Genomic DNA, 55,789 nt, shown 5'->3' with positions numbered 1-55,789 from the left:
ACGACAGCAGCTCCTCCAGCGGGACGCCGACCTTGTCGGCGTCGCCCACGTAGCGTCCCCGGTCGGCGTAGGCGAGCTTGGACGCCTCCAGGTAGTAGTGCAGCGCGGTCGCGGGGTCGCGCCGGTCGAGCCGGAAGTTGCCGAGGATGTTCAGCGCCTCCCCGACCGTCGAGCCGCCGGACGAGGACGGCGGCATCCCGTAGACGTCCATCCCCCGGTAGGGGACGTGCGTCGGCGCGCGCTCCACGGCCCGGTAGGCGGCCAGGTCGTCCGGCTCCATCAGGCCGGGCCGGACGTTCCGCCCGGACGCCGGGTCGACCGGCGGCCTCGCGACGGTCGCGGCGACCTCGCGGCCGAGGCGGCCCCGGTAGAACCAGCCGGTGCCGCGCTTCGCCAGCTCGCGGTAGGTGCGGGCGAGGTCGGGGTTGCGGAACACCGTGCCGACCTCCGGCGGCTTCCCGCCGGGCAGGAACAGCTTCCGGGTGGGGACGATGTCGCGGAAGCGCGCCTCGTTCACCGCGGTCTGGTCGTGGAACTCCTGGTCGACGACGAAGCCCCGCTCGGCGACCTTGATGGCGGGACCGAGCGCGTCGCCGAGGCCGCGGGTGCCGAAGCGGCGGAGCGCGAGGTCCCACTGGGCGAGCGTGCCGGGGACGCCGACGCTCAGCCCGCTCGTCACCGCCTGGTCGAACGGCAGCGCCTTGCCGGTCGCGGGGTCGACGAACGAGCCCGGCCCCATCCGCCCCGGCGCGAACTCGCGGCCGTCGACGCTGTGGACGCGGCGCGTCTTCGCGTCGTAGTAGGTCATGTAGCCCCCGCCGCCGATCGCGGCGACGTAGGGCTCGGTGACGCCGAGCGTGGCGGCCGCGGCGACGGCGGCGTCCATCGCGTTGCCGCCGCGCCGGAGCACGTCCAGGGCGGTGCGGCTGGCGTCGGGGTCGACGGTGGAGACGGCGCCGCCGTAGCCGGTGGCGACGGGCTGCTTGACCGGCGCGCCCGGCCGGCCGGGCACGGGAGCGGGCGCGAGGCCGGGAGCGGCGGTGGCCCGGGCGGCGGCGGGGGCGGTCAGGGACGCGGCGGCGGCGAGCGCGGTCAGCGCGGCGAGGCGGCGCGCGGCCCGCGACGGGCCCGGCGGCGCCGGGCGCGGGGCTTCCGAGGACGACGGGGAGCGGAACACCGGACCTCCTGATGAACGCGGCGTCCCTACGGTGTCATCGATCTTCGTCCGATGCCACCGTCCGCACCGGCCGACCCCGGACGCGCGACACGCCGTGCGCCGCAAGGGCTCCCGGCTTCCCGGACGGTCCCCCAGAAAGATCGTAAAGCGCTTTCCCTAGTGGAAATGGGGTGAATTACGTCGGAACGATCCATCGAAAACGATTCGGCATCACCGCTGCGTGAGGAGCGCGCTGCGGGACGGCGCGACCTGGCGGTTTGGCAGGATCCGCCAACGACGGACTGACACCAATCACCCCGAAAACGTTGCGATTATGCTCATACCTGGTGAATTCTTAGGGACTTCGACAAGCCGTCATCTCGCGAACAGCGGCGCGGGTTCAGGGCCTGGGGGGACACCTATGACCTGGGACATGCGCATGCGCAACAACATGTTCCGCCGCCTGCCCGTGGAGCAGGCGACCGGCCGCCTGTACGGGGGCCGGCACCGGCTCCGCGTGGTCTACCGGACCCGCGACCTCGTCGTGCTCGGCCTCGGCGTGATGATCGGCTCCGGCATCTTCAAGATCGCGGGAGACCAGGCGGTCTCCACCGCCGGTCCCGGGGTGCTCGTCTCCTTCCTGATCGCGGGCGGGGTCTGCCTGCTGGTCGCGCTGGCCCTCGCCGAGCTGTCCTCGATCATCCCGGTGGCGGGCAGCGCCTACTCCTTCAGCTACGTCGCGTTCGGCGAGGTCTGGGCGTGGATCGTCGGCTGGGCCCTGATCATGGAGCTGCTGCTCGCGTGCGCCGTGCTCGCGCGGGTCTGGTCGCTGTACGCGACGCAGGCCCTCAGCGACTTCAGCGTCCCGGTGCCCGGCTGGCTCGGCGACCTGATCGGCCAGCAGAAGGGCGCGGACCTGTTCGCGTTCGGCATCCTGCTCCTCGTCGTCGTCATGCTGGCGACCGGCAGCCGGATGAGCCTGAAGACCCTGTGGTTCATGGTCATGGCGAAGCTCATCGTCGTCGGCCTGGTCATCGCCACCGGCCTCAAGTTCTTCAGCGCCGACAACGTCACGCCGTTCATCCCCCCGGCCCAGCCCGCCCCGAAGGGCGACCAGACGGCACTGGACGCGCTGCTCGGCGCGGTCGGCGGCGGCTCGCCGCACGTGTTCGGCGTCTGGGGGCTGTTCGCCGCCGCGCCCGCCATCGCGTTCGCCTACATCGGGTTCGACCTGATCGCGACCGCGTCGGAGGAGACCGAGGACGCGCCGCGCAAGGTGCCGCGCGGCATCCTCACCGCGCTGATCACCGCCGTCCTGCTGTACGCGGCGGTGGCGGTCGTCCTGGTCGGCATGGTCGGGATGGACGGCTTCGCCAAGCTCGACCCGGACAAGGTGCTCATCGCCGCGGCGTTCGACTCGGTCGGCGCGGGCGCGATGGGCAAGCTCGTCGACGTCGGCGTGGTGCTCGGCCTGACCACCGTGATCCTAGTGCTGCTGATCAGCCTGACCCGCGTCGTGTTCTCGATGTCCCGCGACGGCCTGCTCCCCCGGCCGCTCGCGACCATGAGCAAGTACAAGGTGCCGTCGCGGGCGACGCTGCTGTCCGGCGGCGCGGCCCTCGTGGTGTCGCAGACGGTCGACGTGCTCACGCTGGAGCAGATGGTCGTGATCGGGACGCTGTTCGCGTTCCTGTTCGTCCCGGCCGCGATGGTGGCGCTCCGCCGCACCCGTCCGGACCTGCACCGCCCGTTCAAGGTGCCGGTCGCGCCGCTCACCGCCGCGGTGACGATCATCGCGATCGGCTGGATGATGCTGAACCTCAAGGTCCAGACCTGGGGCTACTTCGCGGTCTGGATGGCGGCCGGCGTCCTGCTCTACGTCGCCTACGGGCGGCGCAAGAGCCAGATGAAGCTCCTGCTGGACGCGCCGCCGCCGGAGCGCCCGGCCGCCTCCCGGCTGACCGCGCCGCCGCCGGGCGTCGCGCCGCTGACCAGCCCGCCGGGCGCGGCGCAGCCGCCCGCGTACCTGTCGGGCGAGTACCCGGGGCAGGACCAGGGGCGGTACGGGAGCGGCCGGCAGCCGCACTACGACAGCGGCGCGTGGGCGGCCGAGCAGCGGCCCGGCGCGCCGGAGAGCCCGTACCCGACCGGCCGGTACTCGGCGGGACGCCGCCAGCCCGGCGGCCGGTTCTCCCCCGAGCCCGGCCCGCGCGACTCCTTCGACACCTACATCCCGGGGACGGGCGCGTCCAGCGGCTACACCCCGGGCGCCTCGGGCGGCCACGAGTCGGGCGCCTCCGGGAGCTACGGCTCCGGGAGCTACGGTCCCGGCACCTCGGGAGGCCACGGCTCCGGGAGCCAGCAGTCCGGCGCGTACGGGTCGGGCGCGTACGGGACGGGCGGATACCCGTCCGGCGGGTACGAGGCGCGCGAGCCGTCCGAGGACCCCTACTCCGTTGACCCAGGACTGCCGAACCCGTACTCGACGGGGCCGTACCAGTCCGGTCAGTACGGCTCGGGGGCCTACACCGCCGGGCGCCGCGAGAACCGCCGTCCGACCTGGGAGGACGAGGAGCACGAGGAGCCGCCGCCGCAGGGCGGGCGGCACCGCCGCTGACCGTCGCTCCGGAAACTCTGTTTTGTGAAGTTTCGCCAAAGGTAGCGGGCGCCGCTCCCCCGGGAGCGGCGCCCGCGCTCGTTCCCGGGACTCCAGGGGTGGACACGGGGACCCGTCCGGGTTAGGTTATTCTCAATCAGAGATGATCTCGTTCTGAGATCTACTCAGACCAAGAACGACCGGAGAGGACGCGGCATGACCACCCCCCAGCCGGAGCGCGACGAGAGCGAGTTCCTCGCGCGGTACGACCCGCGCGACTACGACCCCGTCAGCGTGACCGTGGACGTGGTCGCCCTCACCATCCGCGACGGCGCGCTGCACGTCCTGCTGGTGCGGCGCGGCGGCCCGCCCTACGAGGGGATGTGGGCGCTGCCGGGCGGCTTCGTCCACGCGGGCGGGCCGGCGGGCGCGGGCGCCGAGGACCTCCCGGACGCCGCCGTCCGCGAACTCGCCGAGGAGACCGGGCTGAGCGCGAAGGGCGGCGTGATCGGACGCGTCCACCTGGAGCAGCTCGGCACCTACGGCGCGCCCGGACGCGACCCGCGGATGCGCGTCATCTCCGTCGCCTACCTGGCGTTCGCGCCGGAGCTGCCCGACCCGGAGGCGGGCGGCGACGCGGCCGACGCGGCCTGGGTCCCGGTGGACGCGCTCGGCCTCACCGAGTCGGCGGCCCAGCGTCCGGGGACGACCCGGCGGCTGGCGTTCGACCACGCGCGCATCCTGTCCGACGGCCTGGAGCGCGCCCGCGGGAAGCTGGAGTACACCCCGCTCGCCACGGCGTTCTGCGGCGGCGAGTTCACGATCCCGGAGCTGCGCTCGGTGTACGAGGCGGTGTGGGGCGAGGAGCTGCACGCGGGCAACTTCCACCGGAAGGTGCTGTCGGTCCCGGGGTTCGTGGAGAGCACCGGCGAGACGTCCGACCGGGGCGGGCGGCGCGGCGGCCCGCGCCCGCGCCTCTACCGTCCCGGCGACGCCCGCCTCCTGCACCCCGCCCTGCTGAGGCCCAGCAGGGAGGAGCAGATCAGATGAGCATGGACGTGGACGAGGCGCTGGCGCGGCTCGACCGGGCGCGGGTGCCCGCCGACCTGTTCGGCGCCGACCCGGACGAGGCGGCGCGGCGGTACCGGCGGCTGGTCAGGCTCGTCCACCCGGACGCGACCGGCGGGCGCACCCGCGACGCGTTCGTCCGGCTGAACGCGCTCTGGCGCGCCCACGGCCGGGGCGACGACCCGGCCGTGATCACCACCAGCCGCGCCGTCTACCGGCTGGACGGCGACCCGGTCGGCGGCGACCTCGCCGAGCTGTACGCGGCACGCCCGGAGACCGGGCCCGCCGTCCTGCTGAAGATGCCGCGCGACCCGCGCGACGGCGACCTGCTCGAACGCGAGGCCGTCGCGCTCCGCCAACTGCCCAAGGACGGCGACGGCAGGTTCCTGCCGTACGTCCCGCGGCTCGTCGAGTCGTTCCGGCACAAGGACTCCTCGACCGGCGCCCAGCGGCACGTCAACGCGATCGCCGCGCTGGACGGCTTCCACACCCTCGCCGAGGTGCGGCGCGCGTACCCGGGCGGCGTCGACCCGCGCGACGCGGCCTGGATGTGGCGGCGGCTGCTCGTCGGCCTCGGGTTCGCGCACCGCGCGGGCGTCCTGCACGGGGCCGTCCTGCCCGACCACGTGATGATCCATCCGGAGCGGCACGGGCTGGTCCTGGTCGACTGGTGCTACTCGGTGCCGGGCTGCTACGCGCGCGTCGACGGGTCCGGGCGCGTCCCGGCGATGGTCGACCGGTACGCGGAGTGGTACCCGCCGGAGGTGCCGGGACGCCGTCCCGCGAGCCCCGCGACCGACCTCTACATGGCCACCCGGTGCATGACCGACCTGATGGGCGACAAGGCCCCGAAGGCGATGCGCTCGTTCGCGCGGGGCTGCCTGCTGCCCGCGCCGAACCGGCGTCCCGCCGACGCCTGGCGGCTGCTGGCCGAACTCGACGAGCTGCTGGAGCGGCTCTACGGCCCGCGCCGCTTCCGCCCGTTCCACCTGCCCTCCCTCCACTGAAGGAGACGACCATGGGAAGCGGACACTGGTCCACCGACGTCTACGCCGCGCGGGCGAGCTACCGCGCGTCCACCGGGGCGAGCGCGTTCGCCTACTCCGACGGCGGGGCCACCGCCGTCCACCCCGACCTCGACCCGTGCGGGGTCAAGGTCCGGGAGAGCCGCGACTCCGACGACCACCCCGAGTCGCTGGCGATCGGCGTGCTGTTCGACGTGACCGGCTCGATGCGCAACGTCCCGCGCACGCTCCAGGCCAAGCTCCCCGACCTGCTCGGGCTGCTGCTGCGCAAGGGGTACGTCGAGCACCCGCACATCCTGTTCGGCGCGGTCGGGGACGCGACCTGCGACCGCGCGCCGCTGCAGGTCGGCCAGTTCGAGGCCGACAACCGGATGGACGACGACCTCGGCAAGATCCTGCTCGAAGGCGGGGGCGGCGGCCAGATGACCGAGTCCTACGAGCTCGCGATGTACTTCATGGCCCGGCACACCTCGATCGACTGCTTCGACAGGCGCGGGAAGCGCGGCTACCTGTTCATGATCGGGGACGAGCTGGCCTACCCGAAGGTCAAGCGGCGCGAGGTCGCCAGGGTCATCGGCGACGAACTGGCCGAGGACGTCCCGGTCGAGGAGATCGTCCGGGAGCTGCGGCGCAGGTACGAGGTGTACTTCATCATCCCGGAGGGCGCCTACCACTCCGGGAGCCGCGAGCTGCGGGACTTCTGGCAGGGGCTGCTCGGCCAGAACGTCCTGTACCTGGACGACCTCGACGCGGTGTGCGAGACGATCGCGCTGACCATCGGGCTCGCCGAGGACGCCATCGACCTCGACGAGGGCCTGGAGCACCTCGCGGAGGCGGGGTCGGACGCGGGCCCGTCGGTGTCGCGCGCGCTGGCCCGGCTGGACGCGTCCCGCGCGCCGGCCGCGGTGTCGGCCGCGCCGCCCGGGCTGGACCGGGGCGCCCCGTCCGGGACGACCCGCCTCTGACCATGGGCCACGTGATCGTCGTCGACCTCGGCTTCGGGGACGCGGGCAAGGGCACGGTCGTCGACCACCTCTGCTCCGCGAACCCGGTGAGCGCGGTCGTGCGCTTCAACGGGGGCGCGCAGGCGGCGCACAACGTCGTGGCCCGCGACGGGCGGCACCACACGTTCGCCCAGTTCGGGTCGGGGACGTTCACGCCCGGCGTCCGGACGCACCTGTCCCGGTTCATGATGGTCGACCCGCTGGCGCTCGCCGCCGAGGCCGACCACCTGCGGGGGCTCGGCGTGCCGGACGCGCTCGACCGGCTCACCGCCGACGAAGGCGCCCTGCTCACGACCCCGTACCACCGGGCCGCCAACCGCGCGCGGGAGTCCGCGCGCGGCGCGGCCCGGCACGGGTCGTGCGGGATGGGCGTCGGGGAGACGGCGTCCTACGCGCTCGCGCACGCCGACGCGCCGCGCGTTGCCGACTGCCGGTCCCCGGCGCGGCTGCGGCGGCGGCTGGCCGCGCTGCGCGACTGGTACCGCGACACCTTCCCCGGCGGCGAGGACGTCCCGGACGTCGGCGCCTGCGCCGCCGCGTTCACCGCCTTCGCCGACCGGGTCGAGATCGTCGGCGCGGACCACCTGCGCGCCCTGCTCCGCGCCGGGGACGTGGTGTTCGAGGGCGCGCAGGGCGTCCTGCTGGACGAGTGGCACGGCTTCCACCCGTACACGACCTGGTCGACGACGACGTTCGCGAACGCCGAGACGCTGCTCGCGGAGGCGGGCGCGTCGGCGGCGCGGCTCGGGGTGCTGCGCGCGTACGCGACCCGGCACGGCCCCGGCCCGTTCGTCACCGAGGACCCGGCGCTGACCGCCGACCTGCCCGACCGGCACAACGCCGCCGGACGCTGGCAGGGCGCGTTCCGCGTCGGGCACCTGGACGCCGTCGCGCTCCGCTACGCGCTGGACGCGGCGGGCGGCGCGGACGGCCTGGCGGTCACGCATCTGGACGTCGCGGGGGCGCGTCCTGACCTGCGCGTCTGCGTCGCCTACGAGCTGGGCGGCGCGCGGGTCGGGCGGCTGGAGGCCGGGCCGCCCGACCTGGACCGCCAGGCCGCCCTCACCCGGCGGCTGATGACCGCGCGCCCGGTGTACGAGCCGCTCGGCGGAAGCCCGGCGGAGCGGGTCGAGGAGCTGCTCGGCGTCCCGGTCGTGCTCGGCTCCCACGGCCCCACCGCCGGGGACAAGCGCGCTGGCCGGTTCCGGACGCTCATTGACCGCGGCCCCCGCTGAGTTCAAGATCGTCGGAGTGGTCTCGCGGCGGCGCACGGGCGCCGTGGACCGATCCCCCCGGAGGTGGACGTGCGTCTCCGCCAGCGCACCCTCGCGGCCCTGCCGGTCCTGGCGGCGCTCGCCGCGCTCGCGCTGCCGACCGTCCCGCCCGCCGCTGCGGCGGACACCGGGGACGACTGCGACCCGATCGACCCGGCCGCGTGCCTGCTGCCGTTCCCGAACGACTGGTACACGGTCGCGGATCGGAGCACCCCGACGGGCCGCCGCGTCCACCTGGGCACGACGCTGACGAACGCGCTCGGCGCGCCCGTCCGGCCGGACGAGTGGAACCGCGCGGACGGCTTCTCCCCCGGGTCGATGCTGCTCAGCCGCGTTCCCGGCGTCGATCTCGCGCGCAGCGGCGCGGCGCCGGTCACCGACGTCGGCGCCTCGCTGCGCCGCGACGCGCCGATCGTCATCGTCGATACGGCGACCGGCGAGCGCCAGCCGTACTGGGCGGAGCTGGATTCGAACGCGCCGGACGGCCGGAAGGCGCTGATCATCCGTCCGGCGCGGAACCTGCGGGAGGGCCACCGCTACGCGGTCGCGCTGCGGAACCTGCGCGACGCCTCCGGGAACCGGATAAGACCGAACGCGGCGTTCACCAAGATCCTCGGGCGGACGCTGCCGCCCGGCGACCCGCTGCGCGCCCGCCAGCGGGCCGAGCGAAAGGTGCTCGCCGCCCTCCGGCGGCACGGCGTCGGACGCGGCGGCCTGTACCTCGCCTGGGACTTCACCGTCGCGAGCCGCCAGAGCCTCGCCGGTCCCGTGCTGCGCATGCGCGACGAAGCGCTCCGCGAACTCGGCGACCGCTCGCCGTCCTTCCTGGTCACGCAGGTCAAGGTCGACGTGGACGACAGGATCGGACGCGAGGTGAAGGGCGTCGTGTGGGCGCCGAGCTACCTCGACCGGTACGGCGGGCCGCCCGGCTCGGCGCTGCGGCGCGGCCGGGACGGCATGCCGTCCCGGCTCCCCGGCAACTCGCAGGCCGTCCCGTTCCAGTGCGAGATCCCGCGGTCGGCGTTCACGAGACCGGCGCGTCCCGCGCTGTACGGGCACGGCCTGCTCGGCGGCGAGGGCGAGGTCGGCGCGGGCGACGTCAAGGCGATGGCCGCCGAGCACGGCTTCATGTTCTGCGCGACGAAGTGGATCGGGATGGCGGACGAGGACGTCCCGAACGTCGTCTCCGCGCTGACCGACCTCACCCGCTTCCGGACGGTCGCCGACCGCCTCCAGCAGAGCCTGCTGAACTTCACCTTCCTCGGCCGCGCCATGACCCGCGGCTTCGCCGGGGACCGGGCGTTCCAGAACGGGTCGGGCACGCCGCTGGTCGACCGGCGGGCGCCGCTGACCTACGACGGCAACAGCCAGGGCGGCATCATGGGCGGGGCGCTGACCGCCGTGTCCCCCGACATCCGGCGGGCGGTGCTCGGCGTCCCGGCGATGAACTACAGCACGCTGCTCAACCGCAGCGCCGACTTCCCGCGCTACGCGCGGGTGCTCGACCTCGCCTACCCCGACAAGCTCGATCAGCAGATCGGGCTGGCGCTGCTCCAGATGCTGTGGGATCGCGGCGAGGCGAACGGGTACGCATGGCACATGACGGACGACCCGCTGCCGAACACGCCGCCGCACCGCGTCCTCATGCACGTCGCGTTCGGCGACCACCAGGTCGCGCCCGTCGCGGCCGAGGTCGAGGCCCGGACGATCGGCGCGCGCCTCCACGCGCCCGCCGTCCGGCCGGGGCGGAACCCGAACAAGGTCCCCTATTGGGGGATTCCGACGTTCGGGTCGTCCTACGCCGGGTCGGCCATGGTCGTCTGGGACAGCGGCTCGCCCGCCCCGCCGCCGGGCAACGTCCCGCCGACCGAGGGGCGCGACCCGCACTCGGACCCGCGCGGCGACGCCGGGGCCCGGCGGCAGAAGGCCGTCTTCCTCACCAGCGGGGCCGTCGTGGACGTCTGCGGCGGAGGCCCCTGCGTCATCAGTCCCTGACCCCTACCTGAGATGATCGTCCAATGCTCCAGGTCTGCCCGAACGGACGCCGGACCGAGGGGGTGCCGGTCTCCCCGGCGGAGATCGCCGCCGCGGTCCGCGCCGCCGCCGACGTCGGCGCCGACGACGCGCACCTGCACCCGCGCGACGACGCGGGCGCCGACACCGTCGAACCCGCCCATGTCGCCGCCGCCGTGGGGGCGGTCCGCGCGTCCACGCCGGGCATCCAGGTCGGGGTGACCACCGGCGAGTGGACGGCCCCCGACCCGGTCGAGCGGGCCGCGAAGATCCGCGCCTGGACCGTCCTGCCCGACCACGCGTCCGTGAACTTCCACGAGGACGGCGCCGAGCTGGTCGCCGAGGCGCTGTTCGAGCGGGGCGTCGCGATCGAGGCCGGGATCTTCTCCGGGACGGACGGCGCGCGGCGGTTCCTGCGCTGGCCGCACGCCCACCACGTGCTGCGGATCCTCGCGGAGGTCACCGACCCCGACCCGCGCACCGCGACGGACACGGCGAAGGCGCTGCTGAACGAGCTCGGCACCCAGCACGGCCGGCCCGTCCTGCTGCACGGGGAGGAGGACGGCGCGTGGCCGGTGCTGCGGCTCGCCGTCCGGCTGAACATGGACGTCCGGATGGGCCTTGAGGACACCCTCACCCTCCCGGACGGGTCCCCCGCCGCCGACAACGCCGCGCTGATCCAGACGGCCCGCGCCCTGCTCCCCGCCTGAGCCCCGGCTGGCCCCGGCTGAGACCGCCGGGCGTCACGAGCGGGGGTTGTGGCCCGCGTCGGCGTCCATCCGCGCCCAGTCGGCCTCCCACATCTCGTCGCGGAGCCGGTCGCAGCGGCGCCGGACGAGCAGGTAGGCGAGCAGCACCGGCAGCCCGCAGCCGAGGACGGTCGCGGCGCCCGCGTACGCGGCGTCGGTCACCGTCCGGCTGTGCGGGCGGGGCCGCACGGTCGGCTCGCCCGAGCGGTCGACCCAGATCGCGCGCTGCGCGCCGACCTTGGCGTTCTTCCAGCTCGGCAGCGTCCCGGTGCGGAGCTTGCCGTCCTTGCCCGGCCAGGTCGCCTGGACGGTCTCGTGGATGTAGCGGTCGCCGGACGAGCCGATGCCGCCGGTCGCGACGACCGTCGCGACGACCTGGTGGCGGTTCGCCCGCTCGGCGTGCTCGGCGCGGCTGCCCGCCTCGTACGACCAGGAGGACGTCCAGGCGGCGAGCGGCGGCGCGGCGGCGAGCAGCAGCACGAGCAGGGCGAGCGCGATCGTCCGCTGGACGCGGTCGATCCGGCGGCGGAGCTCGTTGCGCTCCAGCCCGAGCCGCCGGCGCAGCCGGGTGAGCCGAGTGCCTCGCCAGCCGAGGGCGGACCTGCGCATCTGCGTCACCTCCCCGGGGAGTGCCCTCCCGGCAAGAGGCCCTTTAGCCGTCGTTTTCCAGGATATTCCCGAGTCCGCTGATCGGCACGTGACCCGTGGCCGAATCATTTCCCGAATCCCGTCCGGTATGCCGGAACGCTGACCGAATCCGGCCACCGTCCCGACCCTGACCGGCGCCGCGGTCGCCGCCACGGCCGCCGGGGCGGGGGCTCGCGGCCAGCGCGAGGAGCGCGCCGAGCGCGCACATTCCGGCGGTGATCCAGAAGATCTCCTGGTATTCGGTCCTGAGCGCGTCCTGCACGGCCGCGTTGTAGACCTTCAGCTGGCGCGCGAACTCGCCCTTCGACATCAGGAACGGCAGCGGCGGCCTGAGGTCGGACGTCAGCGCGTGGAACCGGTGGAATCCCCACGCCGACAGCGCCGAGATCCCGAGCAGCATCCCCATCATCCGCGCCACGACCACGGCGGCGGACGCGACGCCGTGCCGCGCCGCCGGGACGAACCCGAGCACCGCCGACGACACCGGCGCGATCACCAGGCCGAGGCCGAGCCCCGTCACGACGAGGTCGACGTCCATCCGCGGCAGCGGGCCGTAGGAGGCGTTCGCGAGGTCCGCCGGCCAGGCCGCGATCAGCAGGTAGCCGCAGGCGGCCAGCGCCATCCCCGCCGCCATCGGCCACCGCTCCCCCACCCGCCGCGCGGCGAGGCCGCCGGCGACGGCCGCGACCGGCAGCGCCACGAGGAACCGGGTCAGCAGCAGCGCGCCCTCGGTGGCGTCCTTGTGCAGGACGGTCTGCGCGACGAGCACGACGTCCACCAAGGTCACCATCAGCGCCGCGCCCGACAGCAGGCTCACGCCGAGCGTCGCGAACAGCGGTCCGCGCCGGACGCCGGACAGGTCCAGCAGCCGCGTCCGCGCCCTGGCCTCCCAGAGCGCGAAGACCGCCAGGACGACGGCCCCGGCGGCGAGGACCGGCACGCCCCAGGGCGGCAGCGCCGACTCCTGCGGCTCCGGGTTGTAGACGCCGACGACCAGCAGCCCGAGGCCGAGCGCGAGGAGCAGCCCGCCGGGGACGTCCACGCCGGGGCGCGGCCCGCTCCCCCGCCCGCCCGGCACCGCGACCTGGACGGCGGCCATCGCCGCCGCCACCAGCGGCAGGTTGATCCAGAAGATCGCCCGCCAGTCGAGCGCCGCCGCGATGCCCGCGCCGTACAGCGGGCCGAGGACGCTGCCGAGCTCCTGCGCCGCCCCGACCGCGCCGAGCACGACCGGGCGCCGCCGCTCGTCCCACAGGTCGCCGGCCAGCGCCATCGTCACCGGGAGCAGCGCGCCGCCCGCCACGCCCTGCACGACCCGTCCCGCCGTCAGCGCCGGGACGTCCTGCGCCAGCGCCGTCACCACCGACCCGACCGCGAAGAACAGCAGGCACGCCTGGAGCAGCGGGCGCCGCCCGAACCGGTCGGAGAGCTGCCCGAGCAGCGGCATCGCCGCCACGTAGCCGAGCAGGAACCCCGTCAGGACGGGCGTCACCCGCTCCAGCCGGTTGACCGGGATGCCGAGGTCCCTGACGACCGGGAGCAGGACCGTGGTGACGACATAGGCGTCCAGCGCGGCCAGCAGGACCACCGCGCCGCCCGCGCCGATCGCGACCCGGCGGCGCCCGCTCACCGCGGCGCGGTGATCTTGTAGGCGGCGTCGAACCCGGTGAACGTGATCAGCACGGCGCCCTTCCCGTCCGGGAACCGGCCGCGCACCTTCACGAGCCGGTGGTCGGCGCGGTTCACCCACACCTGCCCGGCGAGATCGGCGTCGATGCCCGGGATCAGCCCGGCCACCTGCTCCTTCGGCAGCGTCGCGCCGACCCGGTTCGTCTCCTTGCCGTCCACCTTCTCGACCGCCTGCGCCTGCGGCGCCGTCGCCGACGACAGCAGCTTCGCGATGCCGCGCTCCGGGTCCAGCACCGCGGACGGGTCGTACATCGTCGCGGCCAGGGCCTTCGGGACCTTCCGCCAGCCGCCCGTGCCCGCGTCCAGGTAGATGCTGTCGCCCACCGCGACGACCTTCATCTCCACGTTCTGGCCCTGCTGCTCGACCGTCAGCGTCCCCTCCGCGTCGCCCGCGCGGACGAGCCTCATGTCCCCGCCCTTCACGATGACCGGGGTCTTGCCCTCCGACTCCAGCGTGAAGGCCACGCTCTTCAGGCCCGCCATCGCCCGCGCCGCCTGCCGCAGCGTCTCCGCCGCGTCGAAATCGGCCTTCTTCGCGGGCTCGCCGGACCCGTCCCCCTTGCACGCGCCCGCGAACACCAGCGCCAGCAGGACCGGGACGAGGGCGAGGATGCGTCGTGACATACGCGGGACCCTACCGACGGGTACCCGCGGCCGTCACTCCGCAGCAGGTATGACATCGACCAGCCGGAAGTAGTACTCCGCGGGGGTGAGCCCAGGGGGTGATCACGGCATTCTCGGTGGCCCGCGCCGACAGGCCGCCGCTAAGATGACACGCGGCCACGCCCCCGCCGCACGGGGGGACGCGTCGGGGCGGTAGCTCAGTTGGTCAGAGCAGGAGACTCATAATCTCCCGGTCGCGGGTTCGAGTCCCGCCCGCCCCACCTCACCGGGGAAGGCGCGCCCGCGCGGAGCGGGATCGCCGGGTCGCTTGCCCGACGGTGGGCGTTGGGGTGTTATGGCTTCGGGGGTGGGCCATGACAGGGGCTGAGCAGCCGGAGATCGACACGTCCGTGCCGCATTCCGCGCGGATCTGGAACTACTGGCTTGGGGGGAAGGACAACTTCCCCGTCGACCGCGAGGCCGGGGACCAGTTCCTGCAGATCTTCCCGGGGATGGCGCAGGGGGCGCAGGCGTCCCGGGGGTTTCTCACGCGGTCGGTGCGGTTCCTCGCCGAGTCCGGGATCCGGCAGTTCCTCGACGTGGGCACGGGGCTGCCGACCGTCGACAACACGCACGAGGTCGCGCAGCGCGTCGCGCCCGAGTCCGTCATCGTCTACGTCGACAACGACCCGCTCGTCCTCGCCCACGCCAGGGCCCTGCTGACCAGCACGCCGGAGGGGCGGACGGCCTATATCCACGCCGACGCCGAGGACCCGGAGAACGTGCTGCGGCGGGCCGCCGAGTTCATCGACCTGTCCAGGCCGGTCGGATTGATCCTCAGCGGGATCATGGGCCACGTCGTCGACGACGACCAGGCCCGGTGGATCGTGCGGAGGCTCGTGGACGCGCTCGCCCCCGGCAGCTACCTGTCGCTCAACGACGGGACGAACGTCCTCAGCGAGGCCAACGTCGAGGCGCACGAGCGGTACAACCGGAGCGGCGCCGCGCCCTACAAGCAGCGGAGCCCGGAGCAGCTCGCCCGCTTCTTCGACGGGCTCGACCTCGTGGAGCCGGGCCTCGTGATGGTGTCGAAGTGGCGGGTCGACCCGGGGCGGCCGGTCCCCGAGGTGGACGGCTACGGCGCCGTCGGCCGCAAGCCCTGACTCACGCGGGCCAGTCCGGGCGGCGCTTCTCCAGGAAGGCGGTCATGCCCTCCTGCGCCTCCGGGGTCTGGCTTGACGCGGCCATCACCTCGATCGCGTACGCGTAGGCGTCCTGCTCGGGACGGTCGAACTGCGCGTACATCGCCTGCTTGCCCAGCGCCTTGCTGCGCGGGCTCCCCTGCGTGGCGCGCTGGAGCAGCTCGTGGACGGTCTTGTCGAGCTCGTCGTCCGGCACCGCGTAGTTGATCAGACCCCAGTCGGCGGCGGTCGCCGCGTCGAACACCTCGCCGGTGAGGGCCATCTCGGCGGCGCGCTTGCGGCCGATGTTGTGCGAGATCGCGACCAGCGGGGTGTGGCAGAACCAGCCGCCCTTGCCGCCCGGCGCGGCGAACCCGGCGCTGTCGGCGGCGACCGCGAGGTCGCAGCTCGCGACGAGCTGGCAGCCCGCGGCGGTGGCGAGGCCGTGCACCCGCGCGACCACCACCTGCGGGACGGACTGGATCGTCCGCATCAGCCCCTCGCACACCTTCAGCAGGTCGCGGACGTCGGCGTGGGACGCCCCCGCCATGTCGGCGAAGTCGTGCCCGGCGGAGAAGACCGGGCCGTTCGCCGCGAGCACGATCCCGCGCGCGTCCGTGCCCCCGACCTCGCGGAACGCGCCGGTCAGCGCGAGCAGGAACGCGCGGGACAGCGCGTTGCGGCGGCGCGGCCGGTTCATCGTGATCGTGGCGAACGGGCCGTCGCGGCCGACCAGGACGTCGTCGTCTTCGCTCATGCCCTCGACGTTACGTCAGACCCTCGTCGTACGGTGGGGCCCGTCACCGGACGCGCCGAGGGGGTCTGGCCTTGAAGCTGCTCACCGCCACCAACTCCACCCAGGGATTCCGCGACAACGACTTCGACTGGTGCGTCGAGGGCGAACTCGTCCACATCGGGACGGTCTGCGCCCGCGACCGCGACGACCCCGACGGCGGCTGCGGCTGCGGCCGCTCCTTCGCCGGGCTGAACTCGCACCGCGCCACGACCACGGCGATGGTCCGGGACGTCCCCGGATTCACCGGCGACGACTACGTCCTCGCGATCAGGTCGAGCCTGGAGCAGCAGGGGTGCGACCCGTCGTTCGCCGAGCACGAGGCTGCCCTGCTGCGCTGCCTCGTGCGCGACTGGCCGGTGGGGGTGATCGTCGAGCGGCGGCTGGATGAGATCGTGGTACGGCACGTACTGCAGCCCTAGCTCGGGAGGTGCGCGATGCTCGTCGCGTTCTCGGTGACCCCGCTCGGCGCCGGTGAGGAGGTCGGCGGGCTCGTCGCGGAGGCCGTGCGGGTGGTGCGCGAGAGCGGCCTGCCCAACCGGACGGACGCGATGTTCACGACCGTCGAGGGCGAGTGGGACGAGGTGATGGCCGTGGTCAAGGCCGCCGCCGACGCGGTGGCGGCGCGGGCGCCGCGGGTGAGCCTCGTCATCAAGGCCGACCTGCGGCCCGGCGTGACCGGCGCCCTGGACGCCAAGGTCGAGTCGATCGAACGCCACCTCCGCGAAGACTGACCGGAAACCGGTCAACCACCAGCCCGGCCCCGTCCGCGAGGCGGTTTCGGCGTGGGCGCGCGGACGGGCGGGGTTACTCGTCCGCCACCAGGCGGGCGGCTACGCGGTCGAGGACGGCCAGGTCCTCGTCCGGGAGGTCGTGCAGGGACGGCGGCGGCGTGTCGAGGATGCGCTCGGCCTCCGCGGCGGCGGCGCGGCCGGTCGCGGTCGCGGTGACCAGCTTGGAGCGGCGGTCGGCGGGGTTCGGGGAGCGCTCCACCAGGCCGCGTCCGACGAGGTCGTCGACCACGAGGGTGGCGTAGGGGCGGTCGGTGAGCAGCGCGTCGGCGAGGCCGCCGAGCGTCATCGGCTCGGGCGCGGCGGCGATGTGGCGCAGCGCCTTGATCCGGAAGAAGCTCATGCCGAGCGCCTCGGTGACCTCGCGCCGCCGGTCGCCGCGCTCGTGCAGCAGGACGCGCAGGTTGTGCCAGGTCCGGGCGGCCATCTCCGCGCGGGAGCCGGGACGCGCCCGGTGCGGCGCGGCGGCGGCGGGCTCGGTCATGAGGTGCTCGCTCCCGTCGCCACGTGGCGTCCCCCGGCTGGCTCGTCGTCGGCGTCGAACAGGGCGGCCGTGCGCGCCGCGCTGCGGGCGGCCCGGCGGCCGGTCGTGACCGTGCCGAGGACGAGGACGGCGGCGGCGCAACCGGCCAGCACCCAGTATGCCGGGCGGGCCGCCGCCACGAAGGCGGGCGCGGCGGACGTCCCGGACGTCCCCGCGGCGAGCACCGCGCCGATCACCGCGACGCCGAGCGCCTGCCCCACCTGGCGGCTGGTGGAGGCGACCGCCGCCGCGACCCCGGCCTGCGCGCGCGGCATCCCGGACACGGCGGTGTTGGTGACGGGCGAGTTGAGCATCCCGAACCCGATGCCGAACAGCACGTAGGAGACGAACATCGTCGCGTCGCGGGTCTCGGCGTCGAACGCGGCGAACAGCAGTCCGCTGGCGAGCATCGAGGCCCCGGCGATCTGCAGCGGCAGGCGCGGGCCGCGGCTCGCGACGAGCCGTCCGGACAGCGGCGCGCAGATCGCGGTCATCGCGGCCATCGGCAGCAGGTACATCCCGGCGTGCAGCGCCGACAGCCCCCGGACGTTCTGCAGGTACAGCGTGTTGACGAACAGGAACCCGCCGAGCCCGGCGAACCCGGCGATGGCGACCAGGGTCGCGCCGGAGAACGGGACGCTGCGGAAGAACCGCAGGTCGATCAGCGGCTCGCGGGCGCGCAGCGCGTGCAGGACGAACCCGGCGAGCGCGGCGGCGGCGAGGAGGGCGGCGCCGGAGACGACCGGGTCGCCGAGGCCGCGGCCCGGCGCCTCGATGATCGCGTAGGTCACCGAGCCGAGCGTGAGGATCATCAGGGCCTGGCCGAGCGGGTCCGGGCGGCGCGGCCGGGCCGCCCGCGACTCGGGCACGAACAGCGCGGTCAGCGCCAGCGCGGCGAGCCCGATCGGGACGTTCAGCCAGAAGATCGACCGCCAGCCGACCGAGTCGACGAGCACCCCGCCGACGAGCGGCCCCATCGCCATGCTCAGCCCGACGACGCCGCCCCAGACGCCGATGGCGCGGGCCCGCTCGCGCGGCTCGGTGAACACGTTCGTGATGATCGACATCGCGACCGGGTTCAGCATCGACCCGCCGACCGCCTGCACGACGCGGGCGGCGACGAGCAGCCCGAGGGACGGCGCGAGGCTGCACAGCACGGACCCGAGGGTGAACAGCGCGAGCCCCGTCTGGAACACCCGGCGGCGGCCGATCCGGTCGGCGGTCGAGCCGGACAGGATCAGCAGCGACGCGAGGACGATCAGGTAGGCGTCGATCGTCCACTGGAGCCCGGACACGGAGCTGTGGAAGTCGTCCTGCAGGGTGGGGAGGGCGACGTTGAGGATGGTGTTGTCGAGACTGACGATGAGCAGGCTCATACAACAGATGGCCAGCACGGCCATCCTGCGCCGCTGGCTGAGCTCCGGCATGCGGCCTCCAATCGTTGTAGACATACAACCATTGGACGGTCGCAACCATTCCCGGCGGGGTCAGCGCAGCGCCGGGACCCGTCCGCGCGCCGCCGGGACGACCAGCGGCGTCCCGGTCTCCGGGCAGTCGATCACCCGGCACGGCAGTCCGAACACCCGCTCGACCAGGTCCGCCGTGACGACCTCGGACGGCTCGCCCGCCGCGACGATCCGGCCGTCCCGCATGGCGATGATGTGCGTGGCGTAGCGGGCGGCGTGGTTGAGGTCGTGCAGGACGGCGACGACCGTGCGCCCCTCCTCGTGCAGCCCGGCGCACAGGTCGAGCACCTCGATCTGGTGGGCGATGTCGAGGTAGGTCGTCGGCTCGTCGAGGAGCAGCAGCGGCGTCTGCTGGGCGAGCGCCATCGCGATCCAGACGCGCTGGCGCTGGCCGCCGGACAGCTCGTCCACGTGCCGGTCGGCGAGGTCCTGGACGCCGGTCGCCGCCATCGACTCGGCGACGACCCGCTCGTCCTCCCGCGACCACTGGCGGAGCAGGCTCTGGTGCGGGTACCGGCCGCGCGACACGAGGTCGGCGACCGTGATGCCCTCCGGCGCGATCGACGACTGCGGGAGCAGGCCGAGCGTCCGGGCGAGCCTCTTCGCGGGCCAGTCCGCGATGGGGCGGCCGTCCAGCACGACCGTCCCGGCGGACGGCTTCAGGATCCGCGCGAGCGCCCGCAGCAGCGTCGACTTGCCGCAGGCGTTCGGGCCGACGATCACCGTGAACGAGCCGTCCGGGACGGCGACGTCCAGGCCGTCCGCGATGACGCGCCTGTCGTAGGCGAGGGTCAGGCCGCTGCCGGTGAGCCGCGCGGTCTCCGTGGCGTGTTCCATCAGATGCGTCCCGTCTTGCGTTGCGTCACGAGGAGCCAGACCAGATATCCGCCGCCGAGCAGCCCGGTCACCACGCCGACCGGGAGCTGGTGGCCGGGGAAGGCGCGCTGCGCCGCGAAGTCGGCGGCGACCAGCAGCGCCGCGCCCATGCAGGCCGCGGGCAGCAGGTTCGGGCCGGGCGTGCGGGTGAGCCGCCTCGCGAGCTGCGGCGCGGTCAGCGCGACGAACGCGACCGGCCCGGCCGCCGCCGCGGCGAGCGAGGTGAGCAGCACCGCCGCGACCAGCATGACGAGGCGGACGCGCCCGATCGGCACGCCGAGGCCGTGCGCGGCGTCGTCGCCCATCTCCAGCATCCGCAGCGCCCGGCCGCAGCCGACGAGGACGAGCGGGCCGAGGACGGCGAGCGCGCCGAGGACCGGCCCCGCGTCCGCCCAGTCGCGGCCGTCGAGGCTGCCGGTCAGCCACAGCACGGCGCGGGCCGCGTCGGTGATCCGCGCCTGGGTGAGCAGGTAGCCGTTCACGCCGGTGAGGATCGCGGCGACGCCGATACCGACGAGGATGAGCCGCTGGCCGTGCGCGCCGTGCCGTCCCGCCACCGCGAGGACGACGAGCCCGGTCGCGAGCCCGCCGCCCGCCGCGCCCGCCGCGACGGCGGCGGTGCCGCCGCCGGTCAGCACGATGACGGCGAGCACGCCGGTGGCCGCGCCCTGGCTGAAGCCGAGGACGTCCGGGCTGCCGAGCGGGTTGCGGACGAGCGACTGGAAGATCGCCCCGGCCAGCCCGAGCGCGGCCCCGGCGGCGAGCCCGGTCGCTACGCGCGGCAGCCTGAGCTGGTTCACGATCAGGTCGTCGGCCGCCGAGCCCTGTCCGAGCAGCGTCCGGACGACGTGGGCGGGGCTCATCGGGAAGTCGCCGCTGCCGATGAGGAGCACGCCCGTCCCGAGCGCCACGGCGAGGCAGGCCGCCGCGACGAGGAGCGCGCGGAGCCGGAACCGGAACGACAGCCCGGCGGGCGTCCTGAGAACGGTCACGCCGCCACCGCCCTCGCGCGCGGACGCCGGACGAAGTACAGGAACACCGGCCCGCCCGCCACGACCATCACGATCCCGACCTGGAGCTCGGACGGCCGCACCACGACGCGTCCGAGGACGTCCGCCGCCAGCATCAGCGCCGGGGCGAGGACGGCGCAGTACGGGAACAGCCAGCGCAGGTCGGGCCCGGTCAGCGCGCGGACGAGGTGCGGCACCATCAGCCCCACGAACACGATCGGCCCGCACGCCGCCGTCGCCGCCCCGCACAGCAGCGTCACGGTGAGGATCGCGGCGATCCGGGCGCGGCCGGGGTTCGCGCCGAGCGCGCGGGCCGCGTCCTCGCCCATCGCCAGCGCGTTCAGCGGACGGGCCAGCAGCAGCGCGAGCACGAGCCCGGCGGCGACGAACGGCGCGACGCGCACGATCGTGTAGTTCTGCGCGGCGGCGAGGGAGCCGACCGTCCAGAAGCGCATGCGGTCCAGGGACGCGGTGTCGAGCAACTGCACGGCGCCGACGTAGGAGAACAGCGCGGCGTTCAGCGCGGACCCGGCGAGCGCGAGCCGCGCCGGGGTGGCGCCGCGCCCGCCGCCGACCGCGTACAGCAGCACGGCGACCGCCCCGGCGCCCGCGAACGCGAACCACACGAACCCGGTGAACGAGGCGACGCCGAGGAACGAGATCGCGGTCACGACGGCGGCGGACGCGCCCGCGTTGATGCCGAGCAGTCCGGGGTCGGCGAGCGGGTTGCGGGTGAGCGCCTGCATCACCGCCCCGGCGAGGCCGAGCGCGACGCCCGCGAGGAGCCCGAGCAGGGTGCGCGGCAGCCGCATCTCGCGGACGACCGTGTACGCGGCCGAGTCGGCGTGGAACAGCCCGTCCCACGCCTCGCCGACCGACAGCGGCTTCGCGCCGACCGCGAGGCTCAGCGTGACCGCGACCAGCAGGAACAGCGCCGCGGCGGCGAGTCCGGCGGCGCGCCGTCCGGCCGGGGCGCGCGGTGCGGGGGGCGCCTCGGGCGGGGGCTTGGTCGACAACACCTGGCGGGCTCCGGGGGGACGGGGCCGGGGACCGCCGCCCCGGCGACCGGGACGGCCCCCGCCACTGGACAAGGACTTAGGTTAGGTTAACCTAACGCCGTCCGGGCCGAAATATGGCTGTCGTAGTTGATTCATGGAGATAGTCCGAAATGTCGAATACCGGTGTCCGGCAGACCGTCCGCAGCGGGCGCAAGAGCGGCCTCACGAGCGGCCTCACGCGGCGGGGGCTGCTCGGCGCGGGCGGCGCGCTCGCCCTCGGCGCGTTCGCGGCCGCGTGCGGCGGCGGCGACGGGGACGGCACCGCGTCCCCGTCCGGCGGCGGCGCGTGGTCGTTCACCGACGACCGGGGCACGAAGGTCGGCCTCAAGCGGCGGCCGGAGCGCGTCGTCGGCTACGTCGGCACCGCCGCCGCCCTCTACGACTTCGGCGTCGACAAGCAGCTCGTCGGCGTGTTCGGCCCGACGAGACTCAAGGACGGCAAGCCCGACCCGCAGGCCGGGAACCTGCCGGTCGACCGGCTGGAGGTCATCGGCAACGCCTACGGCGAGTTCAACATCGAGAAGTACGCCGCGCTCCGCCCCGACCTGCTCGTGGACAACATGTTCGTGCCCGGCGACCTCTTCTACGTCCCCGCGGAGAGCAAGGAGAAGATCTTCGCGCTGGCGCCGAGCGTCGCGATCTCGACCGGCGCCGTCGCGCTGCCGAAGCCCCTCGAACGGACCGCCGCGCTCGCGGCCGCGCTCGGCGCCGACCTGAACGCGCCCAAGGTGACCGCCGCGAAGGCGCGGTTCGAGAAGGCGGCCGAGGCGCTGCGCGCGGCGGCGAAGGCCAACGCCGGGCTGAAGGTGCTGGCCGCGTCCGCGAGCCCCGACCTGTTCTACGCGTCGAGCCCCGCCAAGAACACCGACCTCATCTACTTCAAGGAGCTCGGCGTCGACCTGATCGTCCCGGAGAAGCCGGGACGCGACGGCTACTTCGAGGAGCTGAGCTGGGAGAACGCCGGCAAGTACCAGGCCGACGTCATCCTGCTCGACGCCCGGACGCAGGCGCTCCAACCGAAGGACCTCGGGTCTCGGCCGTCCTGGCGGGAGCTGCCCGCCGTGAAGGCGGGACAGGTCGTCCCGTGGCAGCCCGAGCCCCGCTTCTCCTACGAGGGCTGCGCCCCGATCCTCGAAGCCCTCGCCGCCACCGTCACATCCGCGAAGAAGACCGGCTGAAAGGCTGCGCGATGCCGACCCCCGCCCACCCGTACGCGTTCTTCGACCTGCACGTCCTCCGATCCGAGCGGCTCGGGCCTTCGATGGTCCGGATCACCTTCGGCGGGACGGCCCTGGACGGCGCCGACCCCGGCGGCGCCCGCTTCGTCTCCGCCGGGCGCGACCAGCGCTTCAAGATCTTCCTGCCGCACCCGCACCAGGACGCGCCCGTCATGCCGGACACCAAGGGCGGCGACACCTGGTTCGCCGACTGGCGGGCGCTGGACCCGGCGGAGCGCGGCATCATGCGCTCCTACACCGTCCGCGACCGGCGGGACGGCGAGCTCGACGTCGACTTCGCGCTGCACCACCACGGGCCGTCCGGCCCGGCCGCGACCTGGGCGGCGACCGCCGGGAAGGGCGACCGGATCACCGTGCTCGGCCCCACCGGGCCGGACAACGGCGGCTACGACTTCCGTCCGCCGCCCGGCGTCCCGGTGGTGATCGCGGGCGACCTGACCGCGCTGCCCGCCATCGCCGGGAACCTCGCCTCGCTGCCCGCCGGGACGCCCGTCCGGGCCTTCGTGGACGTCCCCGACCCGGCGGACCGGCAGGAACTGCCGACCGCCGCCGACGCGGGCATCATCTGGACGGCCCCCGGCGGCCTCGTCGACGCGGTCCGCGCCGCCGCGATCCCGGACGGCGCCTACGCCTGGATCGCGGGCGAGTCCGCCGTCGTCAAGGCGCTGCGCCGCCACCTCGTCAACGAGCGCGGGCTCGACCGGCGCGCCGTCACCTTCACCGGCTACTGGCGGCGCGGCGCCACCGAGGAGGACCTGCTCGCCGAGGTCGCCGCGGGCGGCAGCCCCGCCACCGAGGAGTGACACCCGCTCATTCGCCGGGCCCGTCGGGCTCGCCGGTCTCGTCGGGCTCGTGGGTCTCGTCCAGGACGAGGGCGGCGCGGTCGACGGCGCCCGCGCGGTGGGCGGCGGCGCCGATCGTCTGCGCCGCGACCGGCGCGGTGATCAGCTGGAACACCGCGACCAGCAGCAGCGACGCCGCGGCCGGGCCGGTGCTCACCTGCGCCCCGGCGCCCGCGAGGATCAGCAGCAGCCCGATCGTGTGCGGCTTCGTCGCGGCGTGCAGGCGGCTCAGCAGGTCGGGGAACCGCACCACGCCGAGCGCGCCGAGGGCGGAGAACCCGGCCCCGGCGGGGAGCAGGACGGCGGTGGCGACGTCGGCGGCGGTCATGCCCGGTCCGCCCGCTCGGCGGCGAGGCCGGCCGCGGACACCGAGCCGACGAAGCCGAGCAGCGCGATCACCACGAGGATGGTGGCGCTCGCCGGTTCGTCCCGGGCGGTGGCGCGCACCGCGATGCCGCTGACCAGCAGCACCGACAGGACGTCCAGGGCCATGATCCGGTCGAACGGCGTCGGGCCCCGGACGAGCCGGAGCGTGGTCAGCAGGATCGCGGCGCCCAGCAGCGCCAGCGTGACGTCGTAGACGGTGCTCATCGCTCCTCCGTTCGCGGGTCCTCCGCCGGCGGGTCGCCGGAGACGGCGAGGGCGCGCGTCAGCCCCCGCTCGGTGTGCAGGACGCCGGCGCGCACGGCGTCCGCCTCCGCCCGGTCCCGGACGGGCATGCCGTGGACGCGCAGGACCGCCCGGTCCCAGTCCACGCCGACGAGGAGCGTGCCGGGACGCAGCGACGTGCTCGTCATCACCGCCATCAGCACGACCTGCGACCGCGACCGCGCGGCGACCTCGACGATCGCGCCGCGGATCCGGCCGGGGGCGCGCAGCGCGTGCCAGCCGATGACGGCGCTCGACACCACCAGGTCGCGGGCGAACTCCAGCGCGGACTCGGCGAGCCGCACCGGCCGCACCCGCGTGACGATCGGGACGGCGGGCAGCCGCGTCACCCGGTACGCGACGAGGACGGCCGCGACGCCGCCGACCACCGTCGCGCCGTCGACGCGCCCCCACAGCAGCAGCCACACCGCGAGCAGCCACGCGCCCACCGCGAGCCGCGACCCGACGTGCCGGTTCACCGGTCCGCCCCGTTCAGGACGGCGTGCCGGTAGGCGGCCGGGTCGAGCAGGTCGGTCGCGGCGCGGCGGCTCCACGCCGACAGCGGGCCGGCGAACACCGCGATGAGCAGCCCCGCCGCGACCAGCACGGCGGTGACCGACTGCATCACCCGCACGCCGCCCCGCGTGTAGGACTCGGGCGCGGGCGGCTCGGCGGCCTCCTCCGGCCGGGGGCGCCAGAAGCCGAGCGTCCAGATCCGCGTCATCGCCATCAGCGTGAGCAGGCTCGCCACGATCGCGACGCCCGTCACGGCGTAGGCGAGCGGGCCGCCCGCGCCGAGCCCCGCCTGGAACAGCGCCAGCTTCGCGACGAACCCCGACGACGGCGGCACCCCGCTGACGCTCAGCGCCGGGACGAGGAAGAGCACCGCGATGAACGACGACAGCTCCGCGAGCCCGCCGAGCCGGCGCAGCGACGTCCCCCCGGCGCGCCCCTGCATCAGGTCGCTGACCAGGAACAGCGTCGCCTGCACCACGATGTGGTGGACGAGGTACAGGATCGCCCCGGTGAGCCCGGCGACGCTGAACAGCCCGAGCCCGAACAGCATGTACCCGATGTGCCCGACGAGGGTGAACGAGAACACGCGGTGGATGTCGTCGTGGGCCAGCGCGCCGAGCGTCCCGACGACCATCGTCGCGGCGGCCAGCCCCAGCATGATCCACGACTCGTGCGCGCGCGGGAACAGCAGCGTCTGGACGCGGATCAGCGCGTACACGGCGGCCTTCGTCAGCAGCGCGGCGAACACGGCGGTGACCCTGGTGACGGCGACCGGGTAGCTGTCGGGCAGCCAGAGGTGCATCGGGACGATCGCGCCCTTGATGCCGAACACGACGAGGAACAGCAGGCCGAGCGCGGTCCGCGTCCCGGCGGGCAGGTCCGCGACGCGGCCGGACAGGTCGGCGAGGTTCACCGTCCCGGTCGCCGCGTAGGTCAGCCCGAGCGCGGTGAGGAACAGGATCGAGGACGTGAGGCTGACCACCGTGTACGTCATCCCGGCCCGCATCCGCTCGGCGGTCGGGGTGAGCGTCATCAGCACGTAGCTCGACGCGAGCATGATCTCGAACGCGACGAACAGGTTGAACAGGTCCCCCGCGAGGAACAGCAGGCACACCCCGGCGGTCAGGGCGAGGTAGGCCGGGTAGAACACGCCCGGCTCCCGTCCGTCGAGCCCGGCCGCGCCCTCCGCGACCGCGTGCAGCATGATCGCCAGCAGCACGGCGGCGGACACCGTCACGAGCAGCGCCGACAGCCGGTCGGCGACGAGCGTGATGCCGAGCGGCGCGGGATGGCCGCCGAGCTGGACGGCGATCGTCCCGTCCCGCGCGACGGCCGCGACCAGCCCGGCGGCGGCGCCGACCACGCCCGCCGCGACGAGCGGCGCGAGGACGCGCAGCCAGGTGTTGCGGCGGCGGCTGACCATCGCCAGCGCCGCGCCGAGCAGCGGCAGCGCGAACGGCAGCGGGACGAGGACGTTCACCCGACGCCGCCCTCGCCGTCCTCCACCGGGTCGCCGTCCTCCACCGGGTCGCCGTCCTCCACCGGGTCGGCGTCCTCGGCGCGGAGCTCGTCCCGGCGACGGCGCTCGGCGCGGACGCGGCGGTCCTCGACGTCGTCCTGGACCTCGTCCTCGCCGAGCAGGAGCCGGCTCCGGTAGGCGAGGGCCAGCAGGAACGCCGTCACGCCGAACGTGATCACGATGGCGGTCAGCGCCATCGCCTGCGGCAGCGGGTCCGCCATCCGGCGGGCGCGTGGCGGGCCGCCGAGCAGCGGCGGCGCGCCCGCCGCGCCGCCCGCGAGCAGCAGCAGGAGGTTCGCGCCGTGGCCGAGCAGCATGAACCCGACGACGACGCGGATCAGCGACCGCTGCATCAGCAGCTCGAACCCGGCCGCGAACAGCACCGCGACCACCGCGACGAGGACGAGCGCGGGCCCGTTCACGGCCAGTCCTCCGTGCCGGCGGCGTCCGGTTCCTCCAGGGCCGCGCCGAGCGTGGTGAGGATCGTCGCGACGAGCCCGAGCACCAGCAGGTACACGCCGAGGTCGAAGAGCTGGCTGGTGGACGCCTTGACGTCCCCGATCCAGGGGGCCGACACGCGCAGCGCCTCCGGGTGCAGGAACGCGCCGCCGGACGCCCAGCCGGACGCGCCCGCCGCGGCCGCGAGCGCCAGCCCGCCGCCGACGAGGACGCTCGGCCGCCCCGGCAGCGCGGTCGCGAGCTCCCGCCGCCCGCCAGGCAGGTAGCGCAGCACGAACGCCATCCCGGCGACGAGCCCGCCGACGAACCCGCCGCCCGGCCGGCCGTGCCCGGCGACCAGCAGGTACAGCGAGAAAAGCAGGATCGTCGGGCCGAGCAGCCGCGCCGTCGCCGCCAGCACCACCGACGACCCGGCGAGCGGCGGGCGCCCCGGCGTCGCGAGCCACCGTCCCGGCCGCGCGGGCGGGCGCGGGGCGGCGCCGCCGGACGGGGGCGGCGGCGGTCCGGCCATGACCAGCCCGACGACGCCGATCGCCGCGACCGCCAGCACCGCGATCTCGCCGAGCGTGTCGAGCGCGCGGAGGTCGTCCAGGATCACGTTCACGACGTTCTTCGCGCCGTCCGCCGCGGCGAGCCGGGAGTAGCGCGGCCCGACCGGGTCCGCGGTCCGGCTGAGCGCCGCGACCAGCAGGAACGCCGCGACGAACCCGCCGAGGGCGAGGCTCGTCGCCGCGGTCGCGATCCGGCCGGGGACGCCGCGGCGGCGCGGCGGGAACCGGTCCGGCAGCCGCCGCAGCACCAGCACGAGCATGATCAGCGACAGGGTCTCCACGACGAGGAGGGTGAGCGCGAGGTCCGGGGCGCCGTGCACGACGAACAGGCCGCCCGTCCCGTAGCCGACGCCCGCGAGCAGCAGCGCGGACGACAGCCTGCGCCGCGACCGCAGCGCGGCGAGCGCGCACGCGGCCACCACGACGGACAGCACGAGCTGCGCTGGCTCGTCCCAGCCGCGCAGCTCCCCGACGGGCGCGGCCGTGCCGTCCCCGCTGACCAGGGCCAGGACCAGCGCCGTCCCGGGGAGGACGAGCACCATGGCGCCGATGACGCCGAGGTAGACCGGCAGCGACCCGATCTGCACGCGGCACGTCACCGCGTGCGCGCCCGCGAGGACGGACCCGACCGCGCCGTCGAAGGCGCGCTGCGCGTCCGGGACCCGCCGCCGGACGGTCCGCGCCGGGAACGTCCGGCCGACCGCGCCGTACACGGCGGCGCCCGCGGCGAGCGCGACGAGGGAGAGCGCGATCGGCAGGCCGAACCCGTGCCACAGCGTCAGCTCGAACCCGGTGTCCGGGCCGAGCGCGGCGGCGTACGGCCCGACCAGGCTCTGCACCGGCGCCGGGTACACGCCGAGCGCGAACCCGGCCGCCGCGAGCGCCGCGACCGGCGCGACCAGGCCCCACGGCTCGCCGCGCCGGCCCCCGTCACCGGTCTCGTCCGCCGCGCCGCCGAACGCGCCGTGCAGGAACCGCAGGCCGTAGGCGACGGTCAGCGCCGACCCGGCGACCACCCCGGCGAGGACGGCGGCGTCCAGCCCGCCGTGCGCGAACGCCCGCACCGCCGCCTCCTTCGCCACGAACCCGAGGAACGGGGGGAGCCCGACCATGGACGCGACGGCGGCCGTCGCGGCGGCGGCGAGGACGGGCAGCCGCCGTCCCGTCCCGGACAGCCGGTCGGCGCGGCGCGTCCCCGTCTCGTGCTCCAGGGCGCCGACCGCGAGGAACAGCGGGGCCTTGAACAGGCCGTGCGCGAGGAGCAGCGCGGTGCCCGCGAGCGCGGCCGTCCGGGTGCCGTCGCCGAGGAGGAGCATGAGCAGGCCGAGCTGGCTGACCGTCCCGTAGGCGAGGAGGCGTTTCAGGTCGTCCCGGCGCAGCGCGACCACCCCGCCGACGAGCAGGCTCGCCAGCCCGGCCGCGACCGTCATCGGACGCCACACGCCGTCGTCCGCGAACGCGGGCGCGAGCCGCGCCACCAGGTAGACGCCCGCCTTCACCATCGCCGCGGCGTGCAGGTAGGCGCTGACGGGCGTCGGCGCGACCATCGCGGCGGGCAGCCAGCCGTGCAGCGGCACCTGCGCGGACTTGGCGAACGCGCCGAGCAGCACCAGCACCGCGCCCGCCCGCGCCGCGCCGCCGCCGGGCGGGTCGGCGAGCAGCGCGGAGATCCGGTAGGTCCCGGCGGCCTGCCCGACCAGCACGAACCCGGCGAGCATCACGAGCCCGAACGCGGTGGTCGTGAGCAGCGCCTCGACGGCGGCCCGCCGGTCCGCCGCCCGGTCCGGGCGGGCCGCGCCGATGAGGATGAACGAGCTGACCGTGGTCAGCTCCCAGAACACGTAGAGGACGAACAGGTTGTCGGCCAGCACCAGCCCCGTCATCGCGCCCGCGAACGCGATCAGCGTCCCGGTCAGCAGCCGCTCCGGCCGCTCGAAATACCAGGCGGAGTAGCAGAGGACGACGGCACCCACCCCGCCGACCAGCACCAGCATGGCGGCGGAGAGCGCGTCGAGCCGCAGGTCCACCGCGAGGCCGAGGTCGGGCGCCCATTCGAGGCTGGACGTGACGTCCCCGCCGCCCGCCCGGCTCACCGCCCACACGGCGGTCGCCGCCGGGAGGACGGCCGCGGCGCACCCCATCAGGCGGCGGCGCCGGCCGAGGGCCGAGGGCACGGCGACGGCCGCGACGGCATGGGCGATGACCAGCGTCAGCATGCCGCCGCAGCCCCCCTCCGCCTGGCATGTCGCTGGATGATCTACCCGGCCAGCGTCCCCGAAACGGCGCGCCGCGCCGCCCCGGACGGCCGCCCGGCGCGGCCGATAAGGCTTCGATAACGCCCGCCCGTAGCGTCGGACGCGTCCACGAAGGCGCCGCCCGCCCACCGGGCCGCGCCGCGACGAACGGGGAACGAGATGAGCAGGATCCGAACCTGGCTGCTGGCCGGGGCGGTGGCGGCGGGGGCCGTCGCCGCCGCGCCCTCGGCCGCGGCGGCGGCCGCGACCACCGCCACCGCGGGCACGTGCCCGAAGGGCGACGTGTGCGTGTGGAGCGGCCCGAACGCCACCGGCACCCGCTGCAACTGGGACGGCGACGACCCCGACTGGCAGGGCGGCGCGGTGCAGTGCAGGCCGCACGGCTTCAGGGTCAACAGCGTCTGGAACAACGGGTACGCGGGCGACCCGTACAACAAGGTCAGGTTCTACCGGTACGCGAACTACTCGGGGCAGATCTCCGACCCGCTGCCGGTCACGCCCCAGCCGGTGAACGCGGCCAACCTGTCGATCCGCTCGCACAAGTGGTCGGGGTAGGGGACGGCCCGGGCACCGGACGCGCCTGCGCTCCCACGAACGGGTGAGCCGGGGACGTCACCGATCCCGGTTCACCCCCGGAAGGCCGCCGAGTGCCGCGCCCTCGGCGGCCTTCCGCCGTCAGCGGCCGCGCGCGGCGCGCCACGGGCCCGCCGTCCGCCGCCAGCGCAGCGCCCGCTCGCGCGGCGACCCGCACGCGACCGGCGCCGGGACGGCCGGCGGCAGCGGGTGCGTCGCCGGGTCGTCCCGCAGGATGGCGGCGTGGACGTCCCGCAGCTCGCGTCCGGGCTCAAGGCCCAGCTCCCCGGCCAGCCTGCGGCGTCCCTCCCGGTACACGTCGAGGGCCTCGCTCCGCCGTCCCGCCCGCGCCAGCGCCAGCATCAGCAGGACGCGCAGCCGCTCCCGGTACGGGTGCTCCCCCACCGGGCCGATGAGGTCGCCGACCAGCTCGCGGTGCCGGCCGAGCGCCAGGTCGACCTGCGCGGCCTCCTCCGTCGCGGTCAGGCGCAGCTCGTCCCAGCGGGCCGCGCCCGCCTCGATGTGCGGGCCGGTGAGCCCGGCGAGGGCGGGGCCGTCCCAGCGGGCGAGCGCGGCGCGGAACCGCCCGGCGGCGTCGGCGAGGCGTCCGGCCGCCGCGTCCCGGCGCGCCGCCGCGATCTCGTCGGCGGCGGCGAGCGCGTCGATCGTCCCCGCCCCGGCCGGGACGCGGTACCCCGGCCGGACGGTCTCGATCACGTCCCCCGCACCGGCTCCGGCGCCGGCGCCGCCGCCCGCCGCGCGGAAGGCGCGCCGCAGCCCCGACACGGCGATGGCGATCTGGGTGCGGGCGGACGCCGGAGGGCCGTCCGGCCACACGGCGTCCACCAGCCGCTCGACCGGGACCGGCCGGTCGGGTTCGAGGAGCAGCGCGGCCAGCACCAGCCGGGACCGGCCGCCGCCGAGGTCGACCGGCCGCTCCCGCACCCCGGCGCGGAGCGGGCCCAAGATGTGAAACTGCGCGCGGTCCGTCACCCGTCGCGTCACCCCTTCCGTGGCGGTCATGCGTGGACGATCGCGGGGTGGACGCCGTGGGCCCGGCGCGCGGGGAACCCCCGGCACGGTAGACGGGCGGCCCGCCGAGCCGGGTTCGCGCCGCCGGGCAAAATCCGTTCCAAGCCGTTCAGGGCGGCGACGTGGACGCGGGCACGCGGCCCCGTCCGTTCAGCTCCGGCTTCCCCTGTCAGCGCACCTTCCAGAGGCGCACCTTGTGGTCGACGTGCCCGGTGGCGAGCGTCCCGCCGTCCGGGCTGAACGCGACCGACTCGACCGTCATCACGCGGACCTTGAACGTCCTCGCCTCGTTGGTGGCGAGGTCCCACACCCAGGTCGTGCCGTCGGCGTCACCGGCCGCGAGGTACTTCCCGTCCGGGCTGTAGGCGAGCGACTTGACCCAGTTGCCGGGGGCGTCGAACGTGCCGGTCACCTGCTTGGTGGCGACGCTGCGGAGCCGCACCTTGCTGTCCGTCCCGCCGACCGCGAGCGTTTTGCCGTCGCGGCTGAACGCCACGGCGAACGCCGTCGCGTCCTGGCCGTCGAAGTCCGTGATGCGGCGGCGGGTCGCCACGTCCCACAGCACGGTCGGGGCGTCGTGGCCGCCCGCCGCGAGCGTCCGGCCGTCCGGGCTGAACGCCACCGACTCGCCCGTGTAGGCCGCGTTGCCGTACCCGGCGACGAGGCGCCGGGTCGCCGGGTTCCACAGCTTCACGGTGGCGCCGCCGTCGCCGCCGACCGCGAGGGCCTTGCCGTTCGGGCTGAAGGCGAGCGCCCCGACCTGCACGCCGCCGTTCCCGAGCGTCGCGACCGCGCGCCTCGTGCCCATGTCCCAGAGCACCACGGTGCCGCCGGAGCCTCCGGCGGCGAGGAGCCGCCCGTCCGGGCTGAACGCGACCGCGTCCACCCGGTCGGGGTAGTCGTCGAGGACGGCGACGGGGCGTTCGGCCGCCACGTCCCACAGCCGGACCGTGTGGTCCTCGCCGCCGGAGGCGAGCGTCCTACCGTCCGGGCTGAACGCGACCGCCTGGACGTCCTCGGTGTGCCCTTCGAGCACCTTCGCGGACTCGGACCCGAACGGGTCCAGCGCCACCAGCGCGCCGCCCGCGGCGGCGGCCCCGCCCACGAGGACGAGCCCGCCGATCAGGAACGCGCGCCGCCGCGGATTCCGCGGCGCGGGCGGGCGCGCGGGCGGCGGCATCGCGGCGGCCGGAGGAGGGGGCGTCCCGGGCGGGACGGCCTGCGGGAACGGCGCGGGCGCCGGGAAAAGCACCGGCCCGGCGGGGAACCCGGGAGCGGCCGGGACTGCGGCCGCGGCGGCGAGGGCGCGGAGCCGTCCGGCGACGTCCTCGGCGGAGGCGGGACGGTCGGCGGGGTTCTTCGCCGTCATCCACAGGACGAGCCGGTCCAGCTCGGCGGGGATCCCCGGCCTGGTCGCGGACGGCGGCGGCGGATCGACGGTGAGGTGCTGCCGCATCAGCGCGGGCATCGTCGGGCCCTCGAACGGCGGGCGCCCGGCCAGCAGCGCGTAGAGGGTGCAGCCGAAGGCGTAGAGGTCGGTGCGGGCGTCGGCGGGGCGGCCCTCGTACTGCTCGGGCGCCATGTAGTCCGGCGTGCCGAGCATGCTTCCCGGCGCGGTGAGCTCGCCCGCCGCCTCCGCGGACCGGGATATCCCGAAGTCGCAGATCTTCACGCCGCCCGCCGTCGCCATCAGGTTGGCGGGCTTGACGTCGCGGTGCACGACGCCCCGGCCGTGCGCGTAGGCGAGCGCCTCGGCGACCGCGACGCCCGTCTCCAGCACGCGCTCGACCGGAAGGCCGCCGGGACTGGCGGCGAGGATCGCGGCGAAGTCGGTGCCGTCGAGCAGCTCCATCACGAAGTACGGGTGGCCGTCGTGCTGCCCGATGTCGTGGACGACGGTGATCCCGGGGTGCTGGAGCCGCGCCGCGTTCTCCGCCTCCCGCCGTAACCGCTCGGACAGCGCGGGCGCGCCCCGTCCGGCCAGCACGATCTTCACCGCGACCCGCCGCCGGAGCTGGACGTCGTCGGCGGCCCACACCTCGCCCATGCCGCCCTCGCCGAGCCGCGCGGTGAGCCGGTACCTGCCGTCGAGCACGGCTCCGGATTCCATGCCTGTCCCCTCGTTCGGCGGCCGGACCGGAAGAAATCACACCACCGCGCAACGTCCATCGCAAACGCTCGCATGGGGCGCGTTCCAGCGGGAGATGATGTGCGGGTACGCGGGTGCCCGGGCCAGGATCGGAGCGAAGGATGAAGGCGGTCGGTTTCAGCCGGTTCGGCGGCCCGGAGGTCCTGGAGATCGTCGAGCTGCCCGATCCGCGTCCGGGTCCCGGCGAGGTCCGGATCGCGGTGCGCGCGGCCGGGGTCAACCCGAGCGACTGGAAGAAGCGCCAGGGCCTGATGGACGAGGAACTCCCGCAGACCCTCGGCTACGAGGCCGCCGGGATCGTGGACGAACTCGGCGAGGCCGTCGCGGACGTGGCCATCGGCGACCGCGTGTTCGGCTTGTCCTCCGCGGGCGCGGCGCAGGCCGAGCTGGCGGTGCTGTCCCACTACGCGCCGATCCCGCCGTCGCTCGACTTCGCGACCGCCGCCGCGCTCCCGGCGGCCGTCGAGACGGCCACCCGCGCGCTCGACCAGCTCGGCGCGGGGCCGGGCGCTCGGCTGCTCGTGAACGGCGCGTCCGGGAGCGTCGGCGGGGCCGCGATCCAGCTCGCCGTGGCGCGCGGCGCCCGCGTGATCGGCACGGCGAGCCCGTCCAACCACGACCACCTCCGCTCGCTGGGCGCGGAGCCCGTCGCCTACGGGGAGGGCATGACCGACCGGGTGCGGGCGCTGGCGCCCGGCGGAGTCGACCTGGCGCTGGACGTCGCCGGACGCGGAGTCCTGCCCGAACTGATCGACCTCGCGGGCGGCCCCGGCCACGTCGTCACGCTGGCCGACTTCGCCGGCGCCCGGGAGCACGGGGTGAGGTTCAGCAGCGGCGACGCGGGACGCGCCGTCCACGCGATCGGCGAGGTGGGCGACCTCATCGAGTCCGGCCGGTTCGCGCCCCCGGCCACCCGGACGTTCCCCCTCGGCGGGGTCGCGGAGGCGCACCGCCTGGGCGAGCGGGGCCACGTCCGCGGGAAGCTCGTCCTGGTGGTCGGCTAGGGGCCGGTGCCGTCCGGGCACGGGTGCCGTCCAAGCACGGCAAGCGCGAGAACCTGCCGGAGACCGCATCCCTTTTAGTCAGTTATGTCGGATTGTTCGCCGTGGGCCGGAACCCTACCGTGGTGGCCCGGCGGCGCGGCTCCCCGCCGTCCGCGCCGTGGACATGGAGGCAGCCATGCCGCGAACGATCCGCAGACCCCGAAGACACCAGCGCCCGCTTCTGCTCGCGGTCGCCGCGCTCCTGGGCGTCGGCGCCCTCGGCGCTCCCGCGCGCGCCGCCGCCCCCGAGGGCCACGTCGTCAACGCGGACTCGCCCGGCACGGTCGACGGCCAGTACATCGTGGCCCTGAGGGGCGCGACGTCCCTCGCCCCCGGCGCCGACGCCCCGGTGGCCGCCGAGGCGGACGGCCTGACCCGCCGCTACGGCGGCTCCGTCCAAGCCGTCTTCAGCGCCGTCCTTCGCGGCTACGCCGCCGACATGACCGCCGCCCAGGCCCGGCGCCTGGCCGCGGACCCGGCGGTGCGGTACGTGCAGAAGTCGGTCATGGTCCACACGGAAGAAGGCGGCACCCAGCTGAATCCCCCTTCTTGGGGCACGGACCGCGTGGACGGCAAACAAGACCGCGCGTACAACTACCCGGGCACCGGAGCCGGCGTCAGCGTCTACGTCCTGGACACCGGAGTCCGGATCAGCCACCGCACGTTCGAGGGCAGGGCGGTCGACGGCTACGACTTCGTCGACAAGGACACCACCGCCCAGGACTGCCACGGGCACGGCACCCACGTCGCGGGCACGGTCGGCGGCAGAGAATACGGCGTGGCCAAGGGCGCGAGAATCGTCGCGGTGCGCGTCCTCGACTGCGACGGCTACTCCCCCGACCGCTACGCGATCCAGGGCCTGGAATGGGTGGCGAAGAACGCCCGGAAACCGGCCGTCGGCAATATGAGCATCGGTTCCGACCCGCCCAACCCCGAACCGCAGGCGTTCCGCGAGGCGACCCGGGGCGCGATCCGCGCGGGCGTCCAGTTCGCGATCGCCGCCGGAAACGACTCCAGGAGCGGCTGCGACGCGCCCGGCGACGTCCCCGAAGCGGTCACCCTCGGCTCAACGGACGAAGGCGACTGGGTATCGGCCTTCTCCAACTTCGGCCCCTGCCTGGACCTGTTCGCCCCGGGCGGCGAAATCACCTCAGCGGACTACCAGTCCGACACAGGCTCGACGGTCCTGGGCGGCACCTCGATGGCCACGCCCCACGCGGCCGGAGCCCTGGCGATCTACCTGGAGACCCACCCGAACGCGACACCGCAAGAAGCACGGAACGCGGTAGTGAAAGCAGCACAACCCAACGTCATCTCCGACCCAGGCCCGGGTTCCCCAAACCTCCTCCTGAACGTCACCACCCTGCGAACCCTCAACGAACACTCCTGAGCAAGAAGCATCAGGACGTCAATTCGATGGCAGGCGAGTTGAGCGATTGACTCCCCTCGTCCGCCGCATTCGCGGGCGCCCCGAGCAGTAGGCTCGACCCGTGGCCCGGCTCGTCGAGGAAGCCGGGCCGATCCATCGCCTTTGTTCGGGAGCCTGGCGGCATGAGCTTGGTGCACCGATCGATCGTCTGCGTCGACATCGAGAGCTTCGGGGATCCAGGCAGGACCGACGCCGACCGGCTCGCGATTCGCGCGGGACTCTACGGGGTGCTTTCCGCGGCCTTCGACGGGTCGGGAGTGCCGTGGCAGGGCTGCTATCGCGAGGACCGCGGCGACGGCGCTCTCATACTGGTGCCGTCCGAGGTGTCCAAAGAGGTCCTGGTCACCGATCTTCCCGTGCGGCTCGCCGCGGAACTGGCCGCCCATGACCGGACGCGGGATCGGCGGACCCGGATCCGGCTGCGGGTGGCGGCGCACGCCGGGGAAGTCCGGCATGACGACTACGGCGTGGCCGGCACCGCGATCAACCTGGCGTTCCGGCTCCTGGAGGCCGAGCCGTTCAAGCGGATTCTGGCGCACTCGTCGGGGCTCCTCGCACTGGTCGTCTCTGACTTGCTCTACGCCTCGGTCGTGCGGCATGTGCCGCGAAGCGCGCCCGGCTCCTATCGCAGGATCCGGGTCTCGGTGAAGGAGACCGAAACCGACGCCTGGGTCCGCTTGCCCGACGATCCGTTTCCCGAAGTGGACGCGGCAGCGCGAACGCCCCCTCCGCCGGGTGAACGGCAGTCGCCTCCAAGGCAATTACCGGCGGTGGCGGCGCATTTCACCGGTCGGCGCGGTGAACTGGCACGATTGCTGGATTCGGCGACCGAGCCGGACCGTCCGGCGGGGACGGCGGCGATCTGCGCGATCGACGGCATGGCCGGAGTCGGCAAGACGACGCTGGCCGTGCACGCCGCCCACCGCCTCGCGGACCGGTTCACCGACGGATGCCTGTTCCTGGATCTGCACGGGTACACGCACTCGATCCCCCCGGTGAGCCCGGGGGAGGCGCTCGGGCGGCTCCTGCACGCGCTCGGGGTGCCCGGCGAGCGGATCCCCCACGACGTGGACGGACGCGCCGCGCTCTACCGCAGCCGCCTGACCGGCAGCAGGACCCTGATCGTGCTCGACAACGCCACCGACGCGGAGCACGTCCGTCCGCTGCTGCCCGCGGAGGCGAACTGCCTGGTCCTGGTGACCAGTCGCCGCCGACTGACCTCCCTGGACGAGGCCCTGCCCTTGTCCCTGGACGTGCTCTCCCCGGCCGAGGGGCTGGCCTTGTTCACCGCGGGCGCCGGATCCCGCCTCGTCCGCACCGGCGATGGCGACGCCGCCGAGCGGGTGGTGGAGTTGTGCGGCCGCCTCCCGCTGGCCATCCGGATCGCCGCCGCCCGCCTGCGCTCCCGGCCCGCGTGGACCGCGGCGCACCTGGCAGACCGGCTGGCCGAGCAGCACGGCACGCTCGCCGAGCTCGACGACGGGGAGCGCGATGTCGCCGCCGCGTTCGCGCTCTCCTACCGCGGCCTGACAGACGACCAGCGGCGGATGTTCCGGCGCCTCGGACTGCACCCCGGCACCGACACCGACGTCCACGCCGCGGCCTCTCTCGCGGGCACCACCGCCGCACGCGCCTACCGGCTGTGCGAAGACCTGCTGGACGCCCACCTGCTGCACCAGTTCACTCCCGACCGCTACCAGTTCCATGACCTGACACGGGCCTTCGCCAGCGAGACCGCCGCCGAGGAGTCCGAGCACCAGCGCCACTCGGCTCTCACCGACCTGTTCGACCACTACCTGGCCACCGCGGGCGCCGCGATGAACGTCCTGTATCCGGCTGAGGAGCGGCGCCGGCCTCGCGTCCCGCCGGTCCGCGCGCCCATCGCACCGGTGTCCGACCCGGCCGCCGCCCGGGCGTGGCTGGACGCCGAACGGCACGACCTCGTGGCCGTGTGCGCCCACAGCGCCGCGCACGGCTGGCCCCGACACGCGACCCGTCTGGCAGCCACCCTGTTCCGTTACCTGGACATCGGAGGACACCTGGCCGACGCCCAGACCATCTACCGGCACGCGCGGCGCGCTGCCGCGGCCACCGGCGACCGAACCGGCGACGCGCACCTCCTGACCAGTCTGGGCGGCGTCTACTGGAACCAGGGCCACTACGAGCACGCCGTCCAGGCCGCCCGGCAGGCCCTGGCGATCTTCCAGGCGACCGGGGACCGCTCCGGCCAGGCCCGGGCCTTGAGCACCTTGGGCATCATCTACTGGCGCCAGGGCCGGTACGAGCGGGCCGCCGACCACAGCCGTCAAGCCCTGGCCCTCTACCGTGACCGCGATGACCCGGCGGGCGAGGCCCGCGCCCTGAGCAATCTCTGCCTGGTCCAGTGGCGGCAGGGCGACCACGAGCAGGCCGTCCGCACCGCGCGGCAGGCGCTGGCCCGCTACCGCGGGCTCGGCGATCAGCGCGGCGAGGCCCGCATCGTCGGCAACCTCGGCAACGTGCGCCACCACCAAGGCCGCCACGAGCAGGCCGTCCGGCACCATCGGGAGGCCCTGGCGCTCTACCGCGAGATCGGCGACCGGGCCGGCGAGGCGGACGCGCTGACCAACCTCGCCCTCCCCCTCGGACGGCAGGGCCGGACCAGGGAGGCCGTCCACCATCACCGGCTGGCCTTGGTGCTCTACCGCCGGCTCGGTGACCGCAACGGCCAGGCCCGGGCGCTCAACGGCCTGGGCGAGGCGCTCAACGAACTCGGTGACACCACCGAAGCCCGTGCGCAGCACGGCCTGGCGCTGGCCCTGACCTTCGAAACAGGAGACCACTACGAGCAGGCCCGGGCCCACATGGGCCTGGCCCTGACCCACCACGGACACCAGGCCCACCACCACGCGCAGCAGGCCTTCACCCTCTACACCGACCTCAACGCCCCCGAGGCCAGCGAAGCCCAAGCCCTCCTGCGCGCCGACCAGCCGCCCCACCCGGCCACCGAGAAACCATCCCAATAACGGCCCCACGGACCGGGGGAAGCCCCGCATCGGACCGGGCCCGGCATGCGGCCTCTTCGGGGCGGACCCTTTCCGGCCAACCGGCCGCAATCTCGGAAAAAGGCGCGATCGACAGAGCAGAATCGAGGAACCATCGGAGCGTCCGGCATCCCCTGCGATCCTTCAGCGGATGCTCCGACCCGTCGAGGGAGCATGGATGGACTTGCGTGAACATCAGAACTTCCGGCGGCTCTTCGCCGTTCGCGAGTTCGCGCTGGAATGCATCCTGCCGGACGGTTACCACTTCTCGGACGCCTTTGACACCGCGATCGTGCTCTCCGGCAGCGGCGCCGATCTCTTCGCCTCCCTCTCCGCCGAGCATCCGGGCAAGAGCCCGGCGGACATCAAGGCGGCCATACTCGCGAAGTTCGCCTTGGGCGACAACTTCCTGGTGGACTACGAGGCAACCGATCTCCCCGCTCTCATCGACGCGTTGAGCGCCGACATCCGCGCCCTGAAGATCCGCTATCCCTGGGTCTACAGCAACGAGGTCGAGGCCGCCTACCTGAGCGTCCGCAGCCGGGACCACCGGAGGTCGCTGTCCCACCGCGAGAGTCTGGAGATCGTCGAGCGCCTGCCGCAGGGGGTCTTCCAGGTCGCCGATCTCACGGTCGGGCCGTTCGGCGTCGTGCCCGTAACCGAGCACAGGTGCCTGCCGAACGCGCTGTGCGGCGCCGAGCTGGTCTGCATCGATCCGGGGTGTCCCGGAGTCGACCACGTCCGGTTCCGGACGGGCGTCACGGACGCCGGAAGGATCTTTGCCGACATCGGCAAGGATGTTCCCGACTCCATCGCGGTCGGCCGGCTGTTCGGCGACATCAGGAAACCGGACAACGCCTACTACCGTCCCGACAATGACTGGGGTCTGCCCTGGCTCGTGACGAGTGGGCTGACCGCCTCTGAGCAAAGGGCCCTCCTCGCGTCATTGCTCGCGCAGGACACGGACGGCCTTCGGAGACGGGCAAACGCGCTCCTCGACCGCGGCGCGTCCCGCAAGGCGCCGTCGGACCTGGCCGCCGGTGTGTCCGACGCCGAACTCCTGCAACTCCTGCTGATCGCTTCCAACAAGGAGATCGTCTGCCATCTGGAGCGGTTGATCGATGACGGGGAGATCGTCCTCGGCCCCAGCGAGACCCGTTTTCCGATCCGGAATCGGCATGCCGAGGGCGGCTACTTCAGCAGTCAGGCCGAGCTGAGCCGCCTGGGTGTGCGTTTCAGACCATGGGCGAATCAGACGTCGCTCCGGCTGACGACTTTCCTCCGTGCGCTTTACGACGGCCCGCTGGAGGAGGATCTGTCGTGGGCGCTGCGCAATGAGCCCGGGAAGAACCTCCAGGACCGGCTGGAGCATTTCGTGGCCGACCGGACGCCCGAAGAGGTCGTGAGTTCGCTCGTGCTCGTCAGCCGCTCCCAGACCAGTCGTGCCTTCCACCTGGTCGGCCCCGGACGGTTCGAACTGCCGTCCGGCGCGGGCAACGAGCGGGAACTGGTGCAGCGGATCCTCTGGAAACTCGGTATGCCGCTCCCTCCTCCGCCAGTGGTCGAGGCGGGTGTCCTCCGCCGCCTTCCCGCCTTCGAGCGGTACGGGACCCCCCAGGCGGAGCAGGACCCGGAAGGGATTCGCAGCTCCGGGGTCAGCCTGTTCGTCGCCCTGGAAGAACTCCTCCAGGACACGATCACCTATATCTGCTGGCTCGTCTTCGCCGACCATTACCCCAAAAAGCGCGACCAGCGGTTCACGTACCGGGTGTCCTGGGCGCGCGCCTTCGCCAACCCGCTGCTCGAACAGGCGGCCCTGGCCCGCGGGAACCCGCGGTACTCCCCCGACGGAGCCAACTCGCTCGGCACCCTCATCGAGACGTTCGCGATGATCGCCGAAATGTGCGCGAAGCCCGAGGCCCTGATCACCGCCATGGACCGGCCGTACGCGTCGTTCCCCCACCTGGCGCGTCACTCGCCGCTGCATTCCTTCCCGTTCCTGCACCAGAGCCTGGTCTTCGACATCGAGCCGGCCTCCCGCCAGGAGATCATCGGCGTCCTGCACGGCGTCGCGGCGGACCTGCGGGCGGGCGAGGTGGCGAAGGTGCGGAACAGCCTCAGCCACCCGCGCTCCGAACTCCCGCGGGAACCGGAGATCGCCGCAGCCTGCGCCTCGATCCAGCAGGTGGTCTCGGCCCTGCACCGCAACGGGCTGCTTCCGAACGTGCACGTGCGCACCAGGACGGTCACCGATTTCATCGGCCGGAACGAGTACGTCCTGCAGGACGGCGAGCGCCGCGAACTCCTGCTCAGCGGGTCCTCCGCAGAGGCGCCCTGGCTACCCGACATCACGGTTCCGCAGCTGATCCCGCGCGGAATCCGACTGCTCGGCTCGCACCAGCCGCTGCGGCTCAAGTTCGTCGACGACACGCCGTTCACCGAACTGCTGGACGCGCATTCCCCCATCACCGTCGAGCACGCCGAACTGAACACGTCCGCCCCGCACCCGGAGGCGGACGAGATCCTCATGTAAGGAACCAAGAGCACGACCGTCGTCTTCGGCCTGGCCGCGAGAGCATGGCACCCGCAGGCGAAGAGCCCCGTCCCGGCACAGCCACAGGGGCCTGACCTGGGGTCTCAGGAAAGAGAAGCTCCCGCGACTGGACTCGAACCAGTAACCTGCCGGTTAACAGCCGGCTGCTCTGCCAATTGAGCTACGCGGGATCGGGTGCGTGCCGGGCCGTGGGGCCCGGCGGCGCGTCTAGGTTAGCGCATGTCCCGAGCTGTTCGCGCATCCGTTATTCGCGCCGCGTCACGGGTGGGTGCCGTGTTGGCGGGTATAGGGGTTGGCACGATTCCGCCGTCATCGGGAGCAGGGACATGAAAGCTCGCACAATGTTCATGGCAGGCGCCGCGCTCGGGTACGTCCTCGGCACCAAGGCCGGGCGCGAGCGGTACGAGCAGATCAAGCGGCTGTCGCAGCAGGTGTCGGAGAACCCGAACGTCCAGGAGGCGGCCGGGAAGCTGCGGGCCAAGGGCGAGGAGTTCGCCGGGGCCGCGCGCGACAAGGCGGGGCACCTGAAGGAACGGGTGCCCGAGCAGGTGCCGGGGCGCAAGCCGGCGGGCGAGCAGCAGCCGGGCGTCTATCCCGGTTAGAGGCCCGTCTGGCGACGCAGGTCGTGCAGGATCTGCTCGGCCTGCGCCCGTAGGCCGGGGTCGTCGGGGTCCAGCCCGGCGTCGAACACGAACGTCCAGCGGACGTCGCCGCCCGTGGCGGGGCGCCGTCCGGCGATGCGCACCTTGCCGCCGCCCGGCAGTACGGCCTGGTGGCTGACGACGACGGTGGCGGTGACGCGCTCCCGGACGGTCTCGGGCACCGTGCCCGGATCGGTGAGCCGGACGTGGTGCTCGGCGCCCCCCGACGTCTCCTGGACGTGGAGCCACCCGTCCTTCCACTGGGCGTGGTCGACGCGCTCCCACGGGACGCGCGTGAACCCGCCCTCGGCGGTCGGCAGGTGGAGCGCGGTCGTGGTGGCGGCCACGTGCGAGCCGCCGCGGGTGGGCGCGGCGGAGAGGACGCGTTCGCGCCGCTCCAGCGCGAGCTTGTCGCGGACCTCGGCGGGCAGGGGGCCCCGGAGTAGGCGCATGCCCCCACGGTAGGCGATTCAGGCGGCCTGCGGCGCGCGGCGGGCGCCGAGCAGGTCGAGGACGAGCGCCGCCGACCAGGCGTAGTCGTGGCTGCCCCGGCCCGTCCCGTCGAAGGGGTCGAAGAACTCGCGGAACCCCGACTGCCGGACGAGCCGCATCGTCGCCCCGTACAGCAGGTCCGCGACGACGGGGAGGTCGTGGCCGAGGGCGCCGTACCAGACGAGCCAGTTCGTGCTGATCCAGGTGGGCCCGCGCCAGTAGCCGCCGCGGTCGAACGCGGGCGCCTGGATGTCGCAGGTCGGCACGGGGTATCCGGCGGCGCCCGCGAACCGCGCGGACAGCAGCAGGTCGACGAGGTTCCGGACGATCGGCGCGGGCAGCTCCGGGTCCAGCAGGGGCCCGAACGCGCCGACGGTGACGACGGGCAGCAGCCGGTCGTCGCGCAGGTCGCGGGGGCGGAAGCAGCCGGTGTCGGGGTCGAAGAGCCGGTCGAGGATCGCGCCGTGGACGCGCCGGGCGCACTCCAGGTGCGGGACGGGGTCCGCGCCGACGATCCCGGCGATCTCGGCGAGCGCGTGCGTGGACGCCAGGTACACGGCGTTGACGAGCGGGTCCTCGACGGCGAACGGGTGCGCGTCGCGCAGGTAGCCGGGACGGTACCCGGCGTCCCGGAGCAGGGCGACGAGCCGCACGTAGCGGTCGTAGTCCTCGCCGGTCGGGAGGGTGTGCGGGCGCTGCGCGGGCGCGTAGGCGGTGGGCGGGAGCCGCAGCGCGGCGAGCGGGCGGTCCCACGCGGGGCTGTTGTCGAGCCCCGACTCCCACGGGTGGCAGATCGCGATGAGCCCGCTCGCGCCGATGTCGCGGCAGCGGGCGAGGTAGCGGTGCTGGGCGGTCAGCATCGGGTAGAGGCGGGCGAGGAAGGCCCGGCTGCTGTCGGCGTCGGGGGCGCTCTCGTGCAGGCGGAGCGCGGTGAGGGCGTGCAGCGGCGGCTGGGTGAGGCCGGAGGTGTGGACGCCGCGCGGCGCGGCGGGCTGCCGTTCGCTGCGCCACAGTTCGGGGCCGGGGAAGAAGGCGTGCCGGGCGAGGGTCGTGTTGAACACGATGTGTGGGAGCATCCCGTCCGCCCACTGGCCGCGGAACAGGGAGAGCAGTTCGGCCTCGGCGCGGTCGCGGCGGTGGCGGGCGAGGCCCATGCTGATGAACGCCGAGTCCCAGCTCCACTGGTGCGGGTAGAGGCCCGGGGAGGCGGCGGTGGACGTCCCGGTCCAGTTCGCGTCGAGGACCCTGGCCGCGGCCTTCCACAGCGCGGTCTCATCGCCGGTCAGACGAGAGCTCATGTGGTCAGGTTGACCTCCTCCTCAGCGCGCGGGGTTCACCGTGATTGTGACCTCAGAACGCGGCCGCGGCGACCCTTTGGGGGCCGTCGCTTGTCAACGCGGGAGCCGCCTGGACCGTGAATATTTACATCCCGGCCTTACGCTGCGGCGGCGCGTTCCAGCAGCCAGCGGGCGATCTCCTGACCGGCGGCGATGCCGCGCGCGGCGGTGACGGACGTGACCGGCGACGTCCATCCGCTGTCATGGAGTTCGCCGTGCGCCGGACGGATCGCGGCGTCGGCCGCTTCGAGCAGTTCGGCGTCGAGGAGCGAGTCCCCGGCGGCGAGGGTGCGCGACGCGCCCGCGCGGCGGGCGACCTCCGCCGCGGCGGCGGCCTTGGTCAGCCCGGTGGGCAGGCAGTACACCTTGCGGCCCTGCAGGGACGTGCGCCAGCCGCGCTCCGCGCACCAGCCGGCCAGGTCGTCGGCCCAGCCGGACGGGAGCGCGGCCCGGTCGACGACCGTGTAGGCGAACAGGCCGGACGCGCTGCGCCGCTTCAGGACGAAGTCGCCGCTCACGTCCGCGAGGCGGCGTTCGACCTCGGCGAGCGGCGCGCACTCGGCGGACACGCGCCGCCGCACGGACGCCGCCCATTCCGGGTCGTCCTCGCCGTCCACGAGGAGGCGGCCGCCGTTGGCGCAGATGGCGTAGGGCGGCGGCTTCTCCAGTAGGCGCACGCGCCGGTACTGCTCCGGCGTCCGCGTGGTGGTCGGGACGAACGTCGCCGCCTCCGCCAGCGTCTCCAGCGTGCGCGCGGCGGTCTCGGTGAGGTAGGAGAGCGGCGCGCCCCGGTAGAACTCGACGCACAGCAGGCGCGGCATCGCCTCGTCCGGCCCGTCGAGGTGGAAGGCGGCGGTGGAGTAGATGAGGGTGCGGTCGAGGTCGGAGCACACGAGGACGGTCACTGCGCCGCGCCCTTCCCGAACCGGGGGTGGATGAGGCCCATGCACGCGTAGGGGAACCGTCCCGGCTCGACCTCCACGACCGGCACGCCGCGCTCCTCCGCCAGCAGCCTGATGTGCGTGACCTCGGGGCCCGCGTCGTCCCGGACGAGCACCTTCCACGGGACGCGGCGCAGCAGCACCCGCGTCGTCTCCCCGATCCCGGGCTTGACGAGGTTCAGGTCGTCGATGCCCTCGGCCTCGGCGCAGCGGCGGACGGCCGCCCACCCCGACCAGTCGGGCGTCCGGTCGGCGGCGCGCAGGCCGGGCAGGTCCTTCGCGACCCGTTCGGCGACGTCGCCGAAGCGGGCGCAGACCGTGTCGAGGAACAGCGCGGACACGTCGTCGGCGGCGAGGCCGGCGTAGAACTTCGCGCCGTGGAAGTCGCCGGGGCCGATCAGGTCGTCGTTCAGGACGGTCCGGCTGACCAGGCCGGACACGGTCGAGTTGAGGCAGGCGGACGGGATCAGGAAGTCGTCGCGCGTGCCGTACAGCGCCGCGCAGCGGCCCGGGTCGGCGAGCACCGCGAGGTCGGCCGGGAACGGGCCCCCGGCCAGCGCGGCGGTCAGCTCGCGGGTGATCGCGCCCTTGCCCGTCCAGCCGTCCACGAACATCACGGCGGACGGGTCGTGGTGCCCGGCCAGGTACCGCAGCGCCACGGTGTCGATGCCGCGCCCGCGCACGATGCTGACCGCGTAGTGCGGGAGGTCGAGCCCGTGCGCGAACCGCGCCCAGCGGCGCAGCAGGATCCCGACCGGCGTCCCGGCCCGCGCCAGCGACACGAGCACGGCCCCCGGCCCGCGCTCGGCGAGGACCATCTCGGTGACCAGGCCCGCCGCGTACGCGAGCCGTTCGGCGGACGCCTCCAGGGCCTCCCGGAACAGCCGCCGGTACGCCGGGCCCGGCTGGTACTCGACCGGGAGCGACTCGGCGTAGTGGGCGCGGCCCGCCTGGATCGCCGCCTCCCGCACCTCGGTCGGCGCTTCGAGCCGGGCGTGCGAGAGGTCCTTGAGCAGCCACGCGACGTCGTCCGGCGGGTAGCTGCCGAAGGCGGGCCCGTACAGCGGCGTCACGCGCGCCTCCATGCCGGGACGGTCGCGACCAGCACCGGGGCCAGCGTCCGCAGCCGCGCGAGGAGTCCGGTGCCGAGCGCGGCGGTGTCGCCCGCGTCGTCCACGACGAGGACGACGCGGTCGAAGCCGTCCTCGCCGCGCGGCGGGGCGACGTTGTAGGCGTAGCGCTCCCCCGGTCCGTCGGCGGGGCCGTCGTGGGCGGGGAAGGCGAGGCGCGTCCTGATCGCGTAGCCGGGGTCGTCGACGGCGAGGACCGGCGACCGCGTGGTCGTCGAGTACCGGACGGCCGCGGCGGGCAGGGCGTCGGCGAGCGCCTCCGCGAGGCGCAGCGGCGTGTACATCAGCTCCTCGAAGCCGAGCACGAGCACGCGCGACGCGTCCGGCCCCAGCCCGGTCGCGATCGCGTCGGCCATGCGCGGCAGCTCCTTCTCCAGGGTGCGGCGGTGGTCGGGGAGGAAGCCGTGGCGTCCGCCGTCCGGGAGCCCGGCGGGCCAGCCCAGCTCGGCCCGGGACACCGGAAGCTCGCGCGCGGGCAGCGGCGTGGGGCGCGCGGAGAGGTCCTCGACGAGCGCCCTGCCCGCGTCGAGGACGCCCTCGGGAAGCTCCACATGACCGCCCGCCAGCGCCACCACGTCGATGCGCGCACCGAGCCGGGCGGCGAGCTCGTCCATCCGCACGCGATCGGACGGGCCGCGCAGGTCGACCAAGGCCGCGAGGACGTAGTGCCTTCTCGGACGAACCGCGTGCAACGCCTCGATGGTGTTCAGCACGGTGCGGCCGGTGGACAGCTCGTCGTCCACCAGCACGACCGGCGCCTCCCGATCGAACGCGGCGGGGTCCGCGGGGAGCAGGAGGTGGCTCGTGGCGTGGCTGTGCTCCTCCTCGAACCCGCCGTAGGTCGCGAAGCCCGCCACCGGACGCCGCGTCGAGTGCAGGTAGTAGGCGCCGCCCAGAGCGTCCGCGACCGAGTGGCCCAGGGCCGTGGCGGTCTCCGCGTAGCCGAGGACGATCGCGTCCACCGGCCTCTGCGGGGCCCTCAAACGGTCACGCAGCCCGGCGGCCGCGCCTGGCACGCCCTCCAGTGCCTCAGCCAGAAATCGCTCCGCACGGGGCGGTTCGCCCCCGCACAGGCGCGCGCGCACAAGCTCCCCGAGCAGCAGCCCCGACCCGTACACGAGCCGAGGGTCGGTCGGGACGTGCTTGCCCAGCACCTCCGAGACCAGCAGATGCGCCCGCTTCGGGTTGCGCCGCACCGCCAGCCCGACCAGGTCGGCGAGCCCGACGCCGACGGGACGCGCCCCGTCGGCGAGCCGCACGCCGAGCCGCGCCGCCACCCACGTCCCCCGCGGCCGCGTCACCGGCTGTCCGCCGCTTCGAGCAGCTCGACGAACGTGACGCCCTCCGCCGCCACCCCGAACACGCGGGCCCGCAGCATCAGCCGCTGCGCCCACGCGCGGTGCGGCTTCGCCTCGTTCATCTTGTTCGCGTACGAGCTCGCCATCGCCCCTCCCCCGGCGACGCCCAGGATGTCGGCCGCGTCGCAGTACTCCTCGTGCGTCACCACCGACAGGGCGTGCACGGCCGCCACGTGGCTCGGATGGATGACGGTCTTGCCGATCAGGCCGTTCGCCTTGTCGAGGTGCACCTCGCGGATCAGGCCGTCCAGGTCGGACGTGATGAGCCGCTGCCGCAGCGGCGCGGCCCGCAGCGCGTCGAACGGCGACTGCCTGAGCTGCGGCTTGAACATCCGCTCGCCCGCCGAGAAGTACTCCCAGACCGGGCCGGTGACGACGTAGCCGGTGCCGTCCGCGCGGCCGAGGATGTTCACCACGTCGCAGATCACGCCCGCGACCGGCCGGATGTCGTAGATCGTGAGGTCGGGCGGGCGGCGCAGCCCGTACGCCGCGGACATGTCGGTCGCCCCGATCCGGACGGCGAGTATCCGCCGCCGGTGCTTGGCGAGCAGCCGCGCCACGTCGTTCAGCATCTCCGTGCGCGTCTCGGCGTACACCGCCTCCGGGCTCTCGATCACCGGCATCGCCAGGAGCCGGAGGCCCGTGCGGGCGGCGGCGTCCGCTATCGCGTCGAGGAACGCTCCACCGGAAGCGGCCGTGAACTTCGGCAGGACGAAACCGGACACGAGGCCCGCCGCGTCGCCGAGCCGGTCGAGCAGGCCGCCGACCTGCCGGGGGTCGCGGACGCGGACGAACAGCAGCGGCACCCCGTCCCGCGCCGCCGGGCCGCGCCCGTTCAGCGTCCTTAGCTGCGCCACGAGGTTGGCCTCCCCGGCCTCCACCTCGTCGTCGGCGATGGCGTCCTCCAGGCAGACGACCATGCTCATCACGCCCCGCCGCCCCGCGCGCTCGACGTCGTCGGCGAGGGACGGCCGGGTGGCGGGGCTGTACAGGGTCGCGCCCAGCGCCACCGCCAGCACCGCCGGGTCGCCGTGCCGGTCGAACGGCCGCGGATGCCGGTAGAACAGGTGCTTGCGGAGGGCGGCGTCCACATGGTCGAAATGCCGCATGGCCACCCTGTCAGCCGCGCCGGGCCGGCTGGCCGGGCGGCGGCACGCGAGGCGGCTCGAGGCGGGGCACGGCGTCAGAGGTGGGTCGCCACGGCGGGCAGCAGGTGCTGGAACGTGCGGCCGGTCGCGGTGGCGCCGATCGCCGTCATCGACCAGCCGGCGCCGTCCCGCGACACCTTGGCCATGATCTGCGCGTTGTGCTGTCCGGCGCCGCTCAGGTCGTAGCGGGCGATCTCCTCGCCGGTGGTCTCGTCGACCAGCCGGCAGAACGCGTTCGCGATCTGGGAGAAGTCCTGGCCGGTGAAGGAGTTCACGGTGAACACGAGCTGCGTCACGTTCGCCGGGACGCCCTGGAGGTCGACGTTGATGACCTCGTCGTCGCCCTCGCCCGCGCCGGTCAGGTTGTCGCCGGTGTGCTGGACGGAGCCGTCCTTGCTGCGGAGCTGCCGGAACCAGACCTGGTCGGCGAGGTTGCCGCTGCCGTCGAAGAGCAGGCAGGACGCGTCCAGGTCGATGGACTGGGCGCGGCCCTTCCCGAACAGGCCCTTCTTGGCGACGGCGTCCCAGCCGAGGCCCATCCTGACCCGGGTCAGCGTGCCCCCGCCGGGCTTGGTCAGCGAGACCTTCTGCCCTTTCTGCAGCGAAATGGACATCGTTCGGCTCCTTCGATCATCGATGCTGGTCGCGGGGCTGGCAGATGTTGGACGTTCCCGGCGAGCGGCGCCCCGGCCGGGGGCGCCGGGGCGCCGCTCGCCGGATCAGACGTTGCTGGAGTGGAGCTTCTTGCCGTCCTCGCCGGGCGTCTCCGCGGGCGCGTCGCCGCCCTCGCCCCGGTTGCGGACGACGGAGCTGGCGAACGCCGCGATGATCAGCCCCGCGCCGAGCCCGCCGGTGATCCACTCGGGCACGTGGTGGCCGATGCTGACCAGCATGCAGACCGCGAGCGCGCCGATCGCCCAGTGCGCGCCGTGCTCCAGGTACACGTACTCGTGCAGGGTGCCCTTGCGGACCAGGAAGACCGTCAGGGACCGGATGTACATGGCGCCGATGCCGAGGCCGAGCGCGATGACGATCGGGTCGGTGCTGATCGCGAACGCGCCGATGACGCCGTCGAAGCTGAACGAGGCGTCCAGCACCTCCAGGTACAGGAAGAGGAAGAACCCCGCCTTGCCGGTCGCGAGCGCCAGCGAACTCGGCCCGGACCGCCCGCTCGCGCCGTCCTCGTCCTCGTCGTCGCCCGCCTCCGAGAACAGCTCGCCGAGCCCGTTCACCAGGATGTAGGTGATCATGCCGAGCACGCCGGCGATCATCACCTGGCCCGGCTCGGCGGCGGCCAGCCACGACACGAACGCGAGCGACCCGCCCGCGACGACCACCGAGAGCTGGTCCAGCTTGCCGATGCGGGCGAGCGGGCGCTCCACCCACGGCAGCCACTTCTCGGCGCGCTCCTCGAACACGAAGTCCAGGAAGAGCATCATGAGGAACATGCCGCCGAACGCCGCGATCATCGGGTAGGCGTCGTTCATCAGCTGGTGGTAGCGCGCCGAGTCGTTCAACGCGAGGTCGAACGCCTCGTACGGGTTCAGCTTCGCGGTGATGCCCACGATCAGCAGCGGGAAGACCAGCCGCATGCCGAACACAGCGATCGCGATGCCGACCGTCAGGAAGATCTTCTGCCAGAACGCGCTCATCCGGTCCAGCACCTTGGCGTTGACCACGGCGTTGTCGAACGAGAGCGAGATCTCCAGGACGGCCAGCACGGCGACCAGGGCGAGCCCGGTCGGCCCGTCGTACAGCAGGGCGATGAGCAGGCCGACGACCGTGACGCCGAGGGACCAGCCGAAGGTGCGAAGAATCATGCGCGTATTTCTGCTAGGAAGGACGGCCGAGCGGGGCGGCCGGGTGCGGGGGCGGCGGGTCAGCCGACGTTGACGCCGAAGTCCATCGCGATGCCCGCCAGGCCGGAGGCGTACCCCTGGCCGACGGCTCTGAACTTCCATTCGCCGCTGTGCCGGTATAGCTCGCCGAAGACCATGGCCGTCTCGGTGGACGCGTCCTCGGTGAGGTCGAAGCGCGCGAGCTCGTTGCCGTCCGTCCGGTTGACGATCCGGATGAACGCGTTGCGCACCTGGCCGAAGTTCTGCTGCCGGTTGTCGGCGTCGTAGATCGACACCGGGAACACGATGCGGTCGCACTCCGCCGGGACGGCGGTCAGGTCGACGTTGATCGACTCGTCGTCGCCCTCGCCCTCACCGGTCAGGTTGTCGCCGGTGTGCTCGACGGAGCCGTCCGGGCTCTTCAGGTTGTTGAAGAACACGAAGTGCTGGTCCGAGATGACCTTGCCGGTGGCGGCGAGCATCAGCGCGGACGCGTCGAGGTCGAAGTCGGCGCCGGTGGTGGCGCGGACGTCCCAGCCGAGGCCGACGGTGACCGCGGTGAGGTTGGGGGCGGCCTTCGTCAGCGAGACGTTGCCGCCCTTGGCGAGTGAAACTCCCATGTACGGGCCACTCCCTTCGTGGTGGTCCTTGATGAGGCTGGTCAGAGGTTGACGCCGAAGTCCAGCGCGATCCCGGCCAGCCCGGAGGCGTAGCCCTGGCCGACGGCCCGGAACTTCCACTCCGCCCCCGAGCGGTACAGCTCGCCGAACACCATCGCGGTCTCCATCGAGGCGTCCTCGGACAGGTCGTAGCGCGCCATCTCCGACCCGTCGCCCTGGTTCAGGACGCGGATGTAGGCGTTGCGGACCTGGCCGAAGTTCTGGCCGCGGCCGTCGGCCTCGTAGATCGACACGGCGAAGGCCACCCGCTCCGCGGTGGCCGGCAGCGCGCCGAAGTCGACCTTGAGCTGCTCGTCGTCGCCCTCGCCCGCGCCCGTCGTGTTGTCGCCGCTGTGCTCGACCCCGCCGTCCGGCGTCCGGAGGTTGTTGAAGAACACGAAGTGCTGGTCGCTGATGATCTTGCCCGAGCCGTCCAGCACCAGGGCGGAGGCGTCGAGGTCGAAGTCGGTCCCGGTGGTGGTGCGCAGGTCCCAGCCAAGACCGACGGTCACCGCGGACAGGCCGGGGGCCTGCTTGGTGAGCGAGACGTTGCCGCCCTTGCTGAGACTGACACCCACGATGGGCCTCCAAATCGCATGCGGATGTTTCGGACGCCGACCCGGCATCCAGCCTTATCGACGTTGCAGCGATGCTATCCGTTCCAATCGTCCTGGAAGCATTACACGAAAGGCTGCCCGCGGCACCCGGGCCGGGGCGCGAAACGCGGCCCGGCTGGGCCAGACTGGGCAGGGACGAAGGGAGGCTGCGTTGCGGGGAGCGGGCGACCAGCGCCGCCGGGGCCGGGGGGCCCAGGCGGCCACCGCGGCGATCGAGGCCAGGGAGGCGGCGGCCGCCGCCTTCTACGACATGGACCAGGCGCAGAAGTACATCGCCGGCCGGGTCACCGTGTTCGAGGACCTGGACGCCGGGGCAGCCGCGCCCGTCCGGCGGGAGTTCGCCGGGCTGTCGGAGTCGGCGGACGCCGCGTCGGTGGCCTACATCTCCGTCCTGGACGCCCACGACCTCGCTGACCAGGACCGGACACCCGCCGAGTACGACGCCGCGCGGCGCGCGTTCGTCGCGTCCGCCGAGCGGCTCCAGCAGGTCACGCGCGACCTCAACGGGTTCGCCGAGCGGCTCGCCCCGCGGATGGCGCGGCTGGAGGCCGCCCTCGACCAGCTCCCGCCCCGGCTGACCGCCGCCCGCGACGCGGTCGCCGCCGCCGACGCCGCGGTCGCCGCCGCCAAGGCCGCCGGGATGGACGCCTCCGACCCCGAGGCCGAGCTCGCGCAGGCGAAGCAGATCCTCGCCCAACTCGGCTCGCAGGGGCTCGGCGGGCTCGGCCTGGACGGCGCGATGCGCAAGGCCGACGAGGTCCGCGCGATCGCCGAGCGGGCGCACGAGGCCGCCGCCGAGCTGCCGCAGGTGGCGCAGAAGGTGCGCAACTCGCTCGCGTCCGTCCGCACCCGGGTGGACGTCGTCGCGAACCGCGTCGGGCCCGTCAGGGAGGCGATGAAGGTGCTGCTGCGCGGCTACTCGCAGGCCTGCTGGCAGGACCTGCGGGGCGCGCCCGAGTCGATCGAGGCGGGCGTGACGCGGGCGCGGGAGCGGCTGAACGAGGCGTCGGCGCACACGTCCCGCGCGGAGTGGAAGCAGGCGCAGCAGGCGCTCACCGCCGCACGCACCGAGCTGAACGCGGCCGACCGGCGGGCCGGGCAGGTCACCGGACGGGTCGAGGAGCTGAAGGCGGTCGCCGCCGACCCGGAGCGGCCGGTCGAGGGCGTCCGGTTCGCCGTCCGGGACGCGCAGCGCCTCGCGATGGCCCAGCCGGGCGGGGCCGCGCCCCAGCACGCGCGCGTGCTCGACTCGCTGGTCGAGCGGCTGGAGAACGCGCCGAAGCGGCTCACCGGCGCCCACCCCGACTACTGGGCCTACCTCCAGGAGCTGGAGTCGATCAAGACGGCGGCGGGCGACGTCGTCACCCGCATCCGGTCGGAGCGCGCCGCCCAGGGCTGACCCGCCGAGGGGTCCCCTAAGCGAAGAGGGTGTCACCCCAGAAGCCGCCCTTCCTCACGCCCGGCGGGCACGCGTAGACGCCCGACCCGACGTGCTGGATGTACTCGTTCAGCGCGTCGGTCGCCAGCGAGTTCTGCACCCGGATGAACCCCGTGCGCGGGTCGCGCTGGAAGGCGATGAAGAACAGGCCCGCCTCCAGGCGCCCGAGGCCGTCCGATCCGTCGGTGAACGAGTAGCCGCGCCGCAGGATCCGCGCCCCGCCGTTGGAGTCGGGGTGCGCGAGCCTGACGTGCGCGTCCGGCTTCATCCTCGCGAGGACGGGCCTGTCCCGCTCCTTGCGCGCGCCGACCGGGGCGCCCTCGCCCTTGTCGCGGCCGAAGATGTCCTCCTGCTCGCGCAGGGACGTCCGGTCCCACGTCTCGATGTGCATCCGGATGCGGCGCGCGACCAGGTACGAGCCGCCCGCCATCCAGTCGGAGCCGTCGCCCGCGCCCGCCCAGACGTGCTTGGCGAGCAGCTCGCCGTCGGTCTCGGCGATGTTCTCGGTGCCGTCCTTGAACCCGAACAGGTTGCGCGGGGTCTGCGCGCCCGGCGTCGTGGACGACGTCTTCCCGAACCCGAGCTGCGACCAGCGGACCGCGACCACGCCGAACCCGATCCGCGCGAGGTTCCGGATGGCGTGCACGGCGACCTGCGGGTCGTCCGCGCACGCCTGCACGGCGATGTCGCCGCCGCTGCGGGCCGGTTCGAGCGCGTCGCCGGGGAAATGCGGCAGGTCGACCAGCGCGGGCGGCCGCCGCGCCTTGATCCCGAACCGGTCCTTGCCGTCCTTCTCGAACAGCGTCGGGCCGAACCCGATCGTCAGCGTGAGCCGGGACGGCGGCAGGCCGAGCGCCTCCCCGGTGTCGTCCGGGGGCGCCACGGCGACGCCGCCGACCGCGCCGTCCCCGACCGGGCGGCCCGCCGTCATCGCGGCGGCGGCCTCCGTCCACTCCTTGAGCATCCGGACGAGCCGGTCGCGGTCGCCGGTCGTGACGTCGAACGCCGCGAAGTGCAGCCGGTCCTGGACGGGCGTCGCGATGCCCGCCTGGTGCGGGCCGTGGAAGGGGACGGCCTCGCCCGCGCGGCCCTTGTCCTCGTCCGCGAACGCGACCCGGTCGAGCCCGGCGCCGGCGGCCGCGCCGACCACCAGGCTCGCGCCGGAGAACCCGAGCATCCGCCGCCGGGACAGCCCCGGACGCGCCTCTGTCATGTCGCCACCGTCCTTCGGTCCGTGCGTCCGTGCTCCCGCGCCCTACTTGGCGCCCTACTTGGCGACGGCCGCGGCGAGCTTGGACAGCGGCTCGCCCAGCGCGTTCACCGCGTCGGCGAGCTCCTTGCGGTCGTCCTCGCCCACCGTGTCGTAGGAGACGTAGCCGTCGCCCTTCTCGTGCTTCTTCAGCAGCGCCTCGACCTTGGCGAAGCCGCCGTCGAGGTCCGTCGCGAGCTGCGCGTCCCGCTCCTGGACGACGGGCTTGAGCAGGTCGTAGATCTTCTTCGCGCCGTCCACGTTGGCCTTGAAGTCGACGAGGTCGGTGTGGCTGAACGCCTCCTCCTCGCCGGTGACCTTGCCGGTCGCGACCTCGTCCAGGAGTTCCTTCGCGCCGCCCGCCATGTCGTTCACCGGGTCGAGCGTCAGGCCGGGCAGCCGCGACTTCAGCGTGTCCAGGTCGGCGAGGAGCTGGTCGCCGTACTTGCCCTTGCCCTTGACCGACCCGTCCTTCCAGAGGGCCTTCTCCAGCAGGTGCCAGCCGGACCAGTCCTTCTTCTCCTCCGGCTTCAGGTCGGCCTCGCGGGCGTCGACCTTCGGGTCGATGTCGCCGAACTTCTCCGCGACGGGCTCGATCGTCTCCCAGCCGACCCGGGACGGCGCGTACAGCTCCTTCGCCTTCGCGACGTCGTTCGCCTTGACCGCGTCGACGAACGCCTTCGTCTTCACGATCGTGTCGTCCAGCCGGACGATCACGAACGCCTTGTAGTCGGCGGCGGCCTTGGCGAGGCGGTCGTCGCCGCCCCCGCCCGCGGTGCCGGTGACGGTCACGTCCTTGGACGGCCCCTTGCCGGTCTGCCCCGCGCTGCACAGCAGCTTGAACGTCCCGGCGGGCAGGTTCACGACGAAGTCGACGCTCGTGCCCGGGCCGATGTTCTCCCGCTCGGCGAGGATCTTGCCGTCCGGCTTCAGCACCTCGAACTCGTTGACCTTCGAGCCCTTGTTGGTGACCTTGAACGTGGTCTTGCCGGCGGTGAGCTCGGTCTTGCCGACCTCGCAGGAGTCGTCGGTCGCGGTGACGGGGATCGCGCCCGCGGCTCCCGCGTCGTCGTCCCCTCCGCACGCCGAGAGCAGGGACATCGACACGGCGGCGACGCCGGCGACGGCGAGCGCGGAGACAGGGCGCATGGAGGGCTCCAGAAGCGTACAAATTGGTTAGGCTCACCTAAATTAGCCAAGCCTCACCTGAACGCGTCAAGTGGCCCCCGCGTGAGTGCGCGGTCGGTGGTGCCAGAGGGGTCGGCCGACGGAGCGGATCCGGGGCTGCCCGGGGGTCAGCGCGGCCTGTCCTGGAGGCCCATCGTGAGGTTGCGGGCGACCATCGGCGGCCCGCCGGGCTGCGGGTCGCCGTACGGCGGCATCTGCTGCTGCGGGTGCGGCTGCTGCTGGGCCGCCTGCTGGTGCTGCGCGGCCGCGGGCTCGGCCCAGACCGCCGTCCCGTAGGCGCAGACCTCGATGCCCCCGCCCACGGCGGCGGTGTCGAAGCGCATGCCGACCACCGTGTTCGCGCCCCTGCGGCGCGCCTCCTCGCCGAGCCGGTCGACCGCCTCGCGGCGGGCGGCGGCG

Annotated in this window: 50 protein-coding genes and 2 tRNA genes (1 of these 52 cut by a window edge); 20 read left to right on the top strand and 32 right to left on the bottom strand. The window is 74.1% G+C overall.

Going from position 1 to position 55,789, the window contains the following annotated elements; translation table 11 throughout:
* Positions 1-1,177 carry the 5' portion of a gamma-glutamyltransferase gene (gene ggt, locus ACH01S_RS02140; RefSeq protein ID WP_306303229.1) on the bottom strand. 749 nt of this gene lie to the left of the window's left edge, so the window shows 1,177 of its 1,926 coding nt (coding positions 1-1,177); its start codon is at positions 1,175-1,177; the stop codon falls past the left edge of the window.
* A 412-nt stretch (positions 1,178-1,589) separates the two neighbouring features.
* Here ggt and ACH01S_RS02135 point away from each other — a divergent pair, with 412 nt between their 5' ends.
* From ACH01S_RS02135 to ACH01S_RS02105, 7 genes are all read left to right on the top strand, one after another.
* Entirely contained in the window at positions 1,590-3,773 is a 2,184-nt protein-coding gene (locus ACH01S_RS02135) for an amino acid permease (protein WP_246236920.1), read from the top strand.
* Between the two features lie 195 nt (positions 3,774-3,968).
* On the top strand, positions 3,969-4,802 hold the full coding sequence (locus ACH01S_RS02130) for an NUDIX hydrolase (RefSeq protein ID WP_067884715.1): 834 nt from the start codon (positions 3,969-3,971) through the stop codon (positions 4,800-4,802).
* Positions 4,799-5,827: a serine/threonine-protein kinase gene (locus ACH01S_RS02125; RefSeq protein WP_246236918.1), complete on the top strand. Its 1,029-nt coding sequence runs from the start codon at positions 4,799-4,801 to the stop codon at positions 5,825-5,827. Before ACH01S_RS02130 ends, ACH01S_RS02125 begins: the two co-directional genes overlap by 4 nt.
* Before the next feature lie 11 nt (positions 5,828-5,838).
* Positions 5,839-6,810: a hypothetical protein gene (locus ACH01S_RS02120; protein WP_067884710.1), complete on the top strand. Its 972-nt coding sequence runs from the start codon at positions 5,839-5,841 to the stop codon at positions 6,808-6,810.
* A 2-nt stretch (positions 6,811-6,812) separates the two neighbouring features.
* On the top strand, positions 6,813-8,084 hold the full coding sequence (locus ACH01S_RS02115; RefSeq protein ID WP_067884708.1) for an adenylosuccinate synthetase: 1,272 nt from the start codon (positions 6,813-6,815) through the stop codon (positions 8,082-8,084).
* Between the two features lie 63 nt (positions 8,085-8,147).
* Complete coding sequence (locus ACH01S_RS02110; protein ID WP_246236916.1) at positions 8,148-10,118, top strand: hypothetical protein; 1,971 nt, start codon at positions 8,148-8,150, stop codon at positions 10,116-10,118.
* A 23-nt stretch (positions 10,119-10,141) separates the two neighbouring features.
* The gene (locus ACH01S_RS02105) at positions 10,142-10,846 is read left to right on the top strand and encodes a 3-keto-5-aminohexanoate cleavage protein (RefSeq protein WP_067884703.1); all 705 of its coding nucleotides are present in this window, start codon (positions 10,142-10,144) and stop codon (positions 10,844-10,846) included.
* Between the two features lie 33 nt (positions 10,847-10,879).
* Here ACH01S_RS02105 and ACH01S_RS02100 read toward each other — a convergent pair whose 3' ends face one another.
* Genes ACH01S_RS02100 through ACH01S_RS02090 form a run of 3 tightly spaced genes read right to left on the bottom strand, consistent with a single transcriptional unit; the run spans position 10,880 to position 13,846 of the window.
* A complete protein-coding gene (locus ACH01S_RS02100; RefSeq protein WP_067884701.1) occupies positions 10,880-11,494 on the bottom strand; it encodes an Rv1733c family protein in 615 nt (204 codons plus the stop codon).
* Positions 11,495-11,537: 43 nt separating this feature from the next.
* Positions 11,538-13,163, bottom strand: coding sequence for an MFS transporter (locus ACH01S_RS02095; RefSeq protein WP_083980197.1), 1,626 nt, complete (start codon positions 13,161-13,163; stop codon positions 11,538-11,540).
* Complete coding sequence (locus tag ACH01S_RS02090) at positions 13,160-13,846, bottom strand: LppX_LprAFG lipoprotein (RefSeq protein WP_067884699.1); 687 nt, start codon at positions 13,844-13,846, stop codon at positions 13,160-13,162. The genes ACH01S_RS02095 and ACH01S_RS02090 overlap by 4 nt, the downstream gene beginning before the upstream one ends.
* 186 nt (positions 13,847-14,032) lie before the next feature.
* Here ACH01S_RS02090 and ACH01S_RS02085 point away from each other — a divergent pair.
* Both ACH01S_RS02085 and ACH01S_RS02080 read left to right on the top strand, forming a co-directional pair.
* Positions 14,033-14,106: transfer RNA gene (locus tag ACH01S_RS02085), tRNA-Ile, on the top strand.
* A 93-nt stretch (positions 14,107-14,199) separates the two neighbouring features.
* Complete coding sequence (locus tag ACH01S_RS02080; RefSeq protein ID WP_067884696.1) at positions 14,200-14,988, top strand: SAM-dependent methyltransferase; 789 nt, start codon at positions 14,200-14,202, stop codon at positions 14,986-14,988.
* Between the two features lies 1 nt (position 14,989).
* Here ACH01S_RS02080 and ACH01S_RS02075 read toward each other — a convergent pair whose 3' ends face one another.
* Complete coding sequence (locus ACH01S_RS02075) at positions 14,990-15,763, bottom strand: enoyl-CoA hydratase-related protein (protein WP_067884694.1); 774 nt, start codon at positions 15,761-15,763, stop codon at positions 14,990-14,992.
* 71 nt (positions 15,764-15,834) lie between these two features.
* Here ACH01S_RS02075 and ACH01S_RS02070 point away from each other — a divergent pair, with 71 nt between their 5' ends.
* Both ACH01S_RS02070 and ACH01S_RS02065 read left to right on the top strand, forming a co-directional pair.
* On the top strand, positions 15,835-16,221 hold the full coding sequence (locus tag ACH01S_RS02070) for a DUF7715 family protein (protein ID WP_067884692.1): 387 nt from the start codon (positions 15,835-15,837) through the stop codon (positions 16,219-16,221).
* A 15-nt stretch (positions 16,222-16,236) separates the two neighbouring features.
* Positions 16,237-16,533, top strand: a complete 297-nt coding sequence (locus tag ACH01S_RS02065) for an MTH1187 family thiamine-binding protein (RefSeq protein ID WP_067884690.1) — start codon at positions 16,237-16,239, stop codon at positions 16,531-16,533.
* 73 nt (positions 16,534-16,606) lie between these two features.
* Here ACH01S_RS02065 and ACH01S_RS02060 read toward each other — a convergent pair whose 3' ends face one another.
* From ACH01S_RS02060 to ACH01S_RS02040, 5 genes are read right to left on the bottom strand one after another with little or no spacing between them, the layout of a single operon-like run.
* Entirely contained in the window at positions 16,607-17,074 is a 468-nt protein-coding gene (locus tag ACH01S_RS02060) for a MarR family winged helix-turn-helix transcriptional regulator (RefSeq protein WP_067884688.1), read from the bottom strand.
* Positions 17,071-18,540 (bottom strand): MFS transporter, encoded by a 1,470-nt coding sequence (locus tag ACH01S_RS02055; RefSeq protein WP_067884686.1) that lies wholly within the window; start codon positions 18,538-18,540, stop codon positions 17,071-17,073. Before ACH01S_RS02055 ends, ACH01S_RS02060 begins: the two co-directional genes overlap by 4 nt.
* Before the next feature lie 60 nt (positions 18,541-18,600).
* Positions 18,601-19,416 carry an ABC transporter ATP-binding protein gene (locus tag ACH01S_RS02050; RefSeq protein ID WP_067884684.1) on the bottom strand — a complete coding sequence of 272 codons (816 nt, stop codon included), beginning with the start codon at positions 19,414-19,416 and terminating at the stop codon, positions 18,601-18,603.
* Positions 19,416-20,447, bottom strand: coding sequence for a FecCD family ABC transporter permease (locus ACH01S_RS02045; protein WP_067884683.1), 1,032 nt, complete (start codon positions 20,445-20,447; stop codon positions 19,416-19,418). The genes ACH01S_RS02050 and ACH01S_RS02045 overlap by 1 nt, the downstream gene beginning before the upstream one ends.
* A complete protein-coding gene (locus ACH01S_RS02040; RefSeq protein WP_067884681.1) occupies positions 20,444-21,484 on the bottom strand; it encodes a FecCD family ABC transporter permease in 1,041 nt (346 codons plus the stop codon). The genes ACH01S_RS02045 and ACH01S_RS02040 overlap by 4 nt, the downstream gene beginning before the upstream one ends.
* A gap of 149 nt (positions 21,485-21,633) precedes the next feature.
* On the opposite strand from ACH01S_RS02040, the gene ACH01S_RS02035 reads away from it, so the two are divergent.
* Positions 21,634-22,701, top strand: a complete 1,068-nt coding sequence (locus ACH01S_RS02035) for an ABC transporter substrate-binding protein (RefSeq protein ID WP_083980195.1) — start codon at positions 21,634-21,636, stop codon at positions 22,699-22,701.
* Between the two features lie 11 nt (positions 22,702-22,712).
* Positions 22,713-23,564 carry a siderophore-interacting protein gene (locus ACH01S_RS02030; protein ID WP_067884679.1) on the top strand — a complete coding sequence of 284 codons (852 nt, stop codon included), beginning with the start codon at positions 22,713-22,715 and terminating at the stop codon, positions 23,562-23,564.
* A 7-nt stretch (positions 23,565-23,571) separates the two neighbouring features.
* On the opposite strand, the gene mnhG is transcribed toward ACH01S_RS02030, so the two are convergent.
* Genes mnhG through mbhE form a run of 6 tightly spaced genes read right to left on the bottom strand, consistent with a single transcriptional unit; the run spans position 23,572 to position 29,512 of the window.
* Positions 23,572-23,931, bottom strand: a complete 360-nt coding sequence (gene mnhG, locus ACH01S_RS02025) for a monovalent cation/H(+) antiporter subunit G (protein WP_067884677.1) — start codon at positions 23,929-23,931, stop codon at positions 23,572-23,574.
* Positions 23,928-24,194, bottom strand: coding sequence for an MrpF/PhaF family protein (locus ACH01S_RS02020; protein WP_067884675.1), 267 nt, complete (start codon positions 24,192-24,194; stop codon positions 23,928-23,930). Before ACH01S_RS02020 ends, mnhG begins: the two co-directional genes overlap by 4 nt.
* Positions 24,191-24,730: a Na+/H+ antiporter subunit E gene (locus tag ACH01S_RS02015; protein ID WP_067884673.1), complete on the bottom strand. Its 540-nt coding sequence runs from the start codon at positions 24,728-24,730 to the stop codon at positions 24,191-24,193. The genes ACH01S_RS02020 and ACH01S_RS02015 overlap by 4 nt, the downstream gene beginning before the upstream one ends.
* Positions 24,727-26,247 carry a Na+/H+ antiporter subunit D gene (locus ACH01S_RS02010; protein WP_067884671.1) on the bottom strand — a complete coding sequence of 507 codons (1,521 nt, stop codon included), beginning with the start codon at positions 26,245-26,247 and terminating at the stop codon, positions 24,727-24,729. The genes ACH01S_RS02015 and ACH01S_RS02010 overlap by 4 nt, the downstream gene beginning before the upstream one ends.
* Positions 26,244-26,708: a Na(+)/H(+) antiporter subunit C gene (locus ACH01S_RS02005; RefSeq protein ID WP_067884669.1), complete on the bottom strand. Its 465-nt coding sequence runs from the start codon at positions 26,706-26,708 to the stop codon at positions 26,244-26,246. The genes ACH01S_RS02010 and ACH01S_RS02005 overlap by 4 nt, the downstream gene beginning before the upstream one ends.
* Positions 26,705-29,512, bottom strand: coding sequence for a hydrogen gas-evolving membrane-bound hydrogenase subunit E (gene mbhE, locus ACH01S_RS02000; protein WP_067884667.1), 2,808 nt, complete (start codon positions 29,510-29,512; stop codon positions 26,705-26,707). Before mbhE ends, ACH01S_RS02005 begins: the two co-directional genes overlap by 4 nt.
* Before the next feature lie 198 nt (positions 29,513-29,710).
* Between mbhE and ACH01S_RS01995 the strand changes: the two genes are divergently transcribed.
* Positions 29,711-30,106, top strand: a complete 396-nt coding sequence (locus ACH01S_RS01995; RefSeq protein WP_067884665.1) for a peptidase inhibitor family I36 protein — start codon at positions 29,711-29,713, stop codon at positions 30,104-30,106.
* 120 nt (positions 30,107-30,226) lie between these two features.
* On the opposite strand, the gene ACH01S_RS01990 is transcribed toward ACH01S_RS01995, so the two are convergent.
* Entirely contained in the window at positions 30,227-31,147 is a 921-nt protein-coding gene (locus ACH01S_RS01990) for an AfsR/SARP family transcriptional regulator (RefSeq protein WP_067884663.1), read from the bottom strand.
* 178 nt (positions 31,148-31,325) lie between these two features.
* Positions 31,326-33,266 (bottom strand): WD40 repeat domain-containing serine/threonine protein kinase, encoded by a 1,941-nt coding sequence (locus ACH01S_RS01985; protein ID WP_067884662.1) that lies wholly within the window; start codon positions 33,264-33,266, stop codon positions 31,326-31,328.
* Positions 33,267-33,406: 140 nt separating this feature from the next.
* On the opposite strand from ACH01S_RS01985, the gene ACH01S_RS01980 reads away from it, so the two are divergent.
* The 4 genes from ACH01S_RS01980 to ACH01S_RS01965 all read left to right on the top strand — a co-directional run bounded on the left by ACH01S_RS01980 (position 33,407) and on the right by ACH01S_RS01965 (position 41,333).
* Positions 33,407-34,309 carry an NADP-dependent oxidoreductase gene (locus ACH01S_RS01980; RefSeq protein ID WP_067884660.1) on the top strand — a complete coding sequence of 301 codons (903 nt, stop codon included), beginning with the start codon at positions 33,407-33,409 and terminating at the stop codon, positions 34,307-34,309.
* Positions 34,310-34,484: 175 nt separating this feature from the next.
* Positions 34,485-35,738, top strand: coding sequence for a S8 family peptidase (locus tag ACH01S_RS01975; protein ID WP_218010121.1), 1,254 nt, complete (start codon positions 34,485-34,487; stop codon positions 35,736-35,738).
* A gap of 161 nt (positions 35,739-35,899) precedes the next feature.
* On the top strand, positions 35,900-38,782 hold the full coding sequence (locus tag ACH01S_RS01970) for an ATP-binding protein (RefSeq protein WP_067884655.1): 2,883 nt from the start codon (positions 35,900-35,902) through the stop codon (positions 38,780-38,782).
* Positions 38,783-38,978: 196 nt separating this feature from the next.
* On the top strand, positions 38,979-41,333 hold the full coding sequence (locus ACH01S_RS01965; protein ID WP_067884653.1) for a hypothetical protein: 2,355 nt from the start codon (positions 38,979-38,981) through the stop codon (positions 41,331-41,333).
* A gap of 118 nt (positions 41,334-41,451) precedes the next feature.
* On the opposite strand, the gene ACH01S_RS01960 is transcribed toward ACH01S_RS01965, so the two are convergent.
* Positions 41,452-41,524, bottom strand: a tRNA-Asn gene (locus ACH01S_RS01960).
* 156 nt (positions 41,525-41,680) lie between these two features.
* On the opposite strand from ACH01S_RS01960, the gene ACH01S_RS01955 reads away from it, so the two are divergent.
* Positions 41,681-41,956: a YtxH domain-containing protein gene (locus ACH01S_RS01955; protein ID WP_067884651.1), complete on the top strand. Its 276-nt coding sequence runs from the start codon at positions 41,681-41,683 to the stop codon at positions 41,954-41,956.
* Here ACH01S_RS01955 and ACH01S_RS01950 read toward each other — a convergent pair.
* The 10 genes from ACH01S_RS01950 to ACH01S_RS01905 all read right to left on the bottom strand — a co-directional run bounded on the left by ACH01S_RS01950 (position 41,953) and on the right by ACH01S_RS01905 (position 51,476).
* Positions 41,953-42,447, bottom strand: a complete 495-nt coding sequence (locus ACH01S_RS01950; protein WP_067884649.1) for a hypothetical protein — start codon at positions 42,445-42,447, stop codon at positions 41,953-41,955. The two genes, ACH01S_RS01955 and ACH01S_RS01950, sit on opposite strands and share 4 nt — an antisense overlap.
* A gap of 18 nt (positions 42,448-42,465) precedes the next feature.
* Positions 42,466-43,785: an MGH1-like glycoside hydrolase domain-containing protein gene (locus tag ACH01S_RS01945; protein ID WP_067884647.1), complete on the bottom strand. Its 1,320-nt coding sequence runs from the start codon at positions 43,783-43,785 to the stop codon at positions 42,466-42,468.
* Positions 43,786-43,922: 137 nt separating this feature from the next.
* Positions 43,923-44,729, bottom strand: a complete 807-nt coding sequence (locus tag ACH01S_RS01940) for an HAD family hydrolase (protein WP_067884645.1) — start codon at positions 44,727-44,729, stop codon at positions 43,923-43,925.
* The gene (locus tag ACH01S_RS44255; protein WP_067884643.1) at positions 44,726-45,850 is read right to left on the bottom strand and encodes a cysteine protease StiP family protein; all 1,125 of its coding nucleotides are present in this window, start codon (positions 45,848-45,850) and stop codon (positions 44,726-44,728) included. The genes ACH01S_RS01940 and ACH01S_RS44255 overlap by 4 nt, the downstream gene beginning before the upstream one ends.
* A complete protein-coding gene (locus tag ACH01S_RS44250) occupies positions 45,835-47,196 on the bottom strand; it encodes a phosphoribosyltransferase family protein (protein WP_169809191.1) in 1,362 nt (453 codons plus the stop codon). The genes ACH01S_RS44255 and ACH01S_RS44250 overlap by 16 nt, the downstream gene beginning before the upstream one ends.
* Complete coding sequence (locus ACH01S_RS01925; protein ID WP_067884641.1) at positions 47,193-48,362, bottom strand: HpcH/HpaI aldolase/citrate lyase family protein; 1,170 nt, start codon at positions 48,360-48,362, stop codon at positions 47,193-47,195. The genes ACH01S_RS44250 and ACH01S_RS01925 overlap by 4 nt, the downstream gene beginning before the upstream one ends.
* A gap of 74 nt (positions 48,363-48,436) precedes the next feature.
* Positions 48,437-49,015: a TerD family protein gene (locus tag ACH01S_RS01920; protein WP_067884639.1), complete on the bottom strand. Its 579-nt coding sequence runs from the start codon at positions 49,013-49,015 to the stop codon at positions 48,437-48,439.
* Positions 49,016-49,120: 105 nt separating this feature from the next.
* Entirely contained in the window at positions 49,121-50,221 is a 1,101-nt protein-coding gene (locus ACH01S_RS01915) for a DUF475 domain-containing protein (protein WP_067884637.1), read from the bottom strand.
* A 59-nt stretch (positions 50,222-50,280) separates the two neighbouring features.
* Positions 50,281-50,859, bottom strand: coding sequence for a TerD family protein (locus ACH01S_RS01910; RefSeq protein ID WP_067884634.1), 579 nt, complete (start codon positions 50,857-50,859; stop codon positions 50,281-50,283).
* Between the two features lie 41 nt (positions 50,860-50,900).
* Positions 50,901-51,476, bottom strand: coding sequence for a TerD family protein (locus ACH01S_RS01905; protein ID WP_067884631.1), 576 nt, complete (start codon positions 51,474-51,476; stop codon positions 50,901-50,903).
* A gap of 190 nt (positions 51,477-51,666) precedes the next feature.
* Here ACH01S_RS01905 and ACH01S_RS01900 point away from each other — a divergent pair, with 190 nt between their 5' ends.
* A complete protein-coding gene (locus tag ACH01S_RS01900; RefSeq protein WP_067884629.1) occupies positions 51,667-52,914 on the top strand; it encodes a molecular chaperone DnaJ in 1,248 nt (415 codons plus the stop codon).
* A 16-nt stretch (positions 52,915-52,930) separates the two neighbouring features.
* On the opposite strand, the gene efeB is transcribed toward ACH01S_RS01900, so the two are convergent.
* The 3 genes from efeB to ACH01S_RS01885 all read right to left on the bottom strand — a co-directional run.
* Complete coding sequence (gene efeB / locus ACH01S_RS01895) at positions 52,931-54,166, bottom strand: iron uptake transporter deferrochelatase/peroxidase subunit (protein ID WP_067884627.1); 1,236 nt, start codon at positions 54,164-54,166, stop codon at positions 52,931-52,933.
* A 54-nt stretch (positions 54,167-54,220) separates the two neighbouring features.
* Positions 54,221-55,351, bottom strand: coding sequence for an iron uptake system protein EfeO (efeO, locus tag ACH01S_RS01890; protein ID WP_067884624.1), 1,131 nt, complete (start codon positions 55,349-55,351; stop codon positions 54,221-54,223).
* A 146-nt stretch (positions 55,352-55,497) separates the two neighbouring features.
* Positions 55,498-55,789: YbjQ family protein (locus ACH01S_RS01885; RefSeq protein WP_157406265.1), on the bottom strand; the 292-nt coding region annotated here is incomplete at its 5' end.

It is taken from the genome of Actinomadura chibensis NBRC 106107 (assembly GCF_001552135.1).
GTDB classification, from domain to species: Bacteria; Actinomycetota; Actinomycetes; order Streptosporangiales; family Streptosporangiaceae; genus Spirillospora; species Spirillospora chibensis.
Note: the sequence above shows the minus strand (reverse complement) of the source record. Positions and strands in the feature narration are given on the sequence as shown.

Excerpts from the sequence above, each read along its gene's own strand:
- ACH01S_RS01920 (WP_067884639.1), bottom strand. The coding sequence starts at position 49,015 with ATGTCCATTTCGCTGCAGAAAGGGCAGAAGGTCTCGCTGACCAAGCCC.
- ACH01S_RS01925 (WP_067884641.1), bottom strand. The coding sequence starts at position 48,362 with ATGCGGCATTTCGACCATGTGGACGCCGCCCTCCGCAAGCACCTGTTC.
- ACH01S_RS01945 (WP_067884647.1), bottom strand. The coding sequence starts at position 43,785 with ATGAGCTCTCGTCTGACCGGCGATGAGACCGCGCTGTGGAAGGCCGCG.
- ACH01S_RS02080 (WP_067884696.1), top strand. The coding sequence starts at position 14,200 with ATGACAGGGGCTGAGCAGCCGGAGATCGACACGTCCGTGCCGCATTCC.
- ACH01S_RS44255 (WP_067884643.1), bottom strand. The coding sequence starts at position 45,850 with ATGGAGGCGCGCGTGACGCCGCTGTACGGGCCCGCCTTCGGCAGCTAC.
- ACH01S_RS01985 (WP_067884662.1), bottom strand. The coding sequence starts at position 33,266 with ATGGAATCCGGAGCCGTGCTCGACGGCAGGTACCGGCTCACCGCGCGG.
- ACH01S_RS02060 (WP_067884688.1), bottom strand. The coding sequence starts at position 17,074 with ATGACCGAGCCCGCCGCCGCCGCGCCGCACCGGGCGCGTCCCGGCTCC.
- ACH01S_RS02115 (WP_067884708.1), top strand. The coding sequence starts at position 6,813 with ATGGGCCACGTGATCGTCGTCGACCTCGGCTTCGGGGACGCGGGCAAG.
- ACH01S_RS02130 (WP_067884715.1), top strand. The coding sequence starts at position 3,969 with ATGACCACCCCCCAGCCGGAGCGCGACGAGAGCGAGTTCCTCGCGCGG.
- mnhG (WP_067884677.1), bottom strand. The coding sequence starts at position 23,931 with ATGACCGCCGCCGACGTCGCCACCGCCGTCCTGCTCCCCGCCGGGGCC.
- ACH01S_RS01970 (WP_067884655.1), top strand. The coding sequence starts at position 35,900 with ATGAGCTTGGTGCACCGATCGATCGTCTGCGTCGACATCGAGAGCTTC.
- ACH01S_RS01995 (WP_067884665.1), top strand. The coding sequence starts at position 29,711 with ATGAGCAGGATCCGAACCTGGCTGCTGGCCGGGGCGGTGGCGGCGGGG.
- ACH01S_RS02125 (WP_246236918.1), top strand. The coding sequence starts at position 4,799 with ATGAGCATGGACGTGGACGAGGCGCTGGCGCGGCTCGACCGGGCGCGG.
- ACH01S_RS02050 (WP_067884684.1), bottom strand. The coding sequence starts at position 19,416 with ATGGAACACGCCACGGAGACCGCGCGGCTCACCGGCAGCGGCCTGACC.
- mbhE (WP_067884667.1), bottom strand. The coding sequence starts at position 29,512 with ATGCTGACGCTGGTCATCGCCCATGCCGTCGCGGCCGTCGCCGTGCCC.
- ACH01S_RS01950 (WP_067884649.1), bottom strand. The coding sequence starts at position 42,447 with ATGCGCCTACTCCGGGGCCCCCTGCCCGCCGAGGTCCGCGACAAGCTC.
- ACH01S_RS02135 (WP_246236920.1), top strand. The coding sequence starts at position 1,590 with ATGCGCATGCGCAACAACATGTTCCGCCGCCTGCCCGTGGAGCAGGCG.
- efeB (WP_067884627.1), bottom strand. The coding sequence starts at position 54,166 with ATGACAGAGGCGCGTCCGGGGCTGTCCCGGCGGCGGATGCTCGGGTTC.
- ACH01S_RS02090 (WP_067884699.1), bottom strand. The coding sequence starts at position 13,846 with ATGTCACGACGCATCCTCGCCCTCGTCCCGGTCCTGCTGGCGCTGGTG.
- ACH01S_RS01915 (WP_067884637.1), bottom strand. The coding sequence starts at position 50,221 with ATGATTCTTCGCACCTTCGGCTGGTCCCTCGGCGTCACGGTCGTCGGC.
- efeO (WP_067884624.1), bottom strand. The coding sequence starts at position 55,351 with ATGCGCCCTGTCTCCGCGCTCGCCGTCGCCGGCGTCGCCGCCGTGTCG.
- ACH01S_RS02030 (WP_067884679.1), top strand. The coding sequence starts at position 22,713 with ATGCCGACCCCCGCCCACCCGTACGCGTTCTTCGACCTGCACGTCCTC.
- ACH01S_RS01975 (WP_218010121.1), top strand. The coding sequence starts at position 34,485 with ATGCCGCGAACGATCCGCAGACCCCGAAGACACCAGCGCCCGCTTCTG.
- ACH01S_RS02075 (WP_067884694.1), bottom strand. The coding sequence starts at position 15,763 with ATGAGCGAAGACGACGACGTCCTGGTCGGCCGCGACGGCCCGTTCGCC.
- ACH01S_RS02035 (WP_083980195.1), top strand. The coding sequence starts at position 21,634 with ATGTCGAATACCGGTGTCCGGCAGACCGTCCGCAGCGGGCGCAAGAGC.
- ACH01S_RS01955 (WP_067884651.1), top strand. The coding sequence starts at position 41,681 with ATGAAAGCTCGCACAATGTTCATGGCAGGCGCCGCGCTCGGGTACGTC.
- ACH01S_RS02065 (WP_067884690.1), top strand. The coding sequence starts at position 16,237 with ATGCTCGTCGCGTTCTCGGTGACCCCGCTCGGCGCCGGTGAGGAGGTC.
- ACH01S_RS02100 (WP_067884701.1), bottom strand. The coding sequence starts at position 11,494 with ATGCGCAGGTCCGCCCTCGGCTGGCGAGGCACTCGGCTCACCCGGCTG.
- ACH01S_RS01910 (WP_067884634.1), bottom strand. The coding sequence starts at position 50,859 with ATGGGAGTTTCACTCGCCAAGGGCGGCAACGTCTCGCTGACGAAGGCC.
- ACH01S_RS01990 (WP_067884663.1), bottom strand. The coding sequence starts at position 31,147 with ATGACCGCCACGGAAGGGGTGACGCGACGGGTGACGGACCGCGCGCAG.
- ACH01S_RS02020 (WP_067884675.1), bottom strand. The coding sequence starts at position 24,194 with ATGAGCACCGTCTACGACGTCACGCTGGCGCTGCTGGGCGCCGCGATC.
- ACH01S_RS01965 (WP_067884653.1), top strand. The coding sequence starts at position 38,979 with ATGGACTTGCGTGAACATCAGAACTTCCGGCGGCTCTTCGCCGTTCGC.
- ACH01S_RS01980 (WP_067884660.1), top strand. The coding sequence starts at position 33,407 with ATGAAGGCGGTCGGTTTCAGCCGGTTCGGCGGCCCGGAGGTCCTGGAG.
- ACH01S_RS02120 (WP_067884710.1), top strand. The coding sequence starts at position 5,839 with ATGGGAAGCGGACACTGGTCCACCGACGTCTACGCCGCGCGGGCGAGC.
- ACH01S_RS02105 (WP_067884703.1), top strand. The coding sequence starts at position 10,142 with ATGCTCCAGGTCTGCCCGAACGGACGCCGGACCGAGGGGGTGCCGGTC.
- ACH01S_RS02055 (WP_067884686.1), bottom strand. The coding sequence starts at position 18,540 with ATGCCGGAGCTCAGCCAGCGGCGCAGGATGGCCGTGCTGGCCATCTGT.